Origin of the sequence: Natrinema sp. HArc-T2, from assembly GCF_041821085.1 — an archaeon.
Classification (GTDB): domain Archaea; phylum Halobacteriota; class Halobacteria; order Halobacteriales; family Natrialbaceae; genus Natrinema.
Window position 1 is genome coordinate 499,986 of the sequence record NZ_JBGUAZ010000001.1, and the last position, 57,139, is coordinate 557,124.

52 protein-coding genes and 1 tRNA gene (2 of these 53 only partly in view) are annotated in these 57,139 nt (G+C 63.8%); 29 read left to right on the forward strand and 24 right to left on the reverse strand.

Annotation, left to right across the window (positions count from 1 at the left end):
- Together ACERI1_RS02605 and ACERI1_RS02610 are read right to left on the reverse strand one after the other, a co-directional pair.
- On the reverse strand, positions 1-1,429 hold the 5' portion of the coding sequence (locus ACERI1_RS02605; protein WP_373616466.1) for a uracil-xanthine permease family protein. It extends 143 nt beyond the left edge of the window; 1,429 of the gene's 1,572 nt are visible here — the first part of the coding sequence; the start codon lies at positions 1,427-1,429; the stop codon falls past the left edge of the window.
- Between the two features lie 81 nt (positions 1,430-1,510).
- Positions 1,511-3,700 (reverse strand): VWA domain-containing protein, encoded by a 2,190-nt coding sequence (locus ACERI1_RS02610; protein WP_373616467.1) that lies wholly within the window; start codon positions 3,698-3,700, stop codon positions 1,511-1,513.
- Between the two features lie 34 nt (positions 3,701-3,734).
- Here ACERI1_RS02610 and cobN point away from each other — a divergent pair, with 34 nt between their 5' ends.
- From cobN to ACERI1_RS02625, 3 genes are read left to right on the forward strand one after another with little or no spacing between them, the layout of a single operon-like run.
- Positions 3,735-7,631, forward strand: a complete 3,897-nt coding sequence (gene cobN, locus ACERI1_RS02615) for a cobaltochelatase subunit CobN (RefSeq protein WP_373616468.1) — start codon at positions 3,735-3,737, stop codon at positions 7,629-7,631.
- Positions 7,632-7,682: 51 nt separating this feature from the next.
- Entirely contained in the window at positions 7,683-8,429 is a 747-nt protein-coding gene (locus tag ACERI1_RS02620; protein WP_373616469.1) for a precorrin-8X methylmutase, read from the forward strand.
- A complete protein-coding gene (locus tag ACERI1_RS02625) occupies positions 8,426-9,265 on the forward strand; it encodes a cobalt-precorrin-7 (C(5))-methyltransferase (protein WP_373616470.1) in 840 nt (279 codons plus the stop codon). The genes ACERI1_RS02620 and ACERI1_RS02625 overlap by 4 nt, the downstream gene beginning before the upstream one ends.
- 304 nt (positions 9,266-9,569) lie before the next feature.
- On the opposite strand, the gene ACERI1_RS02630 is transcribed toward ACERI1_RS02625, so the two are convergent.
- On the reverse strand, positions 9,570-9,992 hold the full coding sequence (locus ACERI1_RS02630; protein WP_373616471.1) for an SRPBCC family protein: 423 nt from the start codon (positions 9,990-9,992) through the stop codon (positions 9,570-9,572).
- Positions 9,993-10,201: 209 nt separating this feature from the next.
- Here ACERI1_RS02630 and ACERI1_RS02635 point away from each other — a divergent pair, with 209 nt between their 5' ends.
- Both ACERI1_RS02635 and ACERI1_RS02640 read left to right on the forward strand, forming a co-directional pair.
- Positions 10,202-12,043, forward strand: coding sequence for a formate/nitrite transporter family protein (locus ACERI1_RS02635; RefSeq protein ID WP_373616472.1), 1,842 nt, complete (start codon positions 10,202-10,204; stop codon positions 12,041-12,043).
- A gap of 288 nt (positions 12,044-12,331) precedes the next feature.
- Complete coding sequence (locus ACERI1_RS02640; protein WP_373616473.1) at positions 12,332-13,306, forward strand: aldo/keto reductase; 975 nt, start codon at positions 12,332-12,334, stop codon at positions 13,304-13,306.
- Positions 13,307-13,335: 29 nt separating this feature from the next.
- Here the strand turns inward: ACERI1_RS02640 and ACERI1_RS02645 are convergent, their stop codons facing one another.
- The 3 genes from ACERI1_RS02645 to ACERI1_RS02655 all read right to left on the reverse strand — a co-directional run bounded on the left by ACERI1_RS02645 (position 13,336) and on the right by ACERI1_RS02655 (position 15,678).
- Entirely contained in the window at positions 13,336-14,232 is an 897-nt protein-coding gene (locus ACERI1_RS02645; RefSeq protein WP_373616474.1) for a universal stress protein, read from the reverse strand.
- Positions 14,233-14,626: 394 nt separating this feature from the next.
- Positions 14,627-15,166, reverse strand: a complete 540-nt coding sequence (locus ACERI1_RS02650; RefSeq protein WP_373616475.1) for a CBS domain-containing protein — start codon at positions 15,164-15,166, stop codon at positions 14,627-14,629.
- 158 nt (positions 15,167-15,324) lie between these two features.
- A complete protein-coding gene (locus tag ACERI1_RS02655; RefSeq protein WP_373616835.1) occupies positions 15,325-15,678 on the reverse strand; it encodes a DUF555 domain-containing protein in 354 nt (117 codons plus the stop codon).
- A gap of 306 nt (positions 15,679-15,984) precedes the next feature.
- On the opposite strand from ACERI1_RS02655, the gene ACERI1_RS02660 reads away from it, so the two are divergent.
- Both ACERI1_RS02660 and psmB read left to right on the forward strand, forming a co-directional pair.
- Positions 15,985-16,155 carry a hypothetical protein gene (locus ACERI1_RS02660; protein ID WP_373616476.1) on the forward strand — a complete coding sequence of 57 codons (171 nt, stop codon included), beginning with the start codon at positions 15,985-15,987 and terminating at the stop codon, positions 16,153-16,155.
- A gap of 161 nt (positions 16,156-16,316) precedes the next feature.
- Positions 16,317-17,048: an archaeal proteasome endopeptidase complex subunit beta gene (gene psmB / locus ACERI1_RS02665; RefSeq protein ID WP_373616477.1), complete on the forward strand. Its 732-nt coding sequence runs from the start codon at positions 16,317-16,319 to the stop codon at positions 17,046-17,048.
- A gap of 144 nt (positions 17,049-17,192) precedes the next feature.
- Here psmB and ACERI1_RS02670 read toward each other — a convergent pair whose 3' ends face one another.
- A complete protein-coding gene (locus ACERI1_RS02670; RefSeq protein WP_373616478.1) occupies positions 17,193-18,317 on the reverse strand; it encodes a Gfo/Idh/MocA family protein in 1,125 nt (374 codons plus the stop codon).
- A gap of 351 nt (positions 18,318-18,668) precedes the next feature.
- Here ACERI1_RS02670 and ACERI1_RS02675 point away from each other — a divergent pair, with 351 nt between their 5' ends.
- Positions 18,669-19,364 (forward strand): ThuA domain-containing protein, encoded by a 696-nt coding sequence (locus ACERI1_RS02675; RefSeq protein WP_373616479.1) that lies wholly within the window; start codon positions 18,669-18,671, stop codon positions 19,362-19,364.
- Here ACERI1_RS02675 and ACERI1_RS02680 read toward each other — a convergent pair.
- Together ACERI1_RS02680 and ACERI1_RS02685 are read right to left on the reverse strand one after the other, a co-directional pair.
- A complete protein-coding gene (locus ACERI1_RS02680; protein WP_373616480.1) occupies positions 19,361-20,212 on the reverse strand; it encodes a translation initiation factor eIF-2B in 852 nt (283 codons plus the stop codon). The genes ACERI1_RS02675 and ACERI1_RS02680 overlap by 4 nt on opposite strands.
- Before the next feature lie 79 nt (positions 20,213-20,291).
- Positions 20,292-20,615 carry a DUF5783 family protein gene (locus ACERI1_RS02685; protein ID WP_373616481.1) on the reverse strand — a complete coding sequence of 108 codons (324 nt, stop codon included), beginning with the start codon at positions 20,613-20,615 and terminating at the stop codon, positions 20,292-20,294.
- Positions 20,616-20,730: 115 nt separating this feature from the next.
- Between ACERI1_RS02685 and ACERI1_RS02690 the strand changes: the two genes are divergently transcribed.
- From ACERI1_RS02690 to ACERI1_RS02700, 3 genes are all read left to right on the forward strand, one after another.
- On the forward strand, positions 20,731-21,051 hold the full coding sequence (locus tag ACERI1_RS02690) for a hypothetical protein (RefSeq protein ID WP_373616482.1): 321 nt from the start codon (positions 20,731-20,733) through the stop codon (positions 21,049-21,051).
- A 172-nt stretch (positions 21,052-21,223) separates the two neighbouring features.
- Positions 21,224-22,300 carry an Mrp/NBP35 family ATP-binding protein gene (locus ACERI1_RS02695; RefSeq protein ID WP_373616483.1) on the forward strand — a complete coding sequence of 359 codons (1,077 nt, stop codon included), beginning with the start codon at positions 21,224-21,226 and terminating at the stop codon, positions 22,298-22,300.
- Between the two features lie 132 nt (positions 22,301-22,432).
- Complete coding sequence (locus tag ACERI1_RS02700; RefSeq protein ID WP_373616836.1) at positions 22,433-23,035, forward strand: uracil-DNA glycosylase family protein; 603 nt, start codon at positions 22,433-22,435, stop codon at positions 23,033-23,035.
- A gap of 22 nt (positions 23,036-23,057) precedes the next feature.
- On the opposite strand, the gene ACERI1_RS02705 is transcribed toward ACERI1_RS02700, so the two are convergent.
- Positions 23,058-23,276, reverse strand: a complete 219-nt coding sequence (locus ACERI1_RS02705) for a hypothetical protein (protein WP_373616484.1) — start codon at positions 23,274-23,276, stop codon at positions 23,058-23,060.
- Between the two features lie 110 nt (positions 23,277-23,386).
- Here ACERI1_RS02705 and ACERI1_RS02710 point away from each other — a divergent pair, with 110 nt between their 5' ends.
- From ACERI1_RS02710 to ACERI1_RS02720, 3 genes are all read left to right on the forward strand, one after another.
- Entirely contained in the window at positions 23,387-24,127 is a 741-nt protein-coding gene (locus ACERI1_RS02710; protein ID WP_373616485.1) for a hypothetical protein, read from the forward strand.
- Between the two features lie 41 nt (positions 24,128-24,168).
- Positions 24,169-24,252 (forward strand) — tRNA-Ser (locus tag ACERI1_RS02715).
- Between the two features lie 317 nt (positions 24,253-24,569).
- The gene (locus ACERI1_RS02720; protein ID WP_373616486.1) at positions 24,570-25,091 is read left to right on the forward strand and encodes a DUF5804 family protein; all 522 of its coding nucleotides are present in this window, start codon (positions 24,570-24,572) and stop codon (positions 25,089-25,091) included.
- A gap of 69 nt (positions 25,092-25,160) precedes the next feature.
- On the opposite strand, the gene ACERI1_RS02725 is transcribed toward ACERI1_RS02720, so the two are convergent.
- A complete protein-coding gene (locus ACERI1_RS02725) occupies positions 25,161-25,934 on the reverse strand; it encodes a hypothetical protein (RefSeq protein ID WP_373616487.1) in 774 nt (257 codons plus the stop codon).
- Between the two features lie 77 nt (positions 25,935-26,011).
- Complete coding sequence (locus ACERI1_RS02730; protein ID WP_373616488.1) at positions 26,012-26,995, reverse strand: PLP-dependent cysteine synthase family protein; 984 nt, start codon at positions 26,993-26,995, stop codon at positions 26,012-26,014.
- A gap of 165 nt (positions 26,996-27,160) precedes the next feature.
- Between ACERI1_RS02730 and ACERI1_RS02735 the strand changes: the two genes are divergently transcribed.
- The gene (locus ACERI1_RS02735) at positions 27,161-28,792 is read left to right on the forward strand and encodes a protoglobin domain-containing protein (RefSeq protein ID WP_373616489.1); all 1,632 of its coding nucleotides are present in this window, start codon (positions 27,161-27,163) and stop codon (positions 28,790-28,792) included.
- An 83-nt stretch (positions 28,793-28,875) separates the two neighbouring features.
- Positions 28,876-29,259 (forward strand): thioredoxin family protein, encoded by a 384-nt coding sequence (locus tag ACERI1_RS02740; RefSeq protein WP_373616490.1) that lies wholly within the window; start codon positions 28,876-28,878, stop codon positions 29,257-29,259.
- Between the two features lie 33 nt (positions 29,260-29,292).
- Here ACERI1_RS02740 and ACERI1_RS02745 read toward each other — a convergent pair whose 3' ends face one another.
- The 6 genes from ACERI1_RS02745 to thyA form a co-directional block, all read right to left on the reverse strand.
- Positions 29,293-31,497, reverse strand: coding sequence for a thioredoxin domain-containing protein (locus tag ACERI1_RS02745; protein WP_373616491.1), 2,205 nt, complete (start codon positions 31,495-31,497; stop codon positions 29,293-29,295).
- A gap of 105 nt (positions 31,498-31,602) precedes the next feature.
- A complete protein-coding gene (gene acnA, locus ACERI1_RS02750) occupies positions 31,603-34,338 on the reverse strand; it encodes an aconitate hydratase AcnA (RefSeq protein WP_373616492.1) in 2,736 nt (911 codons plus the stop codon).
- A gap of 304 nt (positions 34,339-34,642) precedes the next feature.
- Positions 34,643-35,242, reverse strand: coding sequence for a twin-arginine translocation signal domain-containing protein (locus tag ACERI1_RS02755; RefSeq protein ID WP_373616493.1), 600 nt, complete (start codon positions 35,240-35,242; stop codon positions 34,643-34,645).
- A gap of 612 nt (positions 35,243-35,854) precedes the next feature.
- Entirely contained in the window at positions 35,855-36,286 is a 432-nt protein-coding gene (locus tag ACERI1_RS02760) for a calcium-binding protein (protein WP_373616494.1), read from the reverse strand.
- Positions 36,287-36,415: 129 nt separating this feature from the next.
- Positions 36,416-36,958, reverse strand: a complete 543-nt coding sequence (locus ACERI1_RS02765) for a dihydrofolate reductase (RefSeq protein WP_373616495.1) — start codon at positions 36,956-36,958, stop codon at positions 36,416-36,418.
- Positions 36,955-37,971 carry a thymidylate synthase gene (gene thyA / locus ACERI1_RS02770; protein WP_373616496.1) on the reverse strand — a complete coding sequence of 339 codons (1,017 nt, stop codon included), beginning with the start codon at positions 37,969-37,971 and terminating at the stop codon, positions 36,955-36,957. Before thyA ends, ACERI1_RS02765 begins: the two co-directional genes overlap by 4 nt.
- 83 nt (positions 37,972-38,054) lie before the next feature.
- On the opposite strand from thyA, the gene ACERI1_RS02775 reads away from it, so the two are divergent.
- The 5 genes from ACERI1_RS02775 (at position 38,055) to ACERI1_RS02795 (ending at position 42,598) form a co-directional block, all read left to right on the forward strand.
- Complete coding sequence (locus tag ACERI1_RS02775; RefSeq protein WP_373616497.1) at positions 38,055-38,657, forward strand: hypothetical protein; 603 nt, start codon at positions 38,055-38,057, stop codon at positions 38,655-38,657.
- A complete protein-coding gene (locus tag ACERI1_RS02780; RefSeq protein WP_373616837.1) occupies positions 38,654-39,268 on the forward strand; it encodes a hypothetical protein in 615 nt (204 codons plus the stop codon). Before ACERI1_RS02775 ends, ACERI1_RS02780 begins: the two co-directional genes overlap by 4 nt.
- A 126-nt stretch (positions 39,269-39,394) precedes the next feature.
- Positions 39,395-40,207: a hypothetical protein gene (locus tag ACERI1_RS02785; protein WP_373616498.1), complete on the forward strand. Its 813-nt coding sequence runs from the start codon at positions 39,395-39,397 to the stop codon at positions 40,205-40,207.
- 129 nt (positions 40,208-40,336) lie between these two features.
- Complete coding sequence (gene purD / locus ACERI1_RS02790) at positions 40,337-41,629, forward strand: phosphoribosylamine--glycine ligase (protein ID WP_373616499.1); 1,293 nt, start codon at positions 40,337-40,339, stop codon at positions 41,627-41,629.
- A 93-nt stretch (positions 41,630-41,722) separates the two neighbouring features.
- Positions 41,723-42,598: a lysostaphin resistance A-like protein gene (locus ACERI1_RS02795; protein WP_373616500.1), complete on the forward strand. Its 876-nt coding sequence runs from the start codon at positions 41,723-41,725 to the stop codon at positions 42,596-42,598.
- Positions 42,599-42,706: 108 nt separating this feature from the next.
- Here ACERI1_RS02795 and ACERI1_RS02800 read toward each other — a convergent pair whose 3' ends face one another.
- The 4 genes from ACERI1_RS02800 to ACERI1_RS02815 form a co-directional block, all read right to left on the reverse strand.
- On the reverse strand, positions 42,707-44,062 hold the full coding sequence (locus ACERI1_RS02800) for an aminotransferase class III-fold pyridoxal phosphate-dependent enzyme (RefSeq protein WP_373616501.1): 1,356 nt from the start codon (positions 44,060-44,062) through the stop codon (positions 42,707-42,709).
- A gap of 39 nt (positions 44,063-44,101) precedes the next feature.
- Positions 44,102-45,400, reverse strand: a complete 1,299-nt coding sequence (locus ACERI1_RS02805) for an MgtC/SapB family protein (RefSeq protein ID WP_373616502.1) — start codon at positions 45,398-45,400, stop codon at positions 44,102-44,104.
- A 278-nt stretch (positions 45,401-45,678) separates the two neighbouring features.
- Complete coding sequence (locus tag ACERI1_RS02810; RefSeq protein ID WP_008010057.1) at positions 45,679-45,954, reverse strand: PadR family transcriptional regulator; 276 nt, start codon at positions 45,952-45,954, stop codon at positions 45,679-45,681.
- A gap of 450 nt (positions 45,955-46,404) precedes the next feature.
- Positions 46,405-46,551 (reverse strand): hypothetical protein, encoded by a 147-nt coding sequence (locus ACERI1_RS02815; RefSeq protein ID WP_006671865.1) that lies wholly within the window; start codon positions 46,549-46,551, stop codon positions 46,405-46,407.
- 404 nt (positions 46,552-46,955) lie between these two features.
- Between ACERI1_RS02815 and ACERI1_RS02820 the strand changes: the two genes are divergently transcribed.
- Positions 46,956-47,672: a TFIIB-type zinc ribbon-containing protein gene (locus tag ACERI1_RS02820; protein ID WP_373616503.1), complete on the forward strand. Its 717-nt coding sequence runs from the start codon at positions 46,956-46,958 to the stop codon at positions 47,670-47,672.
- A 3-nt stretch (positions 47,673-47,675) separates the two neighbouring features.
- Here the strand turns inward: ACERI1_RS02820 and ACERI1_RS02825 are convergent, their stop codons facing one another.
- Together ACERI1_RS02825 and glyA are read right to left on the reverse strand one after the other, a co-directional pair.
- Positions 47,676-48,569 (reverse strand): bifunctional methylenetetrahydrofolate dehydrogenase/methenyltetrahydrofolate cyclohydrolase, encoded by an 894-nt coding sequence (locus tag ACERI1_RS02825; RefSeq protein WP_373616505.1) that lies wholly within the window; start codon positions 48,567-48,569, stop codon positions 47,676-47,678.
- A 312-nt stretch (positions 48,570-48,881) separates the two neighbouring features.
- A complete protein-coding gene (gene glyA, locus ACERI1_RS02830) occupies positions 48,882-50,129 on the reverse strand; it encodes a serine hydroxymethyltransferase (protein ID WP_373616507.1) in 1,248 nt (415 codons plus the stop codon).
- Between the two features lie 356 nt (positions 50,130-50,485).
- Here glyA and ACERI1_RS02835 point away from each other — a divergent pair, with 356 nt between their 5' ends.
- The 7 genes from ACERI1_RS02835 to ACERI1_RS02865 all read left to right on the forward strand — a co-directional run.
- A complete protein-coding gene (locus tag ACERI1_RS02835) occupies positions 50,486-52,633 on the forward strand; it encodes a hypothetical protein (protein WP_373616508.1) in 2,148 nt (715 codons plus the stop codon).
- A 399-nt stretch (positions 52,634-53,032) separates the two neighbouring features.
- Complete coding sequence (gene tbsP, locus ACERI1_RS02840) at positions 53,033-53,851, forward strand: transcriptional regulator TbsP (RefSeq protein ID WP_373616509.1); 819 nt, start codon at positions 53,033-53,035, stop codon at positions 53,849-53,851.
- 289 nt (positions 53,852-54,140) lie between these two features.
- Positions 54,141-54,845 carry an RNase P subunit p30 family protein gene (locus tag ACERI1_RS02845; RefSeq protein WP_373616510.1) on the forward strand — a complete coding sequence of 235 codons (705 nt, stop codon included), beginning with the start codon at positions 54,141-54,143 and terminating at the stop codon, positions 54,843-54,845.
- Complete coding sequence (locus ACERI1_RS02850) at positions 54,829-55,461, forward strand: class I SAM-dependent methyltransferase (protein WP_373616511.1); 633 nt, start codon at positions 54,829-54,831, stop codon at positions 55,459-55,461. Before ACERI1_RS02845 ends, ACERI1_RS02850 begins: the two co-directional genes overlap by 17 nt.
- Positions 55,458-55,943, forward strand: a complete 486-nt coding sequence (locus ACERI1_RS02855; RefSeq protein ID WP_373616512.1) for an Rpp14/Pop5 family protein — start codon at positions 55,458-55,460, stop codon at positions 55,941-55,943. Before ACERI1_RS02850 ends, ACERI1_RS02855 begins: the two co-directional genes overlap by 4 nt.
- Before the next feature lie 4 nt (positions 55,944-55,947).
- Positions 55,948-56,706 (forward strand): archaeal proteasome endopeptidase complex subunit alpha, encoded by a 759-nt coding sequence (gene psmA / locus ACERI1_RS02860; RefSeq protein WP_373616513.1) that lies wholly within the window; start codon positions 55,948-55,950, stop codon positions 56,704-56,706.
- Positions 56,707-56,947: 241 nt separating this feature from the next.
- Positions 56,948-57,139, forward strand: partial view of a ribosome assembly factor SBDS gene (locus ACERI1_RS02865; RefSeq protein WP_373616514.1) — the beginning only. 534 nt of this gene lie beyond the right edge of the window; 192 of the gene's 726 nt are visible here — the first part of the coding sequence; it begins with the start codon at positions 56,948-56,950; the stop codon falls past the right edge of the window.

Here is a 57,139-nt window from a genome sequence, read left to right on the forward strand (position 1 = left end):
CGCCGACGGCCATCCCGGTCGAGCCGATGATAAAGATAGTGTCGACGACGGCCTGTGCCGCGGCTTCGACTCCAGCCGCGACAGCCGTGTTCGCGAGGCCGGTCGCGCCGATCATGGCCTCGAGCCCGACGGCGTCGCGGAACGCGATCGTGCTCTCGAAGTTGCCCATGTACGCCGGGATCGCCAGCCCGACGAAGAGGGCGAAGCCGATGATGAAGGTGTTGCGCGAGGAGTCGAGATCGACGTGACGCAGGTTCGAGATGCCAACGGCGACGATCTGGCCGAACATGGCGATAAAGAGTCCGCCGACGATCGGATCGGGGATCGTCGCGATCAATTGTCCGAAGTAGCCGATGAAGCCGACGAACAGCATGACGACGGCACCGATCTGGACGACGTACCGGGAGGCGACGCCGGTCAGGCCGATCGCGCCGATATTTTCAGAGTACGAGGTCGAGCCGGCGGTCCCCATGATTCCCGAAAAGACGTTCATCAGCCCTTCCATGCCGATGCCGTGGTTGATCCGCTTCTCGCTTGGCGCGCCCGCCCCCGAGATGTTTGCCACCGCGTAGTAGTCGCCGATACTCTCGACGATCGAGGCCAGCACGCCGGCGAACATCCCGATGACGAACGCCGTCGTAATCTCTGGCGTTCCCCACTGGAAGGGATAGATCGGCAGCAGCGGTCGGGTGGCTGCGACCGCGCCGAGATCGACATAGCCCGGGTGCCCGTCACCGATCACACCTCCCACCGAGAGGGACGCCGCGGCGACCCAGGCGATGACCAGCGCGAGAATCACCGGATAGAGCCGGAACGCTTTGTGTTTGACGTCGAGGTACTGTGAGAACAGCAGGATGAGCCCGAGCGTGAGTCCGAGCAAGAGCCAGCTCTGCTCGTCCGTCGTGATCTGCGGGGCGCTGAACAGCGACAGACCGATCAATGCGATCGTCGGCGCGATGACCACCGGGGAGAGATACCGGCGGAGTTTCCCGACCAGTCCGAAGTAGCCCATCGCAACCTCGACGAGTGCGGCGACGATAATCGCCCCCTGAAGCTGTACCAGCGCGGCCTCCCAGCTCGGTTGGCCCGAAACACCGCCGGCGGTGACGACGCCGACGATGGCCAGCGCCGGCGCGAGCATCGAGAACGGCGCGCCCTGGACGATCGGATACCGGTTGCCGAACGTCGTCTGGGCGAGCGTCGCGATTCCAGAGACGACGAAGAAGGTTCCGATGAACCGGGCGGTCACGCCGGGTGGCATTCCCATCGCGTCAGCCAGGATCAGCGGCACCGCGATGTTCGCGCCGACCATCGTCAGGTAGTGTTGGACTCCAAGCACCACCGATTCACCCAGCGGCGGCTGTTCGTCGATTCCGTATTCGACCGCATCACCGACGGATCCGTCGGCGACTTGCTCATCCCCCGTCATCGATTTCCGTCGGATAACAGCCGAGGGAGTTCAAAGGGGTGTTGATCCGCCTTCACCTTCGTTTCGGGCGGTTGTCCTGTCTTATGAGCGCTGGCTCTCGTCGGCCACGCGCTCGGCGGCGGCCCGAACCCGTTCGACTGACAGTCTCGAGAGATCGACCACCTCCCCGTCGGTCTCGTTCGCGACGAGTTCCGAGAGGCCGGCACGGGAGTCGTCACCGGCGTCGACGACGATCACGCGCGTATCATCCATTGCGAGCGCACGAGCTGCCTTGCGAGTCGCAGCCGTCGGACTCCCGTCGGCGACGTTCGCCCGACCGTCGGTGACGAGGACGACGACCGCGGCGTCGGTGTCGGCACGCTCGAGGACCTGCCGCGAGGTCTCGAGTCCTGCCGGCAGCGGTGTTCGATCGCCCGAAGGGAGGTCCTTGAGGTGGCGGGCGGCCAGCGAGACGCTGTCGGTCGGCGGGAGCAAGACGTCGGCGTCCTCGCCGGCGAAGGCGACGAACGCGACCTGATCGCGGTGTTCGTAGCTGTCGCGCAGTAACTCGAGGACGACGCCCTTGGCGGTCCGCATCGCCGGGCGCATCGAGGCACTGGCGTCGACGGCAAAGACGATGGTCACCGACGTCTCGCCGGCCCGAACCGACTGCCGGAGGTCCTGTTTTGCGACGCGGGACTCGCCGCGAGCTGCCGCCGACCGGACCGACGCCGCGGCGTCGATTGAGCCCTCACCCGAGGCGGGCTCGGTACGGACGCGCGCACCACGGTTGTCCGTGCTCGGTGCCGTACTCGCCCGCGACCCCGTCGCGGTCGGACCCTCAGTGCCGTCGATGGTCGGCGTCTCGAGGTCCGGCGCCGCCGCCTCGCCGATCTCGGCGCGTTGCTGGCCTGGGACGAGCGGCTGGGCGGTTTCGTCCTCCTCATCGTGGGGTGACTCGTCCGACTCGGAGTCCCGATCGCTCGAGTCGTCGTCCGATCCTCCGTCGCCGGTCTCAGCCGGTGACTGATTCGCTGGAGCCGGTTGCTCCCCGCGCTCCGGTCCCCGTTCGGGGCCGTCGTCGCTCTCCTCGCCATCGCCGCCGTCGCTCGCGTCGTCTGCCGCCTCGTGGTCGCCACCTTCGTCTCCTTCCCCGGCTTCGGGTTCCAGATCGCTCTCATCGCCGTCGCCGTCACCGTCACCGTCATCGTTGTCCCCGTCACCCTCGCTGTCGGCCTCATCCGGCGATTCCTCGTCGAAGCGGTCCTCGAGCAGATCGTCCAGATCCGGTTCGTCCTCGAAGGGGGTGCTCCGGAGCCGGTGAGGGAGCGTGTACGTCGCCGCCTCATGGATGTCCGACTCGATGACCGTCTCGCGGCCCTCGAGTGCGGCCAGCGTCATGGCGGTTCGAGCCGTCGCGACGTCGCCCCGGTGACCGTCGACGCCGGCTGCGAGACAGAGGTCGGCGATCTCGGCTTTGAAATCGTTCGGGAGCTCGACGTTTGCGAGGCGCTCGCGGGCCGCCGCGAGGTCGTCACGAAGGGCTGCAACCTCGTCGGCGTACGCTGTCGCTGGATCCGGATCGCTGCCTGGTCCGTCGTCGAGGTCGAGCGTCCGATCGATAATCTCGACGCGGTCGTCAATCTCGCGACAGCCCTCGACGGTGGCCTGCAGCGCGAAGCGATCGCGCAGTTGGGGCCGAAGTTCGCCTTCTTCGGGGTTCATCGTCCCGATCAGAGTGAAGTCCGCCGGGTGGGAGACGCTGATCCCGTCGCGTTCGACGGTGTTGACGCCGCTGGCGGCCGCATCGAGGATCACGTCGACGAGGTGGTCGTCCAGCAGGTTGACCTCGTCGACGTAGAGAATCCCGCGGTTCGCGCGGGCCAGCAAGCCGGGATCGAAGTCGGCCTCGCCGGCCAGCGCGTCCTCGACCGAGAGGGTGCCGACGACGCGGTCTCGCGTCGCACCGAGCGGGAGAGTGACGAGCGGAACGGGTCGCGTCTCGACCGGTAACTCCTCGGGGTCGCGCTCGCGGCAGTCCTCGCACTGCTGGCTCGAGTCGTCGGGCGAACACCCATATGGACAGTCGGCGACGGCCCGCTGTTCGGGCAGGAGATCGACAAGCGCCCGTACCGCGGTGGATTTTGCGGTCCCTTTCTCGCCCGTGATCAGGGCACCGTCGAGGCCGTCGTTGGCCGCGACGGCGAGCAACACTCGTTTCAGCTCGTCCTGTCCGACGATCGCCGGAAAGGGGAGTGACGACAGCTTTTTGCCCCCGGCGTTTGCAACCATACTTGCGCTAATACAATAGAGGTTTAAAAGTACGATGACACGGATCGGGATCTATACTGCGACGGAAAACGAACTCGGCTCGATCGGACAGGCCGCCGAGCGCCTCGAGGGGATCGAGCTGGTCGTCCGCTCGGAGAGCGACCTCGACGAGGAAGCCGACGTCGAGGAGTTCGTCGAGGAATTGCGCGACGCCGCGGCAGCGATTTTCTGGCTGCATGGGGCCGAAGACAGCATGCCGGGCTACGACTACGCGACGGGCGCGCTCGAGGACGCGGGCGTCCCGCTGATCGTCAAGGCGACCGGCGACGCCTACGCCGTCGAGGACACGACGGTCGCGACTGAGCACCGCGAGCTGGCCTACGACTATCTCGAGAAGGGCGGCACGATCAACGTCGCGAACCTGTGTCGGTTCCTCGCTGCCGAGTACGAGGGCCGGGACGTCGACTACGACGAGCCCGCCGAACTCCCAACGGAGGGCGTCTACCACCCCGATCATCCGGGGATCGAGTACGAGGAGCTGCTCGCGACCCACGACCCGGACAGGCCGACGGTCGCGGTCTGGTTCTACGAGTCCCACTGGACCCACGAGAACACCCGCTATGTCGACGCGCAGGTCCGCGCGCTCGAGGAACAGGGTGCCAACGCCCTGCCGATCTTCTGCAATCCGGCGACGGATACGGACGAACAGGAAGACGCCGAGTGGGTGACCGACAACTGGCTCTTGGACGATGCGGGCAAGCCGGTCGTCGACGCCGTACTCTCCTCGTTTATGTTCTCGCTGTCGATGGACGAGCGTGGCCGCAGTGCCGATGACGAAGGCAGTTCTGCAGAGGACGTTTTCCTCGACCGACTCGGCGTGCCAGTCCTGCAGACGGTCACCACGATGCGCTCGCGGTCGCGCTACGAGTCCAGCGATACGGGCGTGATGGGATTCGAACTCGCCCTTTCGGTCGCGCTGCCGGAGTTCGACGGCAACGTGATTACGCACCCGATTTCCGGCAAAGAGCGCACCGACGACGAGGCCGGTATCGGCTCCGCGCCGAAACACCACTTCCCGATCGAGGATCGAATCGACCACGCCACGCGGCTGGCCGTCAACTGGGCCGAACTGCGACATACACCAAACGAGGACAAGCAAGTCGCCGTCGTCCTCCACAACTACCCGCCGAGCGACGACGGGATCGGGACCGCGTTCGGCCTCGACTCGCCTGAGTCGACCGTGAACCTGCTCGAGGAACTCGACGCTCGCGGCTACGATTTAGGCGACGATATGCCCGAGGACGGCCAGACGCTCGTCGAGAAACTGACCGCCCAGCTCACGCTCGAGGATCGCTGGGTCGCACCGGAAGACGTCCGCGATCTCTCGGTCGACGTGGTTGCGCCGGACACCTACGCGGACTGGTTCAGCAACACCGACGAGCGCTTCCAGGAGAACATCATCGAGGAGTGGGGCGAGGTCCCCGACCGACCGTTCGCGATCCCCGGTGTCGAGTTCGGCAACGTCCTCGTCACCGTCCAGCCGCCACGCGGGTTCGGGATGGACCCTTCGAAGGTCTACCACGACTCGGACCTGCAGCCACCACACGACTACTACGCGTTCTACGGCTGGCTCCGGAACACGTTCGAGGCAGATGGCGTCGTGCATCTCGGAACCCATGGGAGCCTCGAGTGGCTCCCCGGCAAGACGGTCGGCCTGAACGGCGCGAGCGCGCCCGACCAGCTGATCGACGACATTCCGAACGTCTACCCGTACATCGTCAACAACCCCGGTGAGGGGACCCAGGCCAAACGCCGCTCGTATGCCGCCATCGTCGACTACCTCACGCCGGTCATGCGAAATGCTGGGACGTACGACGAACTCTCTGAACTCGAGGAACTGGCCAACCAGTACCGGGAGGCAGGGATGGAAGACGCCCGCGCCGACGACGGCGAGCATCTCGAGACGCTCATTCGAGAGAAAGTCGCGGACCTCGATCTCGCAGTCGAACTCGGTATTGCGGGCACGATCGACGAAAAAGCCGACGTTCGTGGACCCGACGAGGCCGGCACCACGCTCGCCGAGGGCGACGTGGACGGCGACGACCTCGCGATCGATGACCTCGTCGAACGCGTCCACGAGTATCTCACTGACGTGAAGACGACCCAGATCCGGCTGGGACTGCACACGATGTCCGAGCCGCCGCAAGGCGAGCGCCTCGTGGAGTACCTCGTCGCGCTCACGCGCCTCGAGAACCCCGGTTCGCCGAGCCTGCGCGAGAGCGTAGCCGGTGCGCTCGGTGTCGACTACGAGACGATGCTTGACTCGCCGGGCACCTACGACGACGACCTGGGCATGACCTACGCCGAGGCCGCCGATATCGTCTACGAGACCAGCGTCGACCTGCTCGAGACGCTGGCCGCACACGACTTCGACGTGCCGGTCTCCGAACTCGAGGGCGGGCCGGACGACGAGGTCAACATCAACCTCATGATCGTCGACCTCGAGACGATCGGCGACGCGAAGGCCAAACCGGGTGCCCACGACGACCTGCGCGAAGTGCTGGCGTACGTCTGCGAAGAGGCTCAGCCGCGCGTGCAGGGAGCCGAAGACGAGATTCCGCGCACCGCCGACGCGCTGTCCGGCGAGTACGTGCCGCCGGGCGGGTCGGGTGCACCCACCCGCGGCGGCGTCGACCTGCTGCCGACCGCGCGGAACTTCTACACGCTCGACCCGCGGAAGGTGCCCGCGAAGGCTGCCTGGCAGGTCGGGAAGGAAGTGGCGGAGGGGGTCCTCGAGCGCCACCACGACGAGAACGACGAGTACCCCGAGGAGATCGGTGTCGTCGCGTGGGGAACCCCAACCGTGCGCACGCGCGGTGAGACGATCGCCCAGGTGCTCGCGATGATGGGCGTCGAGCCCCAGTGGACCGATGCCGGTCGGATCGACGACGTCGAGCCGATCCCGCTCGAGGAACTCGATCGGCCGCGGATCGACGTGACGACGCGCGTCTCCGGGCTGTTCCGCGACGCGTTCCCCGCGGCGGCAGGCGTCATCCACGACGCTGTCGACGCGGTCGTCGATCTCGACGAACCCCACGAGATGAACTACGTGAAGAAACACGTCGAGGAGGAGGCAGAGGAGTTGCAGGACGAGGAAGACCTCGACGAGAGCGACGCGCGAAAAGCAGCGAAACACCGCGTCTTCACGACCACACCCGGCGGCTACGGTGCCGGGACGAACAAGGCCGTCGACGAAGGGAACTGGGACGACCGCTCGGACCTCGCGAGCGTCTACGTCCAGTGGGGCGGCTACGCGATGGGGTCGCGCGGTCGCGTCTCGGACGCCCACGACGCCTTCGAGCGCCGGCTATCGAGCGTCGACGCCACCGTCAAACTCGAGGACACGATGGAGCAAGACGAGTTCGACTCCTCGGACTGGTATGCCTTCCACGGCGGCTTCATCTCAGCCGTCTCCGAGATCTCGGGCGAGGAACCGGCTTCCTACGTCGGCGACTCCTCGGATCCGGACAACGTGGACGTCTACACCAACGAGGAGAAGGTCCGCAAGGCCATGCGCTCGCGCGTGCTCAACCCCGACTGGCTCGAGTCCATGGAGGAACACGGCTACAAGGGCGCGGGCGATCTCTCGACGACGGTCGACGTGACGCTTGGCTGGGACGCCACCACCGGTGTCGTCTCGGACACCCTTTGGGAGGAGGTCGCCGAGAAGTTCGCCTTCGACGAGGAGCGCCAGGAGTGGATGCGCGACGTGAACCCGTGGGCGCTCGAGTCCATCACGGATACCTTGCTCGAGGCCATCGACCGGGATCTCTGGGACGCCGACGACGAGACGATCGACCGACTGCGCGATATAAATCTCGAGGTCGAAGGCGATCTCGAGGCACAGACGACCAACGAGGCCGTCGGCGCGGAGGTGACTACCGATGATTAACGAAGATGTTCGTCCGAGAGCCGATATGCGAGCCACGGAGAGTGATACCCGATGAGCGACAGTCAGGAGTTCGAGAAGGAGTACGCCGATCTGGGCGCAACGACACAGAACGCGATGGACATCGCGGAGACGAGCATGGACATCGTCCGGCAGTTCGTGCCGGACGAGACGCTCGCGGACCGGGTTCGACAGAAGTCGGTGCACTCGATGGGCGACATCGAGTTCCAGCATCTGATCGAGTTCACCGGCGGTGACGACCTCGGCGACGACGAGGATGCTCCCGTCCGAGCGGGCGCGCGAGCCGTCCTCGAGGAGGCGACCATCGTCACGGACATCACGATGTCGAAAGCGGGCATCACCGGCCGCGGCCACAACTGCGAGAAGCGCAAGGCGATCGGTAACGGGACCGAACTGGCGAAGGAGACGGGAATGACCCGGACCGCCGCCTCGGTGCTCGAACTAGACAAGCAGGGCGTCTACGACGGCGCGATCGCGACGATCGGTAACGCGCCGACGGCTGCGTTCGCACTTGCCGACTGTATCGAAAACGGTACCCGGCCGACCGCCATCGTCGCGACGCCGGTCGGCTTCGTCAAAGCAGAGGAGAGCCGCCAGCGCATCCGCGAGGTCAGTGAGGAGTACGACGTGCCGGCGATTACAAACGTCGGTCGCCGCGGCGGGAGCGGACTCGCCGCCGCGCTGACGAACGAACTGATCCACGTCGCCAAAGACGTGCGAACGGACGACCTCGAGCTAGACCTGACGGCTGCCGATCGGGCATCGCTGGAGGACGAATGAGCGACGAGTACGACCTCGATGCCGGGCCGGACCCGGCGACGTTCGCAGCCGCAACGGCGGAGCCAGACATCGATGAAGCGGCGGACGATCCCGTCTACGCCGTCGGCGTCGGTCCCGGGAATCAGGAGTATCTTACCCCGCGGGGCGAACGCGCGATCCGCGAGGCCGACGTCGTCGTCGGCTTCACGACGGTCGTGGAGTTCGTCGAAGACCTGACCGACGCCGACCTACTGACCTGCGGGTACAAAGACGAAGCCGAAGCACTCGAGGAATTCGGCGAGCGCGTCGCTGCCGGCGAATCGGGTACTGCGGTCGCGATGGGCGATCCGAATCATTCTGGGTATCAGTTCGTCGGGAAGGTACAGGACGCTGTAGAACAGGCTTCTACAAGCCCTGACTCGCAAGCTCGTCAGGACGCGGTCGAGTCCGAGGACCCCGAGATTCCGGTTCGCGTAATTCCGGGCATTTCGGCGATCCAGATGGCCGCCAGCCGCGCCCGGACGCCGATGGAGGACACGGAGTTCGTCACGCTGCACAAAAGCGGCGACCTCGAGTCCGACATGGATCGCCTCGTCGATGCCGTCACGGACGACGAGCGCCATCTGCTCACGTTGCCCCGGCCCTACGACCGGATGCCCGGCGACATCGCCGCTACCTTACTCGAGGCGGGTGCCGACCCCGACCTCGAGGCGCTGGTGCTCGAGAAGCTGACTCACGACAAGGAGGAGATCCATCGGTTCACGCTGGGGGGGCTCTCGGAACACGCCGGCGGGAACGGACCCGACGAGACGCCGTTTTCCGATCTGGTCGTGCTCGCGGTTCGACAGCCGGTGTAGTCGCCGCTGTCGTAGCGGGTCGTATCAGCAGTTTTCTCCGGTGGCCGACGAATAAGCGGGACGGACTCACGGCGATCGCAGCGCGAACGTACGTGACGGACCCGACGCTCACCGGCCCAGTGTACCGGAGGTGTTTTATGGCGGCCCAAGAGAGGTGCGGGTAGACGGCACGGTCAGACAGTTACCTTTCAGCGCCCGTGGTTTCCACGTGCGTTCACCTGCTGACCTACCCCGTCTTTCCAACATCCACGAGCGGTTGCTATTGCGATCGCGAAAATACCGACAACCAGCCAGAGACCTGTTTCTATTGCACAGCCACGGCGTCGTCCTCGAGCAACGTCTCGAGGTTCTCCAGAGCTCGGAGGCTGACCGGCGTGTATCCGGCCTGATGGAGCGGCAGTTCGAACGCGACCCGGCAGCGCCCATCGCCGAGGTCGTCGACGCGATGACCGGCGGCCGGAATCCCGGTCACGCGCCAGGTCCACCGCCGCTCCGTACACGACGTGATCTCGAAAGGGACCCAGACGCCAGGCAGTCTAACTCGGCCGGTCGTTCCGGTTCGGATCCGGCGATCCGTCGACTCGACGCCGTGGATCGTCGGCGACCAGTCGGGCCATGTCGTGGTGTCGATAAGTGCGTCCCAGGCGACCCCTGCGGGGATGGACATCACGTGCGAGACCTCGAGCCGACGGCCGTCCGGCGTTCGCGTGGTCCGAACTCGAGTCATATCTCATACTACGCGGGCCCGACGTATGTGGGTTGCTGCGAGCACAGGATGGTCGACAGCCGCCTCGAACCGGAGCGATCGTCGCTCGACGATCAGTTCGGTGGCTGTCGGGCCGGACTCGATCTACCGACCGATAACATTCACGATCGGTTATGTGTCATGACGGCAGATGCTAAACGCTTAGTTCCTCTAGAGGCGCGTACCTGATAATGAACACGCCCGATTCGCCCGATCAGCCGCAACCAGACCGCGATCCCCCCGAACAGGAACAGGTTAGAGAGGCAGTCGAGCGCTCACGGAGTGGCGCTCCAGCGGTCGGTGCGGTCGTCCGCGATCGCTTCTCCTCCGACGAGATCTTCCAGCGGATCGTCGCCGCGGCCGACGAGGAGATTACCTCCGGGAGTCGCGAACTGTTCTTCAGCGGCCTCGCCGCCGGCTTCGCGATCACCATCACCTTCCTGTTGTACGCGTCGCTAACGGCGTCGACCGACGGGCATCCGATCCTGAGCAAGCTCCTGTACCCGCTTGGTTTCATCTACATCATCATCGGCGGCTACCAGCTCTACACTGAGAACACGGTGCCGCCCGTCGCGCTAACCATAGAGCGGCTGGCCAGCATCCCCGCCCTGTTGCGCCACTGGTCGATCGTCCTCGCGGGCAACTTCGCGGGCGGTGCCCTCGGTGCGGTCGCGCTGACGTGGGGTGGGGTCTTCGACGAGCCAGCGGCCACCGCAGCGATGGAACTGGCCGAAAAGGGCGTCGCAACGCCGTGGTGGTCGCTGTTCTCCAAGGCGGCGTTCGCGGGTCTGATCGTCGCCGGTGTCGTCTGGATCGTCTACGCCTCACAGGACACCATCTCGCGGCTCGTCGTCGTCTACATGGCCTTCCTCGCGATCCCGCTTGGGAATCTGTTTCACGTCGTCGTCTCCTTTACCGAGATGGTCTACATCGTCCTGGCCGGTGAACTCGCTTTGCTGGTCGGCATCACCGATTTCGTCCTGCCGGTCTTGCTCGGCAACACCATCGGCGGTATCGTACTGGTCACTGTCGTCAACTACTTCCAGACAAGTGAGCATCGCCTCGAGTCGGCCCGCTTCGAGGGCTCCGACCGCCAACTCTCGATCCGGGAGTGGCTGTTCGGGAACTACGTGGGCCGGTCGTACGTGCCGTTGATCGACACCGCCGAGACTCACGCGACCGGCAACGGTGACTACCGCGTGGTCGTGCCGATCGCGAATCCGCGAACCGAGTCGACGATCGTCGACCTCGCCTGTACCCTGGCCAGTGGCCACGAGAACGCGACGGTTCACGCCGTCCATATCGTCCAGATGCCGGGCCGTGCCTCGATGCGCTACGGGGCCGGCCAGACCGACCGAATCGTCTCCCAGTCCGAACAGCGGATGGAAACCGTCCGCCAGCGAGCGCGATCCTACGACGTCGACTACGAGACGTCGACGGTCGTCTCCCACCGCTCGTTCGAGGACGTCTTCCACACCGCGGAACGCGAGCGCGCCGACCTCGTGGTCCTCGGCTGGGGTGACGATCGACCGTGGGGCGAGGGGCGTGCCGAAGGCCGGCTGGACGAACTGACCAGTAACCTCCCCTGTGACTTCCTCATCCTCAAGGATCGGGATCTGGATACCTCGCGTGTCCTCCTCTCGACCGCTGGCGGACCGGATTCGGATCTGAGCGCCGAGGTCGCGCGGACGCTTCGCGACCAGGCCGACGCGGAGATCACGCTCCAGCACGTCGTCGCCAGCCCGGCCGACCGCGAGCGTGGCGAACAGTTCCTCACCGAGTGGGCCACAGAACGCGACCTCGAGGACGCCGAGATCGTTGTCGACGACTCCGGCGACGTCGAACGGGCAATCTGTCGACAGGCCGAAGATCACTCGCTCATCCTCATGGGCGCGACCGAGGAGGGTGTAATCTCGCGGCTGATGAGCGACTCACTGCACATGGACGTCGTCAACGAGGTCGACAGTTCGGTGTTGCTCGCCGAGCGACCGAGCGATCGTACCGTCCTCCAGCGGCTGTTCGGCCACTGGTAGCTCGGTTACACGTCTCGTCGCCGTTTTCGCGTCCAAAAAACGGACACGGCATTCGGACGTTGGTGACCGATCTCCGATGCCGTTGCGATCAGTTGCGGGTGAACACGTTCTTGATTCGCGAGACGATACCGTTGTCGTCGGTGCGGTTCGTCTCTCGATCGTCGTGTTCGTCCGCCAGAGGCACGCGGGCGTACGATCACCGTTCCACTAAAAACGACGGGGATCCGACAGCTGTCGTCGATTGTGTTACCACGTACTGTTTTTTCACCCGCCCGCGTACGGCCTGTTATGGAGTATACGACCCTCGGTTCCACCGGAATGGAAGTCAGTCGCATCTGCCTGGGCTGTATGAGCTTCGGCTCGAGCGACTGGCGCGAGTGGGTCTTAGACGACGAAGAGAGCAAAGCGATCATCGACCGGGCGATCGACCTGGGGATCAACTTCTTCGATACCGCGAACATGTACTCGAAGGGCGAATCCGAGCGGATCTTAGGTAAAGCGCTCGAGGGCCACCGCGAGGAGTCGGTCGTCGCCACGAAGGGCTACTTCCAGATGCGCGAGGACGACCCGAATTCGGGTGGCCTCTCCCGAAAGGCGATCGAACAGGAACTTGCGGCCAGCCGCGAACGACTGGGGATGGACACGATCGATCTCTACCAGATTCACCGCTGGGATGACGAGACACCGATCGAGACGACGCTGCGCGCACTCGACGACGCCGTTCGTCGTGGTCACGTTCGCTACATCGGTGCCTCCTCGATGTGGGCCCACCAGTTCGCCGACGCGTTACACACGAGCGACCGGTTCGGCCTCGAGCGGTTCGTCACGATGCAAAATCACTACAACCTCGTTTACCGCGAGGAAGAACGCGAGATGCTGCCGCTCTGTGCGAAGGAGAACGTGGGCGTCGTCCCGTGGTCGCCGCTGGCCCGTGGCTATCTGACGCGCCCCCACGAGGAAGTCGACGCGACGACCCGCGGCGAGACCGAGGAGCACCTGTACGACCACCCCTATCGCGACGGCGGTGGGCCGGAGATCAACGACCGCGTCGCGGAAGTCGCCGCCGATAAGGGCGCGACGATGGCTCAGATCGCCCTCGCGTGGTTGCTCCACAAAGACTGGGTCGACGCCCCCATCGTCGGGACGACCAGTGTCGAACACCTAGAGCAGGCCGTCGAAGCCCTCGAGATCGACCTGTCGGCCTCGGATATGGCCTATCTCGAGGAGCCCTACGAGCCGGTGCCGGTGTCCGGTCACAGCTAACTCGGTTCGGGAGCCGAGTTCAGTGGTTCCTATTCGTCGGCCGCTTCGTTCGAGGAGACCGCGAGAACCGGGGCCGATGCGTGTCTGAGCAGCCGTTCGGTCGTGCTTCCGAGTAACAGCCGATCGAGGCCGCTTCGACCGTGCGTTCCCATCACGACCAGATCGATCCCGTGGTCGTCGATGTACTCGAGCAGTTCGGTGCCGGGCCGACCCTCGAGCACGGCGGTCGTAGCCGCCAGTCCATCCTCTCGAGCCCGCGCTGCGATCTCGTCCGTCGCGTTCTGGCGCTCGGTCTCGAGCTGCTTCACGATCTCCGTCGGCGGTGAGAGTGTGGGACTGGCCGCCATATCACCGGTGTCGAGGACGGTGACGGCGTGGACGCGCGCATCGGCTGCGCGTGCGAGCTCGAGGCCGTGGTCGACTGCGGCCCCTGCGGCGTCGCTGCCATCGGTCGGGACGAGGATCTCTTCGTAGCCGTCGCTCGGCTCGGCCTGTTCGGTCCCTCGAACGGTCAGGACGGGGCAGTCTGCGTTGCGAACGACGTGTTCAGTGACGCTGCCGGCCACGAAGCGACTCACACCACTTCGACCGTGGGTCCCCATTACGATCAGGTCGGCGTCGATATCAGCCGCGTACGAGATGATCTTCTTTTTGGGTTCACCCTCGAGAACCGCAGTCTGAACCGCGATCGAGTCGTCGGCCATCGTCTCGATCGCCTCGACGGCGCGTTCGGCACCGTCCTCGAGTTGGCTGATGAACTCTTTACGGACGCTGCCGGAACTGAGCAGGCCACTCGCGGCACTCGTGTCGACGACGCTGACCGCATGGACCGTGGCGTCGAACCAGTCTGCGAGCGTCAGGGCCTGCTCGACCGCTCGAGCGGCGTGGTCGCTCCCATCAGTCGGGACGAGAATGGTATCGTACATGAACGAACGTACTCGAGATTCGCCTCGCAACCGCATAAAGGCGGTTTGCCGTTCCCGATCGCTGCAAGTGTCGGTTAAAATCCAGCGACGAGAGCGACGCCCACCACGGCATGCCAGTCGACGGTGGCAGCCACGTATTTCGGCTCGGATGTCGGGGCCGGTGGGCGACGGACGATCGCATCCCACAGAAACACCGTTGCGACCACCGCGCCGGAGCAGTCCGACGGTGAATGCTACCGAAGGATGGAGTCCAACAGCGGCTCCGACGAGCAGTGCTGCAAGCATCCCGCCGAGAAGACGATCGTAGTTGTCGATAGGTCTGTCGTCTTTCAGACTCGAGACGGAAACGGAACCGCACAATTGCCGGTTTGGCGAGCGTCGGCGGTCGGACCGATCAGGACAGCCGTGCGGCGATGTCGGCTTCGGTGATGATACCGACGGTTTCGCCGGCCTCGGTGATCATCACGGCCTTGTAGTGCTCGAGCAGGTTGCTGATCTCGTCCAGCGTGGCGTCTTTCGAGACGGTCGGGAAGCTCTCGCTCATGTGGTCTTCGACGGGTTCGTCGCGGGCCTCCGAGTCGAGGTGGACAAGATCGGTCTGGCTGATCGAGCCGACCGGAATCCCGTCCTGGATAACCGCAAGCTGTGAGTAGGCTTCTTCTTCCATCTTCCGGGCGGCCTCGCTGACGGGGTCATCGGGAGAGACGTTAACGACGGCCTCGTTCATCAGGTCTTCGGCGCGGATGACGTCGCTTTCGGCCTTCTCCAGGGCGTTGACGATTCGCCGGAGCGTCGAGAGGCGCGGATCGACGTCACCACCCTCGATCCGGGCGATCAACGGCTGGGAGACGTCGGCGGTCTCCGCGAGTTCGCTCTGAGTGAGTCCGAGTTCGGTACGGCGTTGCCGGAGGTCGGCAGGCGTCGGGAGTTCCATATCGTACAATAACTACGGGTTATAGAAAGAACTTTGGGTGGGTCCACCACCCCACACCGGCCCGCGCCGTAGACGATCGAATGCCAGTAAGACGATAGCAGTCGCAAAAGACGGTCGAGTCTACACGACTGACCTTCGGATAGCGGTATCCGTCGGTATTATTCGTCGTCCGGAACTTCGACGACCTCGACGACCGACAGTGGGACATCCCGCAGTGCCCCGCCGACCTCGCTCTTTGCGATCCGGGAGGCGTGTTCCTCGCTATCAGCGTTGAAGACCTCCATCTCGAGTCCGAGGCCGACGAGTGCGGTGTCGGCTGCAATAAAGGCGGAGTCGAACGGTTCGCCACAGGCCGGACAGCCCGTCGCGCCGACCTCGACCTCGACGTAGTCCATGTCTTCGCTGTTGAGTCGCTTCCCGGCTTCGCTGACGGCGACACCGATCGCGTCGTCGATCTGCTCGACGTCACGAACGAGCCATGCCGCTTCCATCGCGACGAGATAATTGCCCATACAGCGTAGTCGGTCCGGGGGGTTTCCTGTCTTGCGGTTCGTCGGCGCTGTCGCCCGCTCGACGCGCGCGCCGCCGATTCCGACGCGCACGTCAGTCGGATGATTCCCATAAGTTACGAGAAATCCCCGGATCAATTGCCGTCGACATACCCGTACATCGACGCGAGTGTGACTCGAGTTGCTCCCACCACAACTGTAGTTGAATCGCAAGCAGGCGCCGACCCAATAGCTAATTAACAATCATTATGTATTCTATGTTTCAGCAATGCTTATATATGGCCTCCGTCTGAGCACGACTGAACGCTGATGATATCCCGCGCGTACCACGCGACGCTGTTCGCACTGTACCAACTCTGTATCGTGATCGGCATCGCGGCGATGCCGCTCGCGATCGCCGCCCGACAGGCCGGGTTCACCCTGCCGATCCACCGCGTCCTCGCCACCGTCGAAGACGCGTACGAAGCCACGCAGCGCTGATCGACGCTGACTGATTTTCGGACCGCTGGCCGACGAGCCACCGCCCTCGCGGGCACACGCCGAATAGTCGCTTTGAGCCGCCGCTCTGCTCGCCGGACGGAAGCGGAAACGACGGTGGTGACCGCCGGTGTTTTATACCGTCCCGGCGTACGACTCGGGTAATGCGTACGCCCACACACGACTCCGATTTCTCCCGGACGGTCGACCAGTTGGCCGACGATCCGAACCCCTACGAGCCGGAGCTCGGCTCCCTCCCGCAGAACGATCTGACCCAGGCTGATCTGGACAACGTCAACAAGACCGGCACGACGACGATCGGCATCTCGACCGCTGACGGCGTCGTCATCGCGACAGACATGCGCGCCAGCCTCGGCGGTCGCTTCGTCTCGAACAAGAACGTCCAGAAGGTCGAACAGATCCACCCGACCGGCGCACTCACCCTCGTCGGCAGCGTCGGTGGCGCACAGTCGTTCATCTCGAGTCTTCGCGCGGAGGTCAACCTCTACGAGGCCCGCCGCGGCGAGGGGATGAGCATCGACGCGCTCGCGACGCTTGCGGGTAACTTCGCCCGCGGCGGCCCGTTCTTCGCCATCCACCCGATTCTGGGCGGTGTCGACGACGAAGGCAGCCACGTCTACAGCATTGACCCCGCCGGCGGCGTCATGGAAGACGACTACACCGTCACCGGCAGCGGGATGCAACTGGCCTACGGGCACCTAGAGCAGGCCTACGAGGAGGACATGTCCAACGAGGAAGCCAAGACGGTCGCCGCCCGCGGCATCAAATCCGCCGTCGAGCGCGACACCGGCTCCGGCAACGGCGTGTTCCTCTGTGAGATTACCGACGAGGGCGTCGACATCCACGGTCATCACGACTTCGACGAAGTCCTCTAAACCGGTCGAAACGGGCGGATTTTCCGATTTTGTCCTGCGACCAGTGGCGGCGCTCTTCGATCAGTTCCCGTCGGTACCATGTCAAGTCGCGTTCGATAGCGTCTGGAACCCCATGCCGAAACCTGCGCTTCGAGAAATCGCCGGTCAGTCGAGTCGCGTCGCTTCCTCGAGTTGGGCGTCGCTGACGCGAGCGTCGGCGAGCGTCACCGACCGTTCGGCCTCGTTCGAGCGATAAATCGCGTCGATCACGCGCTGGACGGTCAGCGCTTCGTCGATGGTGTTGGTCTCCGGTGGCACGCCGGTCGCGACGGTCTCGAGGAACGCCTCGTCCTGTTCGGCGTAGCCGGTCAGCGTGTCGTCGGCGCTCATGCTGACGTCGGCGTAGTGATCGCGACCGGTCGTGCCGGCCTCGAGAACCCGAAGGTCGGTGTCACCGATATCGAACTGGGCACCTGCCTTCGTTCCGCGAACGCGGAAGTCCATGCTCTCCTCGCGGTTGGTCGCCCACGCGGCCTCGAGCGAGATCGTCTGACCGCCGGCACAGCGGATGAAGGCGCTGACGGAGTCGTCGACCTCGTAGCGTTCGGCATCGGCATCCCAGTTGTCACCGAACCCGTCGGGATCGGCGTACTCCTCGCGCGTTCCGAACGTGGTCCGCGTGACACCGCTGACTTCGACGATCTCGGGAAAGTCCAGCGCGTAGAGCGCGAGATCGAGGGCGTGAACGCCGATGTCGACCAAGGCACCGCCGCCAGAGAGTTCGGGGTCGGTAAACCACGAGCCGGGGCCGGGGACGCCACGTCGGCGGACGTAGTTGGCTTCGACATGGGTGAGCTCGCCGAACCGGTCGCGGGCCCGTTGTTCCTCGAACATGGCCATCGATGCGGCGTGACGGTTGTGGAACCCGACCATACAGATGCCCGCCGATCGAGCCGCCGCCTCGGCGATGCGTTCGGCGCTCTCGAGGGAGTGAGCGAGGGGTTTCTCCACGAGGACGTCCAGTCCTGCCTCGAGGGCTGCGACCGCGATGGGTTCGTGAAAGCGGTTGGGCGTCGTCACGATGACGGCATCGACCGTCTCATCCGCGACGAGTTCCTCGTGCGTTTCGTAGGTCCGTGCGTCGAACTCGGCAGCGAACCGCTCGCGTTGCTCCGGGACAAGATCGACGCCGGCGACGACCGCTGCGCCGAGGTCGCGAACACTTCGCGCGTGGAGCGTCCCCATTCCGCCGAGGCCAACGATTCCGACACCGATGTCGTCACCGATCATTGCCACCCCTCCGCGGTCGCTACAGCGAAGCAAAACGTGTCGTGAGAAACAATCGATTTCGCTGTCGTTTGTGCTCGATCCTGTTCCATAGGAAGTGGCAGTCGGCGATCGAAATAAGGGTTATGACCGATTAATCTATACAGGCGTGCTGTATTTCACCTATTATTATACTATTGTGGTCTCCATTTCAAATTTATTGAAAGTTCGTTATCTCCCATTCGGCAATTTTCGCCCACGATCCAATCGGAAGAATTCATTGATAGGCTGCTGTTCTCGATCGGTGGATCGCACTTGCGCAGCCATCCGACGACGACCGACAGTATAAGCCATCGGCGGGTGGACAGGATTGCCATGGTCGCAGTCACCATCTGGAACGAGTACCGCCACGAACGCGAGGACGACGCGGTCGCTGCTGTCTATCCCGACGGGATCCACGCGACGCTTGCCGATACACTTGCCACAGACCACGAGGTTCGAACCGCGACGCTCGAGGAGCCGGCCCACGGGCTCACCGACGATGTCCTCGCATCGACTGACGTCTTGGTGTGGTGGGGCCACGACGCCCACGAGGACGTCGACGACGCGGTCGTCGACCGCGTTCAGGAGCGTGTACTCGAGGGTATGGGCTTCGTGCCGCTTCACTCGAGTCATTACTCGAAGCCGTTCAAACGACTCATGGGGACGTCCTGTAGCCTGCAGTACCGCGAGGACGGCGGCACCGAGCGCCTCTGGGTGGTCGATCCTGGTCATCCGATCGCCAACGGGCTCGACGAAGCGATCGAACTCCCGGAGACGGAGATGTACGGCGAACCGTTCGACGTTCCCGAACCCGACCGATTGGTATTCGTTAGCTGGTTCGAGGGTGGCGAGGTGTTCCGGAGCGGCTGCTGTTACCAACGCGGAAAAGGGCGGATTTTCTACTTCCGTCCCGGCCACGAGACGTATCCCATCTACGAGAACGAAGCGATCCAGCGGGTCCTCCGAAATGCGGTCGCGTGGGCTGCCCCGCCCGAGGGCTCGCCGCGGACGTTCGGCGAACGAGACTAGAACGTCTGGCGGCCTTCGTCCGTAATGACACTTTCGAGCAACGCGACCGGCGTCGCGTCGTAGGCAGGGTTTGCCACGTCGAACCCCTCAGCGGGTTCGGCCATGACCTCGCTGGCCGACCGGAACTCGTTTTCGAAAACGAATCCCTCGCCGACGAGCTTCGAGGCCGAGCCGAGGACGGTCACTGGCACGTCCAGCCGGTCGGCCGTCGACGCGATCGGGAACGTGCCGACGCGATTGTAGAGGGTGTCGTCGACGATACAATCCATGCCGACGACGACCCGGTCACACTCCTCGAGGTAGAGCCCGTGAGCGCTGTCGGTGATCAGCGTCGCCTCGACCCCCTCGAGGTCGGACAGCGCCCGAGCGGTCTTGCGTCCGATGTACCGCGGGCGGGCTTCAGTGACGTAGACGTCGAACGTCTTGCCGGCCTCGACCGCCTGCTCGATGGCCTCGAGCACTGTCGAAGAGTAGTCGTGGGTCAGCAGCGTTGCACCGTCCTCGAGGACGTCGACGGCGTTTTCGGCTGCCAGTCGCTTGCCGGATTCGATCCGTGCGACGACCGCCTCGATCGTCTCGCTCGTGAGCCGTTTTGCGTCCGCGACGCTGTCGGGATCGGCGTCGGTCACGTCGCCGACGATCTCCCGGACGGCGTTCTGTAAGGAAGCGTGCGAGGGGTTCGCCCGCCGCAGGACAGTGCCGTTTCGCTCGAGCGCCCGCGTATATTCTTCGACGGTAGCGAACTCTCGGTCGGTCAGTTCCTCGAGGGCCTGCGCTGCGCGGACCGCAACCACCGAGGAACTGTGCGTCTGCATCTCCTGAATTTCCTCGGCCGTCTCGTCGATCATACTGTGATGGTTTCCCGTCAGCGGCAAAGGTGTTCCGGGTGTTGTCACCCGTCGCCGTCACGCGACTTTCGACGCGAGCTTATGCCGCGTCGTCGAAGTCGAATCGCTGTCGCAACTCGGCCTCGATTCGGTCGACGAACGCCTCGAGGACGGACTCGAACTGCTCGTGGTCTGCGACCGCGCCGACCCGCTCGCGTGGCTTCTCGGGCAGTTCGACGCGGAACTCGCCGTTGCCCTCGTAGAACGGCTCACTTTCGCTCAATATCTGCCGATCGATCGCCCGAAGCACCGTCGAGTCGTACTTGCCGTGGAGCTGTTGGTACGCACTCGAGTACGCCGCCTCGAGTTCCTCGAAGTAGTGGACGTACTTTTCCTCGAACTTCTCGGGGTCGAACTCAGTCATGGACGGTCCTGCGTCTGCGATCGGGTAAACGGTTCGGAACACGACGCGGTCGTCAGTCAGCCGGACGACCACCGCCGCCCGCAGGCTTACGGTCTCGAGGTCCCTAGTACCGTCGATGACCGTCACCGTCCGGTACACCTGTCCACACTGCGACGCCGTGGTGAGCGTCGAGCGACAGCCTGATCTCGCGGATCGATCCGTGACCACGATCTCCCAGCCGGGATGGGAGTACGTCAGTCCGGACGAGGATTTCGAAGACGCGGATGGCATCGCGTTCCACTGTGGCGAGGACGGCCCCGTTACCGACCTCGAGGGCGAACCCGTCGAGGGCTGTGGCCGGTCGTTCTATCTGAACTTCGTGCGCTACGAGCAGGGCGTGGAACTCGAGCCGGATCCGCCGACTTACGGCGGGCCGCGGTTCGATTTTAACGCGTGAAAGTTCATCCGGTGTTATCACGTTGGGAGCGATTCACCCGCGAACTACTATTGGGAGTGGGCGGCTTTTTGATCCAGATCTTTGTCGGGGTTCGAGGGCGGCGACGCCGCCCGAGACCCCGATAAAAAGGTGGGAACACAACGCTTTTCGACGCCGGGCAGTACCTACGGACATGGACGAAGCCGCCGTACGCGACCGCCTCCGGACGGTCGACGATCCCGAACTCGGCGACGATATCGTGTCGCTCGGACTCGTCAACGACATCAGCGTCGACGGCGACGAGGTCGACATCGATCTCGCGCTGGGTGCGCCCTACTCCCCGGCCGAAAGCAACATCGCCGCCGCGGTTCGCGAGGCCCTGACTGCCGAGGGGATCGACCCGAACCTGACCGCGAGCATTCCCGATCGCGACGATCTCGCAAGCGAGGAGCAGGTGCTCCCGAACGTCAAGAACGTCATCGCCGTCGCCTCCGGAAAAGGCGGCGTCGGCAAATCGACCGTCGCGGTCAACCTCGCTGCCGGCCTCTCGCAACTCGGGGCCCGCGTCGGCTTATTCGACGCCGACGTCTATGGACCGAACGTCCCGCGGATGGTCGACGCCGACGAGCCGCCGATGGCCACCGAAGACGAGACGCTGGTCCCGCCCGAGAAGTACGGCGTGAAGCTGATGAGCATGGCCTTCCTCACCGGCGAGGACGACCCCGTCATCTGGCGCGGCCCGATGGTTCACAAGGTCATCACCCAGCTCACCGAGGACGTCGAGTGGGGCCACCTCGACTACCTCGTCGTCGACCTCCCGCCGGGAACCGGCGATACCCAGCTGACGATGCTCCAGACCATGCCCGTCACCGGCGCGGTCATCGTCACGACGCCACAGGAGGTCGCGCTCGACGACGCCCGCAAGGGCCTCGAGATGTTCGCCAAACACGACACCGTCGTGCTGGGGATCGCCGAGAACATGTCGACGTTCGCTTGTCCCGACTGTGGCGGCGAACACGACATCTTCGGCTCCGGCGGCGGCGAGGAGTTCGCCGACGAACACGACCTGCCATTTTTGGGCTCGATCCCGCTCGATCCGGCCGTCCGGGAGGGCGGCGACGGCGGGAAGCCGACGGTGCTGAAAGAGGAAGACGGAACTAGCGATGCCTTGCGGACGATCACTGAAAACGTCGCGAACAATACGGGGATCGTCCACCGGCAGGGCATCTCCCAGTACCGACGCAGCGAGGCCGCCTCGCCGGATCGATAAGCGCTAACGGCGATGGAGCCGCAGCCGGAGGACGACTCCATCCGCGGCGTCTCCGGGCGCGTCGTTTTTGCGTCTCCCATACGAGACACGACTGTGGACGCGAATCAACAGTCTCGAGCGAACCCCTTCGGCATGGACGAGGAGTGCCAGAACTGTCCGGCACTCTGTGAGACGCGCAGCCAGGTCGTCCACGGCTACGGCGACGTGGACGCGGACTTCCTGTTCGTCGGTGAGCGGCCGACGGTGCGGGCAGACGACACCGGCGTTCCGTTCGCCGGCGAGGGCGGCAGCGACGGCGACGGTGGCCTCCGACGAGTTCTCGAGCGACTCGGGCTCTGTGACGTGACCGCTCCGGCCGACGAGCCGGTCCTCGAGAACGTCTATCTGACACACCTCACCCGCTGTCGCGATCCAGACCGGGAACCAACCGACGAGGAGATCACCACCTGCGAGCCCTATCTCAACGCCGAGATCCGGATGATCAACCCCGAAATCCTCGTCCCGATTGGCGAGCGTGCGCTCGCGGAACTCGGAACGGAATATACGACGACCCCGGTCGAAGACCTCTCGTTGCTCGACGATCACGCCACTCGAATCCGCGGGCGCGGGTTCGAACTGGTTCCGATGATCGACCCTCGAGAAGGGACCGACGAGCAGACACAGGCGTGGCTCGAGGCATTCGCGGAACTGATGGCAACGGATTATCGCCAGACGAAAGGACGGCAGGAACGGTAGCGGTCGGACCGGACGCGTTCGATTACCAGTAGGGGTTTGCCCGCCAGCGTTTCGAGCCCGCGCCGAGCGCGATCAGCGCCCCGACGACGACGACCGCGACGACGAGGACGCCGATCGTCGCTGTGACGTACTCGCCGGATGCGGCGATGAGCGTGCCGTCTACGAAGCCGACGACACCGATAGCTGCCAGCGCCACGATGACGAGCGTCCCGAACAGGCCGGCGATCGAGAGGTTGTCCATACCGGTCGAAGGCGCTACGTCACTATAACTTGTCACGATTTTGGGCCGCAGTTGAGCACCCGATCCCCGGAAGCGCCGCGTTCAAGGACCGCGCGCCCCGAGTAGCGGGTATGATCGTCGTCGTTCCGGTCACACCCCCGCGAGAGGGACTCGTGCTCTCGTCGCTCGTCGAGCAGTCGCCACTGTCGGCCACCGAGGCGGTCTCGCTCTACGAGGCCGCCGTCGCCGACGTGTTGTGGGCTGTCGCCTCGAGCGGCGGCGACCTGCTAGTTAACTACCGTGACGCCGACACGCTGCCCGACGGGCACGCTGACGGCGACCCCGAAGCCGAGGTCCGCGCGCTCGTCCTCGACGCGCTCGGCGAGGATGCGGAGGTTCGATTCGAGCGCCAGGTCGGCTCGAGCCGCGCCGCCCGCATCGGCAACACCGTCACGCACTTGCTCGAGCGCGAGGTGGCAGACAGCGTGGGTGTGCTCGAGCCGACAGCCCCGCTAGTGGCCCGCACGGAGATCGACGGCGCGGCGATGTCGTTGCGGCGCCACGACGTCGTGTTGGGGCCGAGCGAGCGAGGACAGACCTACTTCGCCGGCTTTGCCGAACCGATCGATTTCACCGATGCGTACGCAACGCCCGACCTGTCGACGTTAGCCCAGCAGGCGGCCGACGACGGCCTCGGTGTCGGGTTCGCACCGATGCTCCCGACTGTGACGACGCCGACCGGACTGCAAGCAACCGTCGCGAGACTCGCAGCTCAGCAGGCTGCCGACCGGCCAGGTGCCGAGGCAACGGCGACACTGGTCGACGACCTGGGGATCGTGGTGGGTGAAGACGGTGACCTCGAGCGCGTTTAGACCGACAACTCTTTTTGAACGTGTGCTGAATCGGAGAGTGAGGTGGGGTGGCAGAGCGGCCTAACGCGCCTGCCTTGAGAGCAGGTGGCTGTCAAGCCTCATGGGTTCAAATCCCATCCCCACCGTTGCTGTCGCGAACAACTCCGTGAGCGACAGCGAGGTCGATGGGTTTGAACGAGACCAGTCGCGCGCAGCGAAGTCGTTCGAAAGACGCTTCGCGTCTTTCGTGATGACGAGAGAGCTTCGCTCTCTCGAACCACGAGCACGTCTGGGCGTGGTTCAAATCCCATCCCCATCCCGCTTTTCCGACGTACTCACTCGCGTCGCTCCTGACCCCTCGAGCCAGCACTGATACCTGACCGGAACCAGCGACGCCTCGAGACCGTCACAATCAATCGGAAAGCCGAAACCGACATTACACCGTCGCACCCACCACAGCGTAGTGACCCGCGTCTGTCTGCTCGGCGAGGCCGAGAGCAACCTCCAGTACGAACTGCTCTCCCGGGAAACGGCTCGAGAGGCCCTTGCGACCTACGATTTGACGCGACCGTTCGAGAACGCCCTCGCGCTGCGGACGGTCAGCGTCGGCGCTGCCGTCTCACTGCTGAACGACCTCGACTGGTATCTGACCCGGTTCGTCGACGCAGCACTCGTTCAGGAACCCAGCGTCAGCGACACGGAGTGGCTCTCGCGGTCGCTGGCGACCCAGCTTCGAAACGGTGACGTCGAACCCGCCGAGACGGCCGAGTTTTGCAAGGTGTACGGCCTCGAGCGGATCGATGTGGACGACGGCGATGCGGACGACGCAGACGCGAGCGATGACGCGACACCTGCTGGCGGACCGACCTTTCGGCTCGTCGAACCGCTGTACGTTCGTCGAACTAATGGCGAGTTGCCGGCGTACGATCTCAGAGATATCGAAGAGACCCTCGTCGTCCGAGTGACTGAAGCCGAGTTTTCGTAACGGATTGGAGGAGTCGTGGCTCGCTCGAGAGTGACTGCGACGACTGGATCAAGTTGTCCGAGTTGACGACTACGAGTCTGGCGACTGACTCTCGCTGCCGCTTCCCCATTCTGATTCGACGGTCGAACTCGCGGACGCGGAGCCACTGTCACTGCCCATCGTGGCGCCGTACGTCGACCCATCGTGACCGACGAGCGTGGCCGAAACCGTCGTCAGCGGCTCTGAGTCGAAGGTCACGCGGACGAGTTGGCCGACGGTCGTAATCGACTGCGCGCAGGCTTGGTCTTCGGCGGTCTCATGGACGGCTGCCTCGAGGACGAGTGCGTCGTCTTCGACGGCACTGTGCTCGTCACTGCCGCTCGTCTCGGTTTCGCCGGTAGCGCTGTCGTCGCCGCTCTCGCCCGCGTCGATAGCGATCGACTCGAGGACTACTTCATAACATGGGGTGGGAGCCGCGTCCGAGAGCGACACCAGTATCGACGTCTCGAAGTCAGTTTCGTCGATGAACGTGGCGACCGTCTCGGCGTCGTGCAGCGACCCTCGGTCATCGAGCCAGTCCGTCGCCCTGTCGGCATCCCGCAGGACCGTTATGTCGGGCTCCCCCGAGGCGGGCGACTGATACGTCAGCGTCCGACCATCGGCCAGTCCGTCAGGCAGCTCCTCGATCGCATCGCCGAGGGCGTCAGGGTCGTCTTCGGTGCCGTCCGTCGGTGAGCCGTTGTCGTCGGTGTCGTCGCCATCGTCGTCGGCTGGCTCCGACGCGTCGTCTGCGAGACAGCCAGCCGAGAGGCCGATTGCTGCCGTCGTAGTACACAGCATGGTCCGTCTGGAGAGACGTGTCATCGTACCTATGCGGACGAGAGGCTACCTAAAGGTGATTTGGCTAGGTGAAACGATTCTTTTCGCCTGTTCGGACAGTCTCAGTCGAAGAGCCCGGTCGAGAGATACCGTTCGCCGCTGTCCCAGAAGACGGTGACGACAAGCGGGCAGTCGTCGGCTTGCTGTCCGCCGTCGGTCTCCGAGGTGGCCGCCCCGTCGGCATCGTCGAAGGCCGACGACACTTGCGGGCACTCGACGTCCGGGTCGGCGATTTCACTGGCGATCCGCTGGGAGACCAGACTCGTCGCGCCGCTGGATTGGCCCACGAGGACGCCCTCCTCGCGAGCGAGACGGCGACACTCGTCTTCGGCGTTCTCGAGTCGCACTGTCTCGACGCGGTCGATCAGGTCGCGATCGAGGTTGTCGCTGACGAAGCCGGGGCCCATCCCCTGGAAGTCGTCGTCGCCGGACTCGCCGGTCGAGAGGACGGCGTTGCGCTCGGGTTCGACGGCGATAATCTCCATGTCGGGAAACTCCTCGCGGAGCCGTCGACCGGTGCCGGAAAGCGTGCCGCCGGTGCCGACACCGGCGACGAAGGCGTCGATTTCGCGGTCGCCGACCTGTTCGATGATCTCCTTGCCGGTCGTCTTGTAGTGGGCTTCGGGGTTCGCCGGGTTCTCGAACTGGCCTAACTGGATCGCGCCCTCGGCCTCGAGTTCGTCGGCGCGCTCGCGGGCGTCGGACATGTCGCCGTCGACGAGCTCGAGGTCGGCCCCGTAGGCGGCCATGATCTGGCGGCGCTCCTTGGACTTATTGGCCGGCATGACGATCGTCAGGTCGTAGTCGCGGGCGGCGGCGACGAGCGAGAGGCCAATGCCGGTGTTGCCGCTGGTCGGTTCGACGAGCCAGTCGCCGGGTTCGATCAGGCCGTCGCGTTCTGCCGCGCGGATCATCTCGCGGGCTGGCCGATCCTTGGCCGAGCCGCCAGGGTTGAACGATTCGATCTTCGCGGCGACTGTCACGCCATCCGGTGAATCGACCTGAACGAGCGGCGAGCCGACGGTGTCCAGGATACTCCCTTTCATTGGCGTGTCGTAAGCAGTCGAGACGTAAACCCATGCTGGACCCAGGCAGGACGTGCCGGTGATCGCTTCTGTCTCCGAACGCGAACAGTCGCGTCTCCACGTGCTGCCGTTGAGCCCACACACGTAGCCAGCATCTATTTGTAAGTGAATTTCTGTTATATTTCCATGGGGGAGACGCCTCAGTTTGGTTCCGTTGGCTACAGTAGTAACGTCGATGCGGGGGATCTCGTCGATCGAATCGGACTCACCGACGACGAAATCGAGTGGCGAAAGCAGTACATCGATTTCACCGAGGACGATATCGAGCGACTTCGCCGATACGAGGAGACGTTCAACCTCCGTGGTGACGACGTCGCGGAGATGTTCTACGAGAAAATCGAGGACAACCCCCAAGTTCGTGAGATCCTCGACCGGTCGCCGCGAAGCGTCGAACAGCTTCAGTGGTCTCAGAAGATGTATCTGGTCACCCTCGCGACGGGAGACTACGACCAGAGCTACTTCGAGAACCGCGCTCGGATCGGTAAACTCCACGACATGCTCGAGATGCCGATGAAACACTACATCGGCCAGTACGGCGTCTATTATAATCTCCTGCTCCCGATCATCTCCGAGCGGATTCAGTCGGACATCTCCGAGGCGATCAGGGCGGCGATCGACCGGCAGGCACAGCGCCAGGACGACGGCGACGAGAGCACGGGCCGACTCTCGTCGCTGCTTGGTCGTGGCGGCACCGATGACGAGGACGACGAAGCGTTCGAAACGACGATCGAAGAACTCGAGGACGAACTCTCCGAACGCATCGACGAGCGCATCGACGAACTGCACTCGATTCTGAAGATCATCAATCTCGACATGCAGGTCGCGATCGACACCTACATTGACTCCTACTCGAGCGTCGAAGACCTTCTCGAGCATCAACAGCACGTGACGAACAGGGTGTCGCACTCGATGCAGGACATTTCGACGGCTGGCGAAGCCATCGGACAGAACGTCGATGACATCAATCGCTCCGTCGAACGGCAATCCGAACAGACACAACTGGCGTCGTCGGATATGCAAGAGATCAGCGTCGCGATCGAGCAACTCGCGACGACCACGGAATCGATCCTCGAGGGCGAGGGACTCCTCGAGCGCGTCGAAACCGGCGAAGACCACTGTGAACAGTTGCTCGAGTCGATGGAAGCGGCCACCGACGCCGAAGCAGACGTCTCCAGCGACCTCGAGACGCTCGAGGAGACGATCGACGAACTCAGCGACATTCACAGCGTGATCGGCGAGGCTGCAGAGAAGACGAAGACGCTTGCAGTCAACGCGAACGTCGAGGCCAGTCGATCGCGGCCTGACGATAGTTTCACCGTCGTCGCTGACGAGTTCCAACAGCTCTCCGAGACGATACAGCGTCAGACGAAAGAGGCCGACGAGCGCGTTGCAACCCTTCGTGAACAGACTGACGAAACGAGTCAGACAGTCGATGACAATCAGCAACGACTCGAGCGCAATCTCGAGCAGAGTTCGAACGTCTACGAGGCAATCGACGACGTTCGGGAAAGCGTAACCGCCTTTACAGACGACGTCAACGAACTCTCGTCGCTCGTCGACGATCAGGCGTCGAACACACAGGAGATGGCCGCACGGCTCGATGCGATCGACGACGAAATTCAGTCGATTAGCAACGATCTCGAGCGGGTCACCGCCGCGATCGAAGAGCAGTTCTCGAAAGTCGAGACGGTCGAATCCGTCGTGACCGAACTATCCGAACGAGGCGACCAACGCCGAAACCGGTACGGCGTCCGCTAATCGTCACTCGCTCGGACGGGTCACTGTGAGCGTTCCGTACCGCGAACGAGGCAGTTAAGCGACTCCCACCGCAAGCACCGCCCATGAGTCTCGAGACCATGCGGCCAAACCCCACGTGGGACGCGGCCAGCTACGAGGAGGCGGTCGACACGCTTGCAGCACACGACGAACTAGTGTACAAGGTCTGGGGCGGCGACTGGTGTAAGGACTGTCGCGCCCTGTTGCCAGATTTCGGCGCGGCACTCGAGGCCGCCGCGGTTCCCGACGACCGAATCGAGTCGTTCGCCCTCAATCAGGACAAACAGGGTCCCGGCGTCGAGGAGTACGACATCGAATACATTCCAACGATCGTCGTCGAAACCGACGACGGCGAGGAAGTGACCCGCTTCGTCGAGGACGAAGCGGTCCCACCCGCGGTCTGGCTTGCCGACGAACTCGAGGCCGCCCTCGAACCCGACGCAGCCTAAGACCCCGCGTCTGCAGCCGACCGAACTGGTTTCCTAAAACGGCGCGTCACCATCCTGACTCTGAGTGCTCCCACCGTCGGGAGCCCCCTCGCCGTCGAGCCACGCGAGGGCCTCGTCGGCGTCGTGAGTCGGCGGCGAGCACGTCCGATTCCGACAGACGTACAGCGTCGGCTCGCCGTCGCGGGCCTCGCGATCGGCCCAGATCGGCGGTGCGTCCGTGAGCCCCAGCCGGTCGAGCCACGCCTCGAGCCCGTTCTCGGTCGGCGGTCGAAGCGCAAGCAGCCGATCAGGGAAGTATCGCGATGTGAACCGATCGCGCCACGTAGCTGGCAGGTCGTCGGCCGCAACCGTCACCTCGAGCGCACCCGACTCGAGCCGGTCGGCGGCGAGACACAGCGTCGCGTGCTCGAGCGCGTTTGCTCCGAGGGTATTCGCGTGGGTCTCGAGGACGGTCGTGGCGATTCCCTCGAAGTTTTCGTCCTCGCCAGCGAAGACGTCGAGCGCGAGCAGCGTCTCGACGGCCACGCCGGTCGCGGAGGGCGTCGACTGGTCGCTCAATTCCTGGGGCCGGGTGACAAGCGACTCGCCGCTTGCGGGCGTAAAGTAGAGCGTGCCCCGATCCGCGTCCCAGAACTCGGACTCGATGGTCCGTGCGAGCTCGAGTGCAAAGGCGAGATGATCGACCTCGCCGGTGGCCTGGTAGCAGTCCAGTGCGCCACGTGCGAGGAAGGCGTAGTCCTCGAGATAGCCGTCGACGGCCACGTCTCGATCTTTGTACCGCCGGGAGAGGCGCTGTTCGTCGTCGTCCCAGAGCCGCTCGCGGACGAACTCGAGGGCATCGACGGCGGTTTCGGCGTAGTCGTCCTCGCCCAGTACGAGCGCCGCCTCGGCGTAGGTCGAGATCATCAGCCCGTTCCAGCCCGCGAGTACCTTCTCGTCGCGAGCGGGTCGCGGACGCTCCTCGCGAGCCTCGAACAGTTGCTGGCGGACCGACTCGAGTCGCTTCAGGACCTCGCTTTCCTCGAGGTCGAAGCCGACGGCGAGTTCCGACACCGGCGTCACGCGGTTGGGCTGGTTCCGTCCCTCGAAGTTGCCCGATTCGGTGATGTCGTAGCGCTTGCAAAAGAGGGCGGCGTCGGGTTCGTGCTCGACGACGTCGTTGACCTCGTCGGGCGTCCAGACGTAGAACGCCCCCTCCTCGCGCTCGCCGGTGTCTGGCGACTCGCTCTGGGCGTCGAGGGTGCTGAAGAAGCCGCCGTCATCGTGGGTCAGCTCCCGCTCGACGAATTCGAGTGTGTCGCCGATGACCTCGGCGTAGCGATTCTCGCCGGTGAGCTGGTAGCCAGCGAGGAACGCCCGCGGAATCTCGGCGTTGTCGTACAGCATCTTCTCGAAGTGGGGGACCGTCCAGTCCCGGTCGACACAATAGCGATGGAAGCCGCCGCCGACGTGGTCGTAGAGCCCGCCCGCGGCCATCGCGTCGAGGGTCTCCTCGAGCACCTCGCGGTACGCTGTCTCGTCATCGCTAGTTCGATCATGTGCTCGCGCGAGCACGCGCAAGCGCGAGGGCTGGGGGAACTTCGGCCCGCTCGAGCCGAAGCCGCCACACCGACGGTCGGCACTGCGCACGATCGCGTCGGCAGCCGTCTCGAGGACTTCGCTCGAGGGCGGTCCCGCAGACCCGCCGGCATCGGCGTCTGCGGCGGGTGTCTCCTCGAGTCGATCCTTCGCCGCGTCGGTCCACTTCTCGGCTCGCGTTTCCATCTCTGGCCGATCCTCAGAACTCTCCCAGGAGTCACTGATTCGCTCACAGAGATCGAGGAAGCCAGGCTGACCGCGCTTTCCCTCCCGCGGGAAGTAGGTGCCGACGAAAAACGGCTTCCCCTCGGGGGTGAGCCACGCCGACAGCGGCCAGCCGCCCTGCCCGGAGACGAGCTGGCAGACGGTCATGTAGATGCTGTCGATGTCCGGTCGCTCCTCGCGGTCGACCTTGATCGGGACGAAGTTTTCGTTGAGTACGTCTGCGACGGCCTCGTCGGCGAAGCTCTCTTCTTCCATGACGTGACACCAGTGACACGCCGAGTAGCCGATCGAGAGGAAGATCGGGACGTCGTGTTCCCGTGCCGTCTCGAGGGCCTGCTCGTCCCACGGCTGCCAGTTGACGGGGTTGTCCGCGTGCTGACGCAGATACGGACTCTCCTCCTCGTCGAGCCGGTTGCGCTGGGTAGGGGCTGTCATACGAATGCGTACGGCTGTAAGTCCTAAAAGCCCGACGTACGACCCGCTCTCGAGGCGGCGACGGCGGCAAAAATCGAGTTGCTATGAGACGTGGGTTCGTGTCCGTTACTGCAGCTCTTCGTTGAGCAGGCGACGGAGCACGAGGTGGAGCACGCCACCGTTCTCGACGTACTCGACCGCCATCGGCGTGTCGACCTGTGCGGTGACCTCGAACTCGGTGGTCTCGCCGTCGTCGTCCTCTGCAGTCACGGTCAGCTCAGCGTTCGGCTCGAGGCCGTCCTCGAGACCTTCGATCTCGAAGTACTCGTCGCCCTCGAGGCCGAGTTCCTCCCAGCCCTCGCCGTCTTTGAACTGCAGGGGCAGGACGCCCATGCCGATGAGGTTGTCACGGTAGATGCGCTCGTAGCTCTTGCCGATGGTCGCGCGGATACCGAGCAGGTCGGTCCCCTTCGCGGCCCAGTCTCGGCTCGAGCCAGTCCCGAGCTCCTCGCCGGCCATGACGATCAGCGGCGTGTCCTCCTCGCGGTAGCGCTCGGAGGCTTCGAAGACGGTGGTCTCCTCGCCGGTCGGGTGGTGGATCGTGTAGCCACCCTCCTTGCCGTCGAGCAGCTCGTTTTTGATGCGGACGTTCGCGAAGGTGCCACGCATCATGACCTCGTGGTTGCCACGGCGCGAGCCGTAGGTGTTGAACTCGTAGGGTTCGACGCCGCGCTCTTTGAGCCACTGGCCGGCGGGCAGGTCCTCGCCGAACGGCCCGGCGGGGCTGATGTGGTCGGTCGTGACGGTGTCACCGAGCGTGAGCAGCGCGCGGGCGTCCTCGACGTTGTCGACGCCGGGTTCCTCGAGCGGGAAGTCCTGGAAGAACGGCGGCTCGCGGATGTACGTCGACTCTGGGTCCCAGTCGTAGACCTCGCCGGTTGGCGCGTCGAGTGCCTCCCAGCGCTCGTCACCCTCGTAGATGCTCGAGTACTTCTCCTCGAACATGTCGGGGGAGACGTTGTCGTGGATCGTCTGACGGACTTCCTCGGTGTCCGGCCAGACATCCTCGAGGTAGACCTCTTCGCCCTCGTCGTTGGTGCCGATCGGCTCCTCTTCGAGGTCGATGTCCATCCGACCTGCGAGGCCGTAGGCGACGACCAGCGGCGGGCTGGCGAGGTAGTTGGCCTTGATTTTCGGGTGGATACGAGCCTCGAAGTTACGGTTGCCCGAGAGGACGCTCGTCGTCCAGAGGTCGTGCTCGTCGATAGCTTCCTCGACCGGCTCCGGCAGCGGACCGGCGTTGCCGATACACGTCGTACAGCCGTAGCCGACGACGTGGTAGCCGAGTTCCTCGAGATCGTCGAGCAGGTCCGCACGCTTCAGGTACTCCGTGACGACACGGCTCCCGGGCGCGAGGCTGGTCTTGACGTACTCAGGCACTTCGAGTCCCTGCTCTGCGGCGTTGCGTGCGAGCAGGCCGGCCGCGACCATCACGGACGGGTTCGAGGTGTTCGTACAGGACGTGATCGCGCTAACGAGGATGTCACCGTGGCCGATCTCGACTTCGGTGCCGTCCTCGAGTTCGACGGGGATCTTCTCGTCGAGTGCGGGCGTGCTCTCGGCGACGAGTCCGCCATCGCTTTCGGCGGCACCCGACGGAATGACGCCCTCTTCTTCGAGCAGCGTCGGGAAGTGCTCGTCTAAGTTGCCCATCGGGATGCGGGCGTGGGGCTTCTTGTGGCCTGCGAGGCTGGGTTCGACCTCGCCGAGGTCGAAGTCGACGACCTCGGTGAACTCGGGGTCCTGCTCGCCGAAGAGGCCCTGTGCCTCGAGGTACTCTTTGACGAGTTCGATGTGGTCGGGGTCGCGACCCGTCAGCTCGAGGTACTCGAGCGTCTTGTCGTCGACGGGGAACATGCTGATCGTCGAGCCCTGTTCGGGGGCCATGTTCGAGATGGTCGCGCGGTCGGCGACCGAAAGCTCGGAAACGCCGGGGCCGAAGAACTCGACGAACTTGTCGACGACGCCGACCTGGCGGAGCTTCTCCGTGATGTGGAGGACGAGGTCGGTCGCGGTCGCGCCGTCGGGGAGTTCGCCCGAGAGGCGGACACCGACGACTTCCGGCAGGCTCATGTTGATCGGCTGGCCGAGCAGTGCGGCCTCGGCCTCGATGCCACCGACACCCCAGCCGACGGCACCGATGCCGCCGATCATCGGGGTGTGGCTGTCAGTGCCAACGAGCGTGTCGGGGACGAGCCACTGCTCGCCGTCGACTTCGCGCTCGTGGACGACGCGACCGAGGTGTTCGAGGTTGACCTGGTGGACGATACCCGTTCCTGGCGGGACGACGTTGAACTCGTCGAATGCCTGCTGGGCCCACTTGATCGCACGGTAGCGCTCTTCGTTGCGCTCGTACTCGATCTCGACGTTCTTCTCGTAGGCGTCCTCGCTGCCGAAGTGGTCGACCTGCACGCTGTGGTCGATCACGAGGTCGCAGGGGACTTCGGGTTCGACGACCGTCGGATCGACGCCCTTGCGGTCGGCCGCAGAGCGCAGCGCCGCGAGGTCGACGACCGCCGGCACACCCGTCAGGTCCTGCAGGACGACACGCGAGACCGTAAACGGAACCTCGGCGTCCGGCACGTCGGGTTCCCAGGAGGCCGCCGCGCGGACGGCGTCGGCGTCAATCGTCTCGCCGTCGGCGTTGCGCAGCACCGACTCGAGCAGAATGCGGATGCTCACGGGCATCTTATCGAGGTCACAGAGGCCCTGCTCCTCGAGAACCGTAAGATCCGCCATCTTGTACGACTCACCGTCGTGTTCGAATTCCCGGATCGCATCCGAGAACTGGTCGATTGCCATACTCCGCTTTCGAACCGGGGGGTTTTCAATCCCCCGAGAATTGTCTGAAGAACCATTATATACCCTTCACGTCACAGCATGTGATCTAGTGGCACGAATTTGGAGGAGAGAGTCGACCTGAGAGAAAACGATATGCCAATGTACTCGACTGATGGCAGCTATTTGACTGAACGAGCGGCCAGTAAATCGGTTCGATGTCGGCTGATGGCTCTCACTGGTCGATCGACTCTCGAGTGTCGCGTATTCGGTCGCGCGCTAAAAAACAGATCAATGTGTCGCGTCAGTTACCAGACCGGGGGTAGCGTTAGTTGCCGCCGCCACCGCCGCCGCCGGCTCCGGTATCGTTGCCGCCAGCACCACCGTTACCGTCGGTGCCACCGTCTTCCATGCCGCCGTCGCCGCCGTCACCGCCATCGCCACCGTCACCGCCGTCACCGCCGTTGCCGTTGTCTTCCTCGTCACCGCCGTTGCCGGACGCGCCGGGGGTCACTTCGACCAGGTCCAGCTGGGAGTCGCGGAACTCTCCATCGTCACCCATCGTCTCGCTGTCGCCCGAGCTGAGGGCGATATCTTCTGAGAGCAGGAAGCCCCACGTTGGGGCTTCGGCACCTAGATCGTAACTGATGATGTAGGCCTCCCAGTCGTCCGGATCGTCGAAGATGTCGTCTTCCGACCCGGAGTCCGCGATCAGATCCTCTTTCGTCTGCGTGTTTAGCTCCGAGATGACCTCGAAGTCCTGGCCGGGCCGGTAGTCGTCTCCGTACACGAGCACTTGGCCGTCCGCCTGAGCGCTGACGGTCCCGGTCGCGCCTGCGCCGAGGGCGAGCGCCGTCGTGGCGACCGCTCCTTTCTTCATGAACGAGCGCCGTGAGTCGTCGAATAGTCCGCTATCGTCTTCTGTCATGTCTCTCACCTAAGTCCCCTGTTCGGGGTGACCTGTTCTTGACCCAATTTTCGCATAAGTCGGCCCGATCGTTTCACTGTCTAAGACAAACTGAACCCGAAGGATGGTCGTTCTGGATGCCTATACGCCCTGATTTCGACACTTCACGAGCTACCGACCGAATACTGTCAGCAATGATTGTTTATCGAGCGAAACGGGCGTCAACGCGCGTGCTTTCTGCCATTACGTTTCGTAACTGATGGGAGTCGCCCGTGCCGACCGGCAGTCGCGTCGCTGTCGATCCGATATGGCCTGATTCGGGTCGTAGCGGTGTGTCAGTGGGTTTTACACCAGCTGTGCCGTGTGGTCCGAACCCATCGTATAACAAAACAAATGCTTTCCTCGGACTGTCCGCGAGAAAACCATCACGAGAAACTGATCACGACCGTGACCGGTCGGCAATTCGACCAGCGATATCGGCCCACGCCGCTGGCGTGGGTCTCGCGGCCGACAACTCGAGTCTCGATCGGGCCGCGAGTGAGACACGTCACGATCGACGCCACGAGCGGGACCGTCACGCGAGAGAAAAGGTTCGAACGGGAGACCGCTGTCGGCGAGGTCTCTCGTTTGTGCTTACAACTCGGCTTCGATCATGTCCAACTGGGAGTCACGGAACGCTCCGTCCTCACCCATCGTCTCGCTGTCGCCGGCTTCGAGGCTGATATCCTCCGTAAACAGGATCCCCCACGCCGGGGCGTCCGTGTCCAGATCGTACTTGATTATGTATGCGTCCCAGTCGTCCGGGTCGTCGAACACGTCGTCCGCAGAGCCGGAGTCCGCCAACACGTCCTCTTTCGTCTCCGGTTGGAGTTCCGAGACGACGTCGAAGTCGGCATCGGGACGGTAGTCGTCATCGAACACGACGACCACGTCCTCGTCGTCCTGTGCAGTGGCGGTTCCGGCTGTCGCGCCCGCACCGAGGGCGAGCGCCGTCGCAGCCAGCGTTCCTCGCTTTGCGAGCGAGCCGCTCGAGTCGCTCGACTGGTCTGTATCGTTTTCTGTCATATCTCTCACCTGATCCCCTGTGCGGGGTAGAAAGTTCTTGACTCAATCTTCACATAAGCCAGCCCCATTGTTTCGCCGTCAAAGGTGATCTGTACTCGGGGAACGAAACGGTGCTATCCCCGTGTGAAATCAGTCGCGGCGGGCGTACTCTACGAATGCGAACCCGTCGCGCTCGTCGCGTGCAACCGCCCGGAACGACTCTCGATCCCACTCCGGAAAGTGCGTATCGCCTTCGGGATCGTCGTGGACTTCGGTAACGATCAGCCGATCGACCGCCGGCAGGAACTGTTCGTAGACCGTCGCGCCCCCGGCGACGAAGACGCGATCGGTTCCGTCGTGGCGCTCACGGGCAGCGGTTTCGGCTGCCTCGAGTGCAGCCTCGAGATCGTGTGCGACGACGACGTTTGCAGGCGTCTCGAGGTCGCGACTCGTCAGGACGATCGTCGTCCGGCCAGGGAGCGGTTCGCCGAGTGTCTCGAGGATCCCCTCGTACGTGACCCGGCCCATGATGACCGGATGGTCCATCGTCGTCTCCTTGAAGTGTCGGAGATCGGCGGGGATATGCCAGGGCATGTCGCCGTCCTTGCCGATGACACCGTTGTCGGCGACCGCGACGATGACGACGAGTTCGCGGTCAGTCTCCAGTGGCGATCCGTCTCGATCCCCGCTCATTCGGCCACCGAAAAGTCGATGCCGTCGTGTGACTCGTAGTCCCGAAGTTCGACGTCGTCGTAGCTCAGCTCGTCGATCGAGACGTCCGCGACCTCGAGCGTCGGGCGTGAGAGTGGCTCCCGCGAGAGTTGCTCGAGCAGGCCGGGGACGTGATCGAGCCGTTCGTCACCCTCGTCTTCGGGCGGAGCCTCCGACTTGAGCCACTCGCGGATCGCGAGATACTCCGCGCGGTCGTCGACCGCCGCCAGCTTCGCTTGCAGCGTCTCGAGGTTGTCGGCGTACCACTCTCCGCGAGCGCCGCGCCCGCAGTAGACGTGAGCGTCGACGACGGTGTGGGCAAAGGTTCCGGGCTCGAAGCCAGTCTGCTGGGCGATCACCTTCGTCAGGAGCGCGTAGGCTGCAATATTGAATGGGATTCCGAGTGCGGTATCGCCCGACCGCTGGGTGAGATGGCAGTTCAGCCGATCGCCCTGCACGTTGAAGACGAACGTGTAGTGACAGGGCGGTAGCGTCGAAACGGCTGCGTTGGCTGGATGCCAGGCGTTGACCACGAGCCGACGGGAGTTCGGCGACTCAGAGAGCGTATCGATCACGTACTGCAGTTGATCGAACGTCCGTCGGCCGTCAGCCTCCTCGGTGACCCACTGGTGGGCCGCGTCGGGCCAGGTCTCGCCCTCGAGTTGGGCATTGTCTTCGGGAATCGGATACCGTCGCCAGAAGCGACCGTACGCGGTGTCGAGTTGCCCCTCGTCATCGGCCCAGGCGTCCCAGATCTTGGTCTCCTCGCGGAGATTCCGGATGTGTTCTTCGCCGGAGAGATACCAGCAGACCTCGTGGAGCATCGAGTTCCAGCGGTAGCCGTCCATCTCCTTGGTCGTCAACAGCGGATACCCCTCCTGAAGATCCACCTCGTAGTGCTCGCTGAACGACGAAATCGTGTCGACACCGGTCCGATTGGGCTTGTAGGTCCCCGTCGAGAGAACCGTGTCGACGAGCTCGAGGTACTGTTGCATTGTACGTGGGTTTTGTCCGTCCGATAAAAACGGCTACGTCTCTCGACGGTTATTGTGCCGGCTTCGGACTTTAGTTCGACGGTGTGTCACTAGTAGTGGTGACACTCGAGGACCTCGTCCACGGACAGCGGGCGAACGCCGTCATCGGATGGGTACTGACCGGCATTGTGGCGCTAAGTGCCATCTGGAACGGGCTCACGGCCGCCCTCCTCTGGTGCGGGCTCGCACTGCTGGTCGTCGTCGTGGCGTCGCTGCCGGCGCTGGCGACCCGCGACTGGACGGCGATGCTCCCCTGGCCCGTGCTGTCGGTCGCTGCGATCGCCGTGATCGCCAGGGGGGTCGGGCTAAGTCCGGAGGCCGCGGGATATCTCATCGTCGCGACGCTGGCGTTGATCGTCGTCGTCGAACTCGAGGTCTTCACGTCGATCGAGTTGAGCCGTCGTTTCGCTGTCGCCTTCGCGGGTATGACGACGATGGCGCTGCAGGCGCTCTGGACCGTCGCCCAGTTTTACTCGGATCGGTGGTTCGGGACCGCGTTTCTGCACTCGCAGACCGAACTCCAGCAGGACATCGTCGTCGTCACGCTCGTTGGCTTCGTCCTGGGTGGGCTCTTCGAATGGTATCTCACGCGGTTCGAGCCTGCCGGATCCATCGGTCGAGCGACCAACAGTACGGGGCCGACATGACGCTCGGCGATCTACTCGATGTGTTCGACACCTGGGAGCGACGTCTCGTGTGGCTGCTACAGCTCGCACTGGTCGGATTGATCGTCTACGGCACGGTGACGGGGAGGGTTTCAGTTTCCGTGACGGCGGGACTCGCGCTCTGTGTCACACTCTTGCCAGCGGTTCTGCGGCGGGAATATGGGTACGCGATGGACGCCGGACTCGTCCTCTGGATCACCGCCGCCGTCTTCCTCCACTCACTCGGCTCGATCGGCATCTACCGGCAGTATCAGTGGTACGACGAGGTGACACACACCGTGTCGTCGATCGTCGTCGCCGGGTTCGGGTATGCCTCGTTCCGGGCGCTCGAGCTTCACTCCGACGACGTGGCGGTTCCGTCGGCGTTTCGATCGCTATTCATCGTCGTCTTCGTCCTCGCTGCCGGCGTCCTGTGGGAAGTGTTCGAGTACGCCCTCGGCGATCTGGTTCCCGTCTATGGAGTCGACGACATCGCCACCGATTTCGTGTTCAACGCGATCGGTGGCCTGATCGTAGCGATCTGGGGAGCAGGCCACGTCGGCGGTCTCGTCGGCTTCCTCCGGGATCGACTCCGGTCCAATGCCGATCAGTAACCGATCGCCGCCGTCGGCGTCTCGAGACCTCGGAGTCGCCAGTCGCTCAGAGGTGGCTGCAAACTCCGGCCCGAAACCTATCCACAGACGGGCTGAAGGGACGACCTGAAAAGGCGGCTGATTACAATGACTGACACACCACGCTTCGAGACGCGACGCCGATTCGTCGGGACGGGTGCGGCGACCGTGGGCGCGCTTGCGTTCGGAGTAACGGGGAATGCGACGGCCCAGGAGTCCGGGAACGAAGCAGCTGACGCGTCCTGGAAGGACGCGATCTCCACCCGCGAGACGTACTTCTCCGGTGCGATCTTCAGGGTCGTCTCACCGCCGCTCGAGAACGCCCCTGTGGTACAAAACGAGGAGCCGGTACGGAATCACAGTGTGCGCGTCATCGAGTATTTCAACACGAACGAGGAGGGGTACCTCTTCCTGCCACCGAACGCGCAGGTCGAGCGCGGGCAGGTCTACGTCTTCGACGACCGACTGGGATCGGAAGCGCCGGAACTTCCGGCTGTGAACCTCATTCGGGTAGAGTACCGACCGGTCACACAGATGGATCTACCCTTCAAAATGGAAGAGGACGAGGACTTCGAGTACTTCGAGGGCGGGGGTGGCGAGGCGGCAGTCCGTCCGGACGACTTCTACTCGAGTGCCCTGTTCGAGATCACCTCCGGCGCGCAGGGTTGGGTACCCCAAGACGTCGAACAGAGCGGGCTGTTCACCGATTACAACACCGTCCACGCTAGGTACCTTGGCACGAACCAGCGCTTCCTCCTCTTTCCCCAGGAGGCTGCGGGGACGAACACGGGACAGCTCTACGTGATGCGCGACGAATCCGAAATCTTCGATCCGGCCGGCAATCTCGTGGCCGCCGAGTTCAGCCCCGTCGACGAGGACAGTCTCACCTTCGACGACGAGTTCCTCCGCTCTCGGACGTGACCGACGACGTGTTGTCTGTGCTGACGGCGGCGTCGAACGTATCCCTTTCGGATAAATACTCCATGAACGTGGATACTTCCAGCCGCCGAAAGAGCAACGCTTACAGGTTCGTGCGTTCCGCTATCGACCATGCGAGAGAACGTTCTGTTGATCGGGGGTGGCGGCCGCGAACACGCCATCGCCCGCGCACTCGAGGATAGCGAGGCCGACCTCTATGCCTGTGCCGGCAACAAAAACCCCGGCATCGCCCGCATCGCCGCCGGATTCGAGACGCTCGAGACGACCGATCCCGACGCCGTCGTCGACTACGCCGAGTCGATCGACGCGACGATCGCTGTCATCGGCCCTGAAGCTCCCCTCGAGGCCGGCGTCGCGGACGCGCTCGAGGACGCAGGCATCTACGCCTTCGGTCCGAAGGAAGCCGACGCCCGCATCGAGACGGACAAGGCCTTCCAGCGCCGGTTTATGGCCGACAACGACATTCCCGGTTGCCCGGACTTCGAGACGTTCGACGACATGGACGCCGCCTGCGAGTTCATCGACGAGTACGACGGCGATCTGGCGATCAAGCCTGCCGGCCTCACGGGCGGCAAGGGCGTCAAGGTCATCGGCGATCAGGTCACGCCCGAAGAGGGCAAAGAGTACATCCGCGAATCGGATTACGAGCGGATCGTCCTCGAGGAACGGCTGATTGGCGAGGAAGTGACGATCCAGGCCTTCGTCGCCAACGGTGCGTTCGAAACCGCACCTGCAGTGCAGGACCACAAACGCGCCTACGAGGGTGACGAGGGGCCGAACACGGGCGGTATGGGGAGCTACTCCGACGCGACGAACGAGCTCCCGTTCATGACCGACGACGACTACGAGGAGGCCGTCTCGATCATCGAGGCGACCGTCGACGCTCTCGAGGACTATCGGGGCATCCTCTACGGCCAGTTCATGCTGACCGAGACCGGCCCCCGTGTCATCGAGTTCAACGCCCGCTTTGGCGACCCCGAGGCGATGAACACGCTGCCCGTCCTCGAGACTGACTTCCTCGACGTGCTCACCGCGGCACGGGACGGCGAGGCCCCGCCCGAACTCGACTTTGCCGACCAGGCGACGGTCTGTAAGTACGCCGTCCCAGAGGGCTACCCGACCGATCCCGAAGCCGGCGCGAAGGTGCAGGTCGACGAGGAAAGCGCGGGTGATGCCCTGCTCTATTACGCCAGCGTCGACGAGCGCGACGACGGCATCTACACGACGACCTCCCGGTCGTTCGCCGTCGTCGGCGTCGCCGACTCGATCAGCGAGGCCGAGGAGATCGCCGAAGACGCGCTCGCAGTTGCCGGCGACGAGGGGCTGCACATGCGCCACGACATCGGCAAGGCCGACCTCGTTCAGCGCCGGATCGACCACATGAACGAGCTTCGCGGCGAGTAACGCCGTCGCTGCGTTCTTTCGGTCCTGTTCTCGTTCCCAGTCCGTGAGAGCGAACGCACGCCTTCATCGTTTCAGCGAGCCGTGACGTTGGGTATGGACGCCACGTCACGGTCGACAGCCCAGACGCGAGTGCGGCGGGCGCTCGAGCGCTCGCAGCCGTGGGCCTTTCCGACGCTCTATCTGGGCTGGGCGTACCTGTTCTGGCTCCCGATCGTCGCCTCCGGCGAGTCGGTGTGGTCGGTTCCGAACGTCGGGCTGTTCCTCGTCGGCGGGATGAGTCCGCTGCTCGCAGGGCTGGTGTTGCTGTGGCTCGAGGAGGGCCGTGCGGGCCTCGCTGATCTCCGGCGACGGCTGACCGATCGCGACCGCATCGAGCCCCGCTGGTGGCTGGTCATCGTCCTCTTCTATCCGGCGTTCAATCTGCTCGCCGCCGGCATCGCGCTCGCAACCGGGTACACGTCGGCGCCGCTCGAGGTCATCACGACCGACCGCCTGCTCGATCCGACAGCACTGCTCCTGTTGGTCGCCGTCGCGCTCGTCTTTCCGACGATAGAGGAGATCGGCCTCCGTGGCTACTGGTTCGATCAATTGCAGGCGCGCTGGAGCGCGCTGGTGGCGAGTCTGATCCTCGGCGTCGTGTGGGCATCGTGGCACGTGCCACTCGTCTATATGGCCGGCTACTACGAGGGAACGACCTTCGATCCGGCGCTGTGGTGGTGGCTCCCGAGCATCGTGCTCACCGCCATCATCGCCACATGGGTCTACAACAACACACAGCGAAGCGTCCTCGCCGTGATCGGGCTGCACTTTGTCGGTAATCTGACTGGTGAGACGATCGGATTCAGTCCCGAGTTGTACCCGGCTGTCCACCTCGGGACTGCCCTCGTGGCGATCGTGCTGGTCGTCGGCTGGGGCCCTGAGTCGCTTCGTGGCTGGGGGCAGCCCCGTCCCGTGTCAACGCTATCATAATCGTTCCGTCGTGATGGGCCGGCTCGATCACCGAGTCGAACGCGCCGTTGACGCCAGCACTATAGTAGCCACTGACAGTCACTCGGGACGGCAGACCGTATGAGAGTGTCACATCGGGTCAGCCGCGGCGGCGTCGATCGCCTCGAGCAACAGCCCTGCACCGAGGTCGATCTCCCGTTCGGTCACGTCCAGCGGTGGCAGCAACCGCAGCGTCTTGAAGCCACAGCCGAGCGTCAGTAGTCCGCGTGAGAACGCCGCCTCGAGGACCGCATCCCGGCGTGCTTTGGTATCGAACTCGACAGCGAGCATCAGACCGCGACCGCGAACGTCGATCACGCCCGGGGCGTCGCCGTCGGTGACGGCGTCTGTGAGTCTCGCCCGGAGTTGACTCCCACGTTCGCGGACGTTCGCGAGCAGCCCCTTCTCGTGGATGACGTCGATCGTGCACACGCCCTGCATAGCGGCGATGACGTCGCCCGCGCCCCACGTCGACGAGAGACGGCTCTGTTCGGTCGGGAAGATGTCCGTTCGCGAGATCGTCGCGCCCACGCGGAGACCCTTCCCGCTTGCGATGACGTCCGGCGTGAGGTCGAGGTGATCGACGGCCCACAGTTCGCCGGTGCGACCCAGGCCAGACTGGATCTCGTCGGCGATGACCCGGAGACCGTAGCGCTCGCGAAGCGCCTCGAGGTCGCGGGCGAACTGGGGATGGGCGACACGGTAGCCGCCCTCGCCCTGGATCGGCTCGAGGATCAGGTAGGCGACTTCGTTGGGGTCGACCACGCCGCGGTCGGGATGGAGCATATCGGCGATGACATTGCCACCGGGACCGTCGGTCCGCCAGCGGGTCTCGTACTCCTCGTCAGTGGTCGGGTAAGGGAGGCTGACGACGCCCGGAATTTCCGGAAAACCGGTTCGATGGACGGCTTTCGAGCGGTTGAGCGAGAGTGCGCCCAGCGTGCGACCGTGGAACGCGCCGTCGAAGGTAAACGCCCGGTGACCGCCGGCGGCATAACAGATCTTGATGGCGTTCTCGACGGCCTCGGCCCCGGAGTTCGAGAGAAAGACCCGATCCATGTCGTACTGGTCCGTCATCGCGACCAGCCGATCCATGAGTTGGGTCGGACCCGGGAGCTCCGGGTCGTCGGGTGGGCCACCGCCGCTCACGTAGAAGTCCTGGCCGGCGATTTTCAGCGGATCGACGAGGTCGAACGTCTCGAGGCGCTCGCGGATGGTAGGGTTGTTGTAGCCAAGCGGCGAGGCGGCGACGTGGCTCGTGAAATCCAGTAGGACGTTGCCATCGACGTCGGTACAGAACGGGCCCACCGCCTCGTCACCGACGTCCCAGACGAACTCGTAGACGTACGTACTCGGGGCAGCGAACTGGTGGTGGTAGTTGACCCATTCACGTGCCCGCTCGCCGGGGAGGTCGTCAACCTGTGGTTCGACCGTTGTCCGATCCATGTGGTATCACTAGACATGGGCGAATAAAGGTACTACTACCTATACGACGACGAGCACCGACGCGAGCGCGCCGCCGATCAGCAGGATTGCACTGTAGGCTGCGACCCGGTTTCGGAAATCGGTGTTCGTCGACGTCGATGCCAGCAGGGCCTTGACCACGATGCTCGAGACGGTCGCGAGCAGAATAGCGATGGTTGCCTCCGGCCCACCTAACTGGCCGCCCCGGTAGAGGACGACCGCCGAGGTGGTCGCGCCGGCACTCGAGACGAAGCCGCTGGCGACGGCCGTCGCATAGAAGCCAAGCGTCCCGAACCACGTCTCGGCCAGCGACCCGAAGACGAGCACGCCGAGGAAAACGACACCGAATCCGAGCGCGTTTCGCAACGAGAACGGGCTCTCGAGTTCCATCGGGCCGGATTCGTCCCAGTCGGCAGTCAGCGCGGCGACGGCGAACGCGAGGACGATCACGGCCCCGAGCGGCACGATGGCCTCGACGAGGATTTTGGAGTCGCTGCCGGCGGTAAAGCCGACCGCGATCGCGAGGTTGCGCGCGGCCATCGCGGCGTTCGCGAGCAAGATCGCAGCGACGGCATACGAGGCCGCCTCGGGCCGTTGCTTGACGTGATCGAGCATCGTCCCAACGACGGCCGTCGAGGACGCCAGTCCGCCGAAAAAGCCGGTGATCGCGATTCCACGACCGCCATACGTCGTGACAATCGCGTAGTTGGCGATGCCGATCCCCGCGACGGCAACGACCATCAGCCAGATAACCTGCGGCTCGAGCGGAATCGTCAGCCCGGCGAACTCGACGGTCGTTTCCGCTGGAAGGACCGGATAGATGACGAACGCGAGGATGGCGAACTCGATGGTCGAACGCATTTCCTCGTGGGACAGTCCCCACGCGAACTCGTGGAGTTCGCGCTTCAAGACGAGCAACAGCGACGAGAGCACAGCGACGGTGACCCCCTCGAGGATGAAGCCGACAGCGACCAGCGCGCCGACCCCGTAGGCGACGAGCATCGAGACCGACGTCGTCAGTGAGAGCCCCGCCCCGTCGTCGCTCATGAGCCCCTGAACCGCGAGTAACACTCCCTGAACGATCACGAGGACGCCGCCGAGTACTAGCAGGCCCTCACCGATGGCCGACTCGGTTTCGACGGCGAGGACGGTAAAGACGGCAGCGAGCAGACTGATCAGCGAGAACGTTCGAATGCCGGCTGACTTCTGGGACCACTCGCGTTCGAGCCCGAGAAACATCCCCAGCGCCCCAGCCAGCGCGATCCGAACGACTGTCTCCTCGAACGGCGTCTCAGCGACCTGCAGCACGACCTCGTTCACTCCCAACCGTTCACCGTGACCGCATATAAGCAACCCGCCGACCCTGACGCGGTTCGGTCGCCGACGTCTATGCTGGATGACACCGATGACAGTGACGCGACCCATCGTGGCCCCATCGAACGGGGACGACGACCGACAGGCTTGATACGGTCTGCTGTCCCGATGTCCCGGTGCAACCGCGGTGCGGGTCGCGGTTGCACCGGAATGACTTACAGTAGTCCGTATGACACAGGGGTGTCCCGACAGCGGTTACGGACTCAGCGAAACGCGGAGCCGTGCTATAGATCGACGTACTGTTCTTCCCACTCCCGGCGGGCCTCGAGTTCGCGACGGCCACGACGAGTGAGCGTATAGAAGTTCGTTCGGCGGTCGCGACGCCCCTTCTCGACGAGACCCTTGTCGACGAGGGTATCGAGGTTGGGGTAGAGCCGACCGTGGTGGATCTCCTTCTCGTAGTACTGTTCGAGTTCGTCTTTGATGGCCAGTCCGTGGGGCTCCTCCTCGCCAGCGATGACATAGAGCAAGTCACGCTGGAATCCTGTCAGGTCGTACATTGGGAAAGTACCAATCACACTTACTGTCGAATTTTAATAAGGCTATCGGGTTGTTTCGATCGAAAGAGGGGTATTACCAGCGAGACGTATCGTTTCGAGTGCGAGTGACCCATAACGTCCGTGACGAATCAGCAGGTGAACCACACATAATGCGTGGTTCATGTTTACAGTCCAGATATTTTGTTTCGACACAATTATATTGGATCGGCCAGTAGGAGACCGCTCTGTTTGGCCGGGAAAATTATAGCACCACTGCTGGACAGTATACCACTCGAAACAGGAAAGCAAATCGCGTGACAGGAAAAGTGTCACGCGATCGCTTGCCGCCCTGAATTGGTCCCCGCTGACGCTTCGGCCCTCCAAGCGAAGCGTCACGTAGAAGACTTCGTTGTGTGTACTTAAATGTAACGGCAGTGTTGATCGCTGGTGTGGCTACGAGTCGAGCCTCGTCTAGATATGTTCCTCCTCGAGCACCCAGCCGAGCGCTCGCTTATAGTAGGTAAACATCTCTTCGACGCCGTCGTGGCGCATCTCGTCGCTCTCCAAGTGCTCTTTGAGGAACTCGTACTGTTCGCGGATTTCGTCTTCGTCTCGCATGCTTTCCACTACCGCCCGGGAGCGGAAAAAACGCTGTTACACGGCGTCGGTCACCGTCAGTTCTCGTCGTTCCGCCGGCTGGTGGCCACACCGTTTCATACGGAAACAGCCGTATTTCTGGCCCGAAACGATAGCGAGTGACAACGTGAACCAGTATGAGACGACCTCCCATTATTCTACAGAATCGTTCACACAGCACCCACTGACCGCCACCGCCGGTTATTTCGATGCGACCTGTCGTTGCATCCGTTAATACTCTGTTGGGCGACAGTCGTCCCATCAGCGCGTTCGCTGTCGACGATCGATCTGTGACCGACTCGAGTGTCTTCCGTCACTTCTACCGGTGACACCACTCTCGAGCCGGGTCCGGTGGGACTTTTTGTGGTCCGTCCGTAGTGAGAGCCATGAAAATCAGGGGCGAGCGCGAATGTACGGCGTGTGGGACCCGCTGGTCGTACTACGAGACCGGAAGTGTGGGCTGTCCGGCCTGTGGCAGTCTCCGGAGCGTCGGCGTCGACGAGCGGACCGAACACACCGACATGCAGGTCGCGTTCGACCTGACGCCCGTTCGGAACGCCATCGACGAGGTCGACGCCGACGATCTCGCCGAACGGGCTCGCGACCGGTGTCGAGAGTACGTCCGCCGCCGCGGGTTCGTCAATGCCGGCACCCTCCGCGAACTCGACGATACCTATCTGGCCGCCATCGAACTGCTCCACGTCGCCGACATCGTCGCCCGCGAGATCCACCTCGACGAACGTGAAGAGCTGTATTTCCTCGCTCTGCTTCGCGACGCTGACCAAGGCGAGCGCCCGCCTCTCGAGGATGTCCCGCAATCGCTTCGCGCCGCTCGCGGCCTCGCCTACGCAAACGCCGTCCGCGAGTACCGCCGCGACGTCCGCACGTGGGCCGAGGATCGGGAGCTAACGACGAGCGAACGAGGGGCACTCGAGACGCTCGGCGAACACGTCACGCGAGTTCGGATGCTGGATGGCGACATCGAGCCACGGACCGCCGAACGGCTGGTCGAGGCGACTCGCGAGCTAGCAAACGGCCTGCGCGGCGACGAAATCGCGTTCTCGCAGGCCCAGGAGCGACTAGCTGCCCTCGAGTTCGAGTGAAAACTAGGGCAGGTCGACGGCGACGTCTTCCTGCAGGCTCGCGGCTTTGACGGTATTATACAGCAACATCGCGCGCGTCATCGGACCGACACCGCCCGGAACCGGCGTGATGGCGCTTGCTTTCTCCTTTGCGCTCTCGAACTCGACATCGCCGACGAGTTCGTACCCCTTCTCGGTGTCCGCGTCGACGCGGTTGACGCCCACGTCGATCACGACCGTCCCCTCCGAAATCATCGAGCCGTCGACGAGTTCGGGGACGCCAGCGGCAGCGACGACGATGTCCGCACGCTGGGTCTTTTCCGCGAGGTTCTCGGTCCGAGAGTGACAGACCGTCACAGTCGCGTTGCCGTCGTCAGCCTTCTGGATCAGCAGATTTGCCAGCGGCTTGCCGACGATGTCCGAGCGACCGACGATCGTCACGTCCTTTCCCTCGGTGTCGACGCCGGCGGACTCGAGCAGTTTCTGGACGCCGTGGGGCGTACAGGGTCGGAAGCGAGCGTCACCGGCGACGAGCCGACCGACGTTTTCGGGGTGGAAGCCGTCGACGTCCTTCGCGGGATCGACCCGACGGATCACGTCACGGTAGTCGACGTGGTCCGGGACGGGTGCCTGGACGATATAGCCATGCACGTCGTCGTTGTCGTTGAGGTCCGCGATGGTGTCGAACAGTTCCTCGGCTGGGGCGTCGCCGGCGACGTCGACGTGGTGGCTCTCGATGCCGACCTCCTCGCAGTCGCGCTGTTTCATGTTTACGTAGGTCTGGCTCGCGGGGTCGTCACCCATGAGGACCGTCGCCAGCCCTGGCCGGGCGCCCGCGTCGGCCAGTTGTTCGATCGCCTCGGTCAACTCATCTCGAATGTCACTCGCAACCGCGTTGCCGTCGATGATCTCGGTCATTACTCGAGTGGGCACCCGCGAGACTCATTAATCCCCGGATTCGTGCGTAGAATCGCCTTCAATCTGCCCTGGATATACACATCTGTGGATAGACTATCGCAGAACTGACCGCTGAGGATCGGTCATACGGTTTGCTGTAACGATGTCCCGGTTCACCCGCAGGGCGGTCGCGGTCCCACCGGCACTGACTGACAGTAGACCGTATCAGTTCGCGTCAATAGCACTCGCCGCTCGTGAGTGGGGACCTGACGACGAGTCGGCACAGAAAAACGATCGAATTCGGATGTCGGCTATGTGGATCCCGGTCTCGCGCTACTCGTAAAGCGGGTTCTCGTCACACAGCGTTGCGACTTCGTCGCGAACCTCCTCAAGGACGCTCTCGTCGTCGGGGCTGTCGACGACGCGGGCGATCAGGTCGGCGACCTGTCGGCAGTCGTCCTCGTCGAAGCCACGCGTGGTCAGTGCCGGCGTGCCAGCGCGGATGCCGCTGGGGTTGAACGCCGAGCGCGTCTCGCCGGGTACCGTGTTCCCGTTGAGGACGATGCCCGCTTCCTCGAGCGCTTCTTCGGCGTCGCCACCACTCGTGTCGGGGTGGCTCTCGCGGAGGTCGACAAGCACGAGGTGGTTGTCGGTGCCCTCCGAGACCAGGGAGAAGCCGTGTTCGGAGAGACGCTCGCCGAGTGCTTTCGCGTTCGCGACCGTCTGCTCAGCGTACTCTTCGAACTCCGGCTCGAGGGCTTCCTTGAAGCCGACGGCCTTGCCGGCGACGTTGTGCATGAGCGGGCCGCCCTGTCCGCCGGGGAAGACGGCAGCGTCGATGTCATCGGCGTACTCCTCGTCACACATGACGATACCGCCACGTCCCGAGCGGATCGTCTTGTGCGTGCTGCCGGTGACGAAGTCGGCGACGCCGACCGGCGAGGGGTGGACGCCGGCGGCGACGAGACCCGTGATGTGAGCGATATCCGCGAGGTGGAGCGCGTCGACCGCGTCGGCAGCCTCCTGAATCCGTTCCCACTCGACCTCACGCGGGTACGCGGAGTATCCCGAGACAATGATGTCGGGATCGAACTCGGTCGCGTGCTCGGCGAGTCCGTCGTAGTCGAGATAGCCCGTCTCGGCATCAACCTCGTACTGCTCGACCTCGTACAGTTGGCCCGTGAAGTTGGCCGGGTGGCCATGGCTGAGGTGGCCGCCGTGGGTCAGGTCCAGCGAGAGGATCTTGTCGCCGGGCTCGAGCATCGCGAAGTAGACGGCCTGGTTGGCCTGCGTGCCCGAGTGGGGTTGGACGTTGACGTGTTCTGCACCGAACAGCTCCGTGGCGCGATCGATCGCGAGTTGTTCGACCTCGTCGGCGTACTCACAGCCGCCGTAGTAGCGCTCGCCGGGGTAGCCCTCGGCGTACTTGTTCGTCAGGGCGCTGCCCTGCGCGTCGAGGACGGCCTCGCTGACGTGGTTCTCGCTGGCGATCATCTGCAACGTCTCTCGCTGGCGCTGTACCTCGCCCTCGAGGGCGTCGGCGACGGCAGGATCGACGTCCCGTACCTTGTCGTGGTCCATATCCGAAATGCGGTCTGGCGGCTGTATAAGTGTACCCTTCCCCGGCAAGTCGAGCCACTACTGGGCGGGAAGCCATCACGACGACGTCCGCTAGGCCGAGCCGACCGTCGGACGACAGGCACCGTTCACTCGAGTGGCGTGTCCGCCTCGTCGCTGTCGAACGAGTCTCTATAGTAACAACTGAAACGGTTGACATACCGATCGCACAGCTGTCGTACGATCAGGTGTGCACTGACTTTCAGTGGCTACTATAGCAGCCACTGACAGCCGCCATGTGAATCGATCTTCTTTACAGTCTTCTATACTTATAACATCCCGATACAACTAACTTATCGGAGTGACATTCAGCCAACTAAATGATTGGGTGGGAGGTAGACGGCGACGTCCTCCACGTCACCGACGCCGACAACGCTGAGCTGAGGGTCGAAGGGGCCGATACCGCCGTCGACAGCGCGATCCTCGACATCCCGCGTCCCGTTGACGAGACGGTCGTCGTGACGACCGATGAACTCCGGTTCCCGCACGCGGTCGTGTACGCGTCCGCACTCGGTCTCGATGACCACCGCGAACTGGATCCCGGTGGCGAACCACTGTCGCTGTCGTCCGGCGAGTACGTCGTCGACGTCGACACCGAGATCAAGTCCTATCTCCGGTTTTCCGGCGCGGCGACGATCGAACGGACGTCCGATTACGAGGAGGTCGTCGTCTCCTTTCCAACGCGAACGCGCGTCGGTCTCGGGCTCCGTTGTCGACACGAGTTCCCCGCGGGAACGATCACCGTTCCCGACTCCCCGGCTGCTATCGCCGAGGCCATCACACACATGGCCGCCTCACACAAGATCGATGGCCCCGACCGCTCGTATCCCACACTCCGGGGCCACCCAGCACTGATCGAGCACGGCGACTCCCTGGAGATCGACGACTGCCTCCGATCTGGAGCCCCCGATCACGGAATCGAACTCGTCGTTCCACCTGACTACGAATCGCTGTTGGTCACTGCGCCACTCGCCTACTACCTGCAGGCGACGGTCCGGACGACCGACGACTGCCGTCGCAGTTCAACCAGTTCGGAATCGGACCGTCCGCGGCTCCGACTCCTCGACCGCGGGGCCGACGTGGCGCTCTCGCCGATGCCCGAGTTAGAGCGCGACGTCGCACGGCTGCTCCGGAAGACGTTCTTCCTCGACTGTCTCGTCCGCAACGCTGGCCCCTACGGGACGACCCTCGCCGAATGCAGCCTGCTCGAGCCTCTCGAGCTCGACGCCGACACGCTGTACGACGCCTCGCCGCAAGATCGGCTCGCAACCTATCTCGACGTGCCCTTCGCGGCGATCAAACACCGGTTCCCCGAATGGCATCTCTCGACGTACGTCACACCCGAGTACGAGCGAATCGAAACGCTGCCGTTCCTGCTCGACCGCCTGAGCATGATCTACACGCCCCGTAGCTCCGAACTCGAGGGACGGGAACTGGTCGAACGCTCGCTCGAGGATTTCTATCGTGGTCCCGTTCCCGAGCGCAGCCGGGTCGAACCGTCGTGTGCCCCTGTCGAGACCAGATCGACCACCGGGCAGGTCGCTTCGGTCGACATCGTCAAACCCGACCTCCGGGGCGGCCGGACCCACTGCTGGCTGGCCGACGGCGTCCCGATCGATGTCTTCAAATCCGCCCCCGAGGCCTACGACAACCGCCTCGCGTTCCTCGAGCGCGAAAGCGACGCGACCTCGATCTGTGTCGTCCTCAACGATCCGGAAATGGCCGGCGAACACGACCGCGTCGCCGAGATCTATCGCCAGCGCTCCGAGGAACTGACGATCGACCTCTCCGTCGAGGAATCGCTCGAGACGGCTGCCCTCGCCCGCGTTTTCGAAGACGACTACGATTTCGTCCACTACATCGGCCACTGCGAAACCGGCGGACTGTGCTGTCCGGACGGCACGCTCGCAGCCTCGAGCCTCGAGCGCTGTACCGCCCAGACGTTCTTTCTCAACGCGTGTGGCTCCTTCCATGAGGGACAGACCCTGATCGAGCGTGGCAGCGTCGCCGGCGCGGTGACGTTCACCAAAGTGTTGAACGACCACGCCATCAAGGTCGGCTCGACGTTCGCAAAGTTGCTGGTCCACGGCTTTAGCATCGAACGGGCGATGGATCTCGCCCGCCGGCGTATCATGATGGGCAAAGACTACGCCGTCGTCGGCGATGGGACACACTCGCTCACGCAGGGTGACCAGCCACCGACCACCGCACGGCTCGAGGAACTCGAGGCCGACGGCTGTGAAACGACGTATCTCTTGTGTCTCGACTGTTACTCGACGCGAGCGGCTGGCTCGTACTACTTCCCACACACCGAGACCAACGAGTACGCCTATCTCTGTGGGAACGCCTCGACGTTCACGCTGGCGGAGTCGGAACTGGTTACGATGCTCAAAGAAACCGAGGCGGCTGTGATCTACAACGGGGACATCTACTGGTCGGGTGAACTCTGGCCGCGATTCGATCGGTGACCTGCTTACGGACCGCCGTACGTGCTGACCCGTTCTGTCCGCACAGTGCTGCGTGACGTTCGAGTGTGGTCCGGCTCGAGCCACTCTCGGCTGACGATCGCTCGAGAGACCCACCACAGTCGGTTCTGTCGAACACACATACGATAGCAGAGTAACAAGTTGATTGCTTATAGTTATTGGTACTAGCAACGAAAACCGACGTTCAGCCGCTCTATTACCAATACTCGTTTCCAATTGTATCTCTATCAACGCACATGTGTATAAGAGATATCGATATTTCGTCGACGAACTAACGGTTTCTCGGACAAAAATTACCGGTTTGGGTGGGAGACGAGAACTTCTGCTGTGCAGATGGCCGCCAAAATTAAGTACTGTGCTCTCAATTACTTCTGTATAGGCATGACCTCGAATTTACTCAACCATCAGATTGACGATATTCTCGAGTCCGTGCTCGAGGATGCAAGCGGTGATATCTTCATGGTAAACCCGTCCCACGATGCCATCGAAGAGTTCGTCTCCGTCGCGACCGCGTTCGACGGCGACCTCCCGTCGGTCCATATGCTCGCCGACGAGCGAACGCTCAAAGACATCATGGACGACTTCATCGTCGCCTCGAACGCCGCCGACCTCATCAGCGAGGGCGCACTCACCCTGCGAACGCTCGAGGAGGCCCCCGAAAACTCGCTTTTGATCACCGAAGCTCGCGTCGTCGCCGTCGTCCACGCAGGCGACCGCGTCGGCGGCCTCGTCACCGACGATCAGGATTTCGTCGCCGATACCTACGCGACCTACGAGGACCGCTGGGCCGACGCGTCCGAATTCAACCTCCGGACACCGCCGATCACGGACGTCCGTGAAACGCTCGCCGACGAGATCAGCCCCGAGGCCGAAGGCGACTTTACGGCGATTCTCGACTCGCTCGAGACCGCCCGTGGCGACGGCGATGGCTTAGACGAGGTCACCATCTCCTTGCTCGTCGCTGCGAAAAACGAGGCCCTGCTCTACGATATCAGCAAGTGGGGCGAAGACGTCGGCATTGCCTCCAAGGCCACCTTCTCGCGGACGAAGACCAAACTCGAGGACATGGGCCTGATCGACACCGAGAAGGTCCCGATCGACGTCGGTCGCCCGCGGCTCCGTCTCAAGATCGGCGACGATCGCCTCATGGAAGCTGACAACGGCCAGCTCGCGACGGTGGCGCAGTCGATTCTCAACTAACGAAATTTTACGCTGCGGTCTATCGCGGTCGCAATACCGCCGCGACCGCGATGTCCCTCGGTAAAATTTCGATCAAAAGCACTCCTCCCTCCCCTACGGGTCGGTCGTCGGCCCGCTCGCTCAGCCTTCGGCTTCGCTCGCGGTGAGGTCGGGTAACGGCCTGCCCTTCCCCGGGTCGCGCGCCCTCACTATCGTTCGGACGCGCTCCCGGCCACGACATTCTGGCGTGATTCGAGAGGTGCGACTGGATGGCGCAAACCCCAAGTCGACCCCGTGAGACGGTTCGAGTATGTACGAGGCCGTCCACGCCCACCCCGACGGACAGAGTACGGTCGCCAGGCTCGCGAAAACGGCGACCGACTACGGCTTCGAGGGCGTGGTCGTGCGCAATCATTCCGACGCTCGAGCCGAGTACGACCCCGAGCGAATCCGCGACGAGTACGGGATCGACGTCGTCGAGGGTGTCGAGATTCGAGCCGACGACCGACAATCCGCCAGCGGTGCGGTGGGTAACTATCGGACGACAGAAACGATCGTCGCCGTCCACGGCGGGACGAACGCGATGAATCGGTTTGCGGTCGAACAGGCGAAAGTCGACGTGCTCGCACACCCGATGGCCGGTGACGGCGATATCAATCACGTCCTCGTGAAAGCTGCCGTCGAGAACGGCGTCCGCCTCGAGTTCGACCTCTCGGGGGTCCTCCGGCAAAGCGGCGGTCGGCGAGTCCGAACCCTGCAGTCGCTGCGAAAGCTCCGGGAAATCGTCGACCACTACGACGCGCCGTATGTCGTCAGCGCCGAGCCGGCCTCACATCTCGAGGTTCGGGCTCCCCGCGAACTCAAAGCACTCGGCGAAGAGATCGGTTTTACGCGAGCGTTCATCGAAGACGGTCTGGCGGAGTGGGGGCAGCTCGCCGAGCGAAACCGCCACGTCCACTCCGAGTCGTTCATTGAGCCGGGCGTCGAACGGGGCAGGTATGAAGAAGAGTCTTGAGGAACACGCCGCTCGGTTCGACGAGAAAGCCGGCGCATACGACGATTCGAAGTCCGAGGAGTACCACGCCTGTGCGAATTTGGTCATCGAACACGCCGCGCCCGAGTCCGACGATGTGGTCCTCGATCTCGGCACCGGGACGGGTGCGATTGCGCTCGCACTCGCCCCCGACGCAGCGCGCGTCGTCGGTCGCGACATCAGCGAGGGGATGCTCGAGCAAGCGCGACGGAAGGCCGACGAAGCGGGCCTCGAGAACGTCGAGTTCGGCCACGGAACGTTCCGAGAACCGGACTACGAGGGGCCGGTCGACATAATCACCACGAACTTCGCGTTCCATCACCTCTCGGACGACGAAAAACGCGAGGCGATCGACGTCATCGCCGCCCTCGAGCCCCGGAAATTCGTCCTCGGCGACGTGATGTTCTTCGGCGATCCCGACCCCGACGACCCCTTCTATACACCCGCTGTCGACGATCCGGCGACCGTCGGCACCCTCGCTGACGCCTTTACCGACGCGGGCTTCTCGCTGACGGCGGTCGAACGCGTCCACGACCAGGTGGGCGTGCTGGTCGCCGAACGGAATCCAACTGGCGGCGACGTTGCGACCAACGAATGAAACACCTCCCGAAACACCTTCGACCGCGCTGGCGGTATCTCGCCATCGAACTCGAGAGCTGGCCAGACGAACACATCGGCAGACGCTCGTTCCAGCGCGAACTCTGGTATGCAGGCCAGAACCTGCTCGGGGATCCGGGCAGCGCCGACGCCGATCTGACGGTCATGCGGTTTTGGTTCGCCGATGGCCGGGGCGAGGCGATCGTCAGGGTTCGTCGGGGCGAGACCGAGCCCGCTCGCGCGGCGCTCGCGTGTCTCGACGAGATCGACGGCGCTCCCGTCGGGGTTCGCGTCCGGGGTATCAGTGGCACGATCCGTGCCGCTGAAGAAAACTATTTACGGCGACACGGGCAAGATTCCGAAGAGAGAAACGTCGTGTTCGGGAACGAGGAGCGAGTCGCCGTCCTCCGGGATTGCGTTGGGGATGTCCGACTCGATGAGGCGTTCGCGGGCGCGACAGACCTCGATTACGATTTAGCGTGATACTATGCAGGGACAAGCCCAACAGCAGGCGTACGACCGTGGCATCACGATCTTCTCGCCCGACGGCCGACTCTACCAGGTCGAGTACGCTCGCGAGGCGGTCAAGCGAGGAACAGCCAGTATCGGCGTCCGAACGAACGATGGCGTCGTACTCGCCGTCGACAAACGAGTCCCCTCCCCGCTGCTCGAGGACTCGAGCGTCGAGAAGATTCACAAGGCAGACGACCACGTCGGCATCGCCAGCGCGGGCCACGTCGCCGACGCCCGTCAGCTGATCGACTTCGCCCGCCGCCAGTCGCAGGTCAACCAGCTGCGCTACGGCGAGCCGATCGGCGTCGAGACGCTGACCAAAGAAGTCACCGACCACATCCAGCAGTACACCCAGGTCGGCGGTGCCCGCCCGTTCGGCGTCGCGCTGATCGTCGGCGGCATCGACAACGGCGAACCGCGCCTGTTCGAGACCGACCCCTCGGGGACTCCCTACGAGTGGAAGGCGCTGGCCGTCGGTGCCGACCGCGGGGAACTCCAGAACTACTTAGAGGAGAACTACGACGACGAGGCCGACCTCGATGGCGGCATCCAGCTCGCCCTCGACGCGCTCGCGTCGGTCAACGACGGCTCCCTGCTCCCCAACGAAGTGGGGCTGGCGACCGTCGACGTCGAAACCGAGACCTTCGAACAGTTCGACGCGGATCGGATCGAGGATTACCTCACCGAGAACGAGCTTCTCGACACCGGTGAAGACGACGAAGCCGACGAGTAACCCCTACTGAGACGGGCTGCTGTCCCGATGTCCCGGTGGGACGCAGGGCAGGTTGGCGGTCCCACCGGCACCCACTGACAGGAGTCCGTACGATCCGTTTTCGCGTTCGCTTACCACTCCTCGAGACCCCTGTCTCGGTCTTGTCGCGCCGATGCCGGCCCGTACCCACCGACGCCCGTCCACACCGATCGGGGTCGCTCGTCGGGAAACACTCTTTAAATTGGCGCGGGAATCGTGAGGTATGATTTCGCTCGACGAGGCGGTGACGGCGCGACTCGAGTCACACGGGGCGCGCTTCGAAGTGCTCGTAGACCCGGATGCAGCGCTGGCGATCAAACGCGACGAGTTCGAGGGCGATCTCGAAGACGTCATCGCAGCCGAGGACGTCTTCGAAAACGCCTCCCGTGGGGATCGACCGGCCGAGAGCGACCTC

Bases quoted from the DNA above. Each gene is read 5' to 3' on its own strand.
- ACERI1_RS02610 (WP_373616467.1), bottom strand. From the start codon at position 3,700: ATGGTTGCAAACGCCGGGGGCAAAAAGCTGTCGTCACTCCCCTTTCCG.
- cobN (WP_373616468.1), top strand. From the start codon at position 3,735: ATGACACGGATCGGGATCTATACTGCGACGGAAAACGAACTCGGCTCG.
- ACERI1_RS02620 (WP_373616469.1), top strand. From the start codon at position 7,683: ATGAGCGACAGTCAGGAGTTCGAGAAGGAGTACGCCGATCTGGGCGCA.
- ACERI1_RS02625 (WP_373616470.1), top strand. From the start codon at position 8,426: ATGAGCGACGAGTACGACCTCGATGCCGGGCCGGACCCGGCGACGTTC.
- ACERI1_RS02630 (WP_373616471.1), bottom strand. From the start codon at position 9,992: ATGACTCGAGTTCGGACCACGCGAACGCCGGACGGCCGTCGGCTCGAG.
- ACERI1_RS02635 (WP_373616472.1), top strand. From the start codon at position 10,202: ATGAACACGCCCGATTCGCCCGATCAGCCGCAACCAGACCGCGATCCC.
- ACERI1_RS02640 (WP_373616473.1), top strand. From the start codon at position 12,332: ATGGAGTATACGACCCTCGGTTCCACCGGAATGGAAGTCAGTCGCATC.
- ACERI1_RS02645 (WP_373616474.1), bottom strand. From the start codon at position 14,232: ATGTACGATACCATTCTCGTCCCGACTGATGGGAGCGACCACGCCGCT.
- ACERI1_RS02650 (WP_373616475.1), bottom strand. From the start codon at position 15,166: ATGGAACTCCCGACGCCTGCCGACCTCCGGCAACGCCGTACCGAACTC.
- ACERI1_RS02655 (WP_373616835.1), bottom strand. From the start codon at position 15,678: ATGGGCAATTATCTCGTCGCGATGGAAGCGGCATGGCTCGTTCGTGAC.
- ACERI1_RS02660 (WP_373616476.1), top strand. From the start codon at position 15,985: ATGATATCCCGCGCGTACCACGCGACGCTGTTCGCACTGTACCAACTC.
- psmB (WP_373616477.1), top strand. From the start codon at position 16,317: ATGCGTACGCCCACACACGACTCCGATTTCTCCCGGACGGTCGACCAG.
- ACERI1_RS02670 (WP_373616478.1), bottom strand. From the start codon at position 18,317: ATGATCGGTGACGACATCGGTGTCGGAATCGTTGGCCTCGGCGGAATG.
- ACERI1_RS02675 (WP_373616479.1), top strand. From the start codon at position 18,669: ATGGTCGCAGTCACCATCTGGAACGAGTACCGCCACGAACGCGAGGAC.
- ACERI1_RS02680 (WP_373616480.1), bottom strand. From the start codon at position 20,212: ATGATCGACGAGACGGCCGAGGAAATTCAGGAGATGCAGACGCACAGT.
- ACERI1_RS02685 (WP_373616481.1), bottom strand. From the start codon at position 20,615: ATGACTGAGTTCGACCCCGAGAAGTTCGAGGAAAAGTACGTCCACTAC.
- ACERI1_RS02690 (WP_373616482.1), top strand. From the start codon at position 20,731: ATGACCGTCACCGTCCGGTACACCTGTCCACACTGCGACGCCGTGGTG.
- ACERI1_RS02695 (WP_373616483.1), top strand. From the start codon at position 21,224: ATGGACGAAGCCGCCGTACGCGACCGCCTCCGGACGGTCGACGATCCC.
- ACERI1_RS02700 (WP_373616836.1), top strand. From the start codon at position 22,433: ATGGACGAGGAGTGCCAGAACTGTCCGGCACTCTGTGAGACGCGCAGC.
- ACERI1_RS02705 (WP_373616484.1), bottom strand. From the start codon at position 23,276: ATGGACAACCTCTCGATCGCCGGCCTGTTCGGGACGCTCGTCATCGTG.
- ACERI1_RS02710 (WP_373616485.1), top strand. From the start codon at position 23,387: ATGATCGTCGTCGTTCCGGTCACACCCCCGCGAGAGGGACTCGTGCTC.
- ACERI1_RS02725 (WP_373616487.1), bottom strand. From the start codon at position 25,934: ATGACACGTCTCTCCAGACGGACCATGCTGTGTACTACGACGGCAGCA.
- ACERI1_RS02730 (WP_373616488.1), bottom strand. From the start codon at position 26,995: ATGAAAGGGAGTATCCTGGACACCGTCGGCTCGCCGCTCGTTCAGGTC.
- ACERI1_RS02735 (WP_373616489.1), top strand. From the start codon at position 27,161: ATGGGGGAGACGCCTCAGTTTGGTTCCGTTGGCTACAGTAGTAACGTC.
- ACERI1_RS02740 (WP_373616490.1), top strand. From the start codon at position 28,876: ATGAGTCTCGAGACCATGCGGCCAAACCCCACGTGGGACGCGGCCAGC.
- ACERI1_RS02745 (WP_373616491.1), bottom strand. From the start codon at position 31,497: ATGACAGCCCCTACCCAGCGCAACCGGCTCGACGAGGAGGAGAGTCCG.
- acnA (WP_373616492.1), bottom strand. From the start codon at position 34,338: ATGGCAATCGACCAGTTCTCGGATGCGATCCGGGAATTCGAACACGAC.
- ACERI1_RS02755 (WP_373616493.1), bottom strand. From the start codon at position 35,242: ATGACAGAAGACGATAGCGGACTATTCGACGACTCACGGCGCTCGTTC.
- ACERI1_RS02760 (WP_373616494.1), bottom strand. From the start codon at position 36,286: ATGACAGAAAACGATACAGACCAGTCGAGCGACTCGAGCGGCTCGCTC.
- ACERI1_RS02765 (WP_373616495.1), bottom strand. From the start codon at position 36,958: ATGAGCGGGGATCGAGACGGATCGCCACTGGAGACTGACCGCGAACTC.
- thyA (WP_373616496.1), bottom strand. From the start codon at position 37,971: ATGCAACAGTACCTCGAGCTCGTCGACACGGTTCTCTCGACGGGGACC.
- ACERI1_RS02780 (WP_373616837.1), top strand. From the start codon at position 38,654: ATGACGCTCGGCGATCTACTCGATGTGTTCGACACCTGGGAGCGACGT.
- ACERI1_RS02785 (WP_373616498.1), top strand. From the start codon at position 39,395: ATGACTGACACACCACGCTTCGAGACGCGACGCCGATTCGTCGGGACG.
- purD (WP_373616499.1), top strand. From the start codon at position 40,337: ATGCGAGAGAACGTTCTGTTGATCGGGGGTGGCGGCCGCGAACACGCC.
- ACERI1_RS02795 (WP_373616500.1), top strand. From the start codon at position 41,723: ATGGACGCCACGTCACGGTCGACAGCCCAGACGCGAGTGCGGCGGGCG.
- ACERI1_RS02800 (WP_373616501.1), bottom strand. From the start codon at position 44,062: ATGGATCGGACAACGGTCGAACCACAGGTTGACGACCTCCCCGGCGAG.
- ACERI1_RS02810 (WP_008010057.1), bottom strand. From the start codon at position 45,954: ATGTACGACCTGACAGGATTCCAGCGTGACTTGCTCTATGTCATCGCT.
- ACERI1_RS02815 (WP_006671865.1), bottom strand. From the start codon at position 46,551: ATGCGAGACGAAGACGAAATCCGCGAACAGTACGAGTTCCTCAAAGAG.
- ACERI1_RS02820 (WP_373616503.1), top strand. From the start codon at position 46,956: ATGAAAATCAGGGGCGAGCGCGAATGTACGGCGTGTGGGACCCGCTGG.
- ACERI1_RS02825 (WP_373616505.1), bottom strand. From the start codon at position 48,569: ATGACCGAGATCATCGACGGCAACGCGGTTGCGAGTGACATTCGAGAT.
- glyA (WP_373616507.1), bottom strand. From the start codon at position 50,129: ATGGACCACGACAAGGTACGGGACGTCGATCCTGCCGTCGCCGACGCC.
- ACERI1_RS02835 (WP_373616508.1), top strand. From the start codon at position 50,486: ATGATTGGGTGGGAGGTAGACGGCGACGTCCTCCACGTCACCGACGCC.
- tbsP (WP_373616509.1), top strand. From the start codon at position 53,033: ATGACCTCGAATTTACTCAACCATCAGATTGACGATATTCTCGAGTCC.
- ACERI1_RS02845 (WP_373616510.1), top strand. From the start codon at position 54,141: ATGTACGAGGCCGTCCACGCCCACCCCGACGGACAGAGTACGGTCGCC.
- ACERI1_RS02850 (WP_373616511.1), top strand. From the start codon at position 54,829: ATGAAGAAGAGTCTTGAGGAACACGCCGCTCGGTTCGACGAGAAAGCC.
- ACERI1_RS02855 (WP_373616512.1), top strand. From the start codon at position 55,458: ATGAAACACCTCCCGAAACACCTTCGACCGCGCTGGCGGTATCTCGCC.
- psmA (WP_373616513.1), top strand. From the start codon at position 55,948: ATGCAGGGACAAGCCCAACAGCAGGCGTACGACCGTGGCATCACGATC.